Annotated in this window: 52 protein-coding genes (2 of these 52 running past the window's edge); 36 read left to right on the plus strand and 16 right to left on the minus strand. The window is 68.1% G+C overall.

Going from position 1 to position 55984, the window contains the following annotated elements; all coding sequences use genetic code 11:
* Positions 1-363: the 3' end of an ABC transporter ATP-binding protein gene (locus AC1REK_RS02050; protein ID WP_316018233.1), read on the plus strand. The gene continues 630 nt to the left of window position 1, outside the view; only the last 363 of its 993 coding nucleotides appear in the window; the start codon falls outside the window, past its left edge; its stop codon occupies positions 361-363.
* 123 nt (positions 364-486) lie between these two features.
* Here the strand turns inward: AC1REK_RS02050 and AC1REK_RS02055 are convergent, their stop codons facing one another.
* Entirely contained in the window at positions 487-1761 is a 1275-nt protein-coding gene (locus AC1REK_RS02055; protein ID WP_316018234.1) for a peptide ABC transporter permease, read from the minus strand.
* Between the two features lie 175 nt (positions 1762-1936).
* Here AC1REK_RS02055 and AC1REK_RS02060 point away from each other — a divergent pair, with 175 nt between their 5' ends.
* From AC1REK_RS02060 to AC1REK_RS02075, 4 genes are all read left to right on the plus strand, one after another.
* The gene (locus AC1REK_RS02060; protein WP_492267357.1) at positions 1937-2455 is read left to right on the plus strand and encodes a DUF2478 domain-containing protein; all 519 of its coding nucleotides are present in this window, start codon (positions 1937-1939) and stop codon (positions 2453-2455) included.
* A 26-nt stretch (positions 2456-2481) separates the two neighbouring features.
* Positions 2482-3375 (plus strand): formate dehydrogenase accessory sulfurtransferase FdhD, encoded by an 894-nt coding sequence (locus AC1REK_RS02065; RefSeq protein ID WP_492267356.1) that lies wholly within the window; start codon positions 2482-2484, stop codon positions 3373-3375.
* Positions 3368-4012 (plus strand): molybdenum cofactor guanylyltransferase MobA, encoded by a 645-nt coding sequence (gene mobA / locus AC1REK_RS02070; protein WP_492267355.1) that lies wholly within the window; start codon positions 3368-3370, stop codon positions 4010-4012. The genes AC1REK_RS02065 and mobA overlap by 8 nt, the downstream gene beginning before the upstream one ends.
* A 72-nt stretch (positions 4013-4084) precedes the next feature.
* Positions 4085-4207, plus strand: a complete 123-nt coding sequence (locus AC1REK_RS02075) for a hypothetical protein (protein ID WP_316018238.1) — start codon at positions 4085-4087, stop codon at positions 4205-4207.
* Here the strand turns inward: AC1REK_RS02075 and AC1REK_RS02080 are convergent.
* Positions 4197-4616, minus strand: a complete 420-nt coding sequence (locus AC1REK_RS02080; RefSeq protein ID WP_327523334.1) for an SRPBCC family protein — start codon at positions 4614-4616, stop codon at positions 4197-4199. The two genes, AC1REK_RS02075 and AC1REK_RS02080, sit on opposite strands and share 11 nt — an antisense overlap.
* A gap of 200 nt (positions 4617-4816) precedes the next feature.
* Here AC1REK_RS02080 and AC1REK_RS02085 point away from each other — a divergent pair, with 200 nt between their 5' ends.
* The gene (locus tag AC1REK_RS02085) at positions 4817-5500 is read left to right on the plus strand and encodes an OmpA family protein (RefSeq protein WP_492267354.1); all 684 of its coding nucleotides are present in this window, start codon (positions 4817-4819) and stop codon (positions 5498-5500) included.
* A gap of 74 nt (positions 5501-5574) precedes the next feature.
* A complete protein-coding gene (locus tag AC1REK_RS02090) occupies positions 5575-6012 on the plus strand; it encodes a VOC family protein (protein WP_492267353.1) in 438 nt (145 codons plus the stop codon).
* 9 nt (positions 6013-6021) lie between these two features.
* Here the strand turns inward: AC1REK_RS02090 and AC1REK_RS02095 are convergent, their stop codons facing one another.
* Together AC1REK_RS02095 and AC1REK_RS02100 are read right to left on the minus strand one after the other, a co-directional pair.
* Entirely contained in the window at positions 6022-7146 is a 1125-nt protein-coding gene (locus AC1REK_RS02095; protein WP_492267352.1) for an Mrp/NBP35 family ATP-binding protein, read from the minus strand.
* Positions 7147-7180: 34 nt separating this feature from the next.
* Positions 7181-7411 carry a sulfurtransferase TusA family protein gene (locus tag AC1REK_RS02100; RefSeq protein WP_066467968.1) on the minus strand — a complete coding sequence of 77 codons (231 nt, stop codon included), beginning with the start codon at positions 7409-7411 and terminating at the stop codon, positions 7181-7183.
* Between the two features lie 136 nt (positions 7412-7547).
* Between AC1REK_RS02100 and AC1REK_RS02105 the strand changes: the two genes are divergently transcribed.
* Positions 7548-8825: a c-type cytochrome gene (locus AC1REK_RS02105; RefSeq protein WP_492267351.1), complete on the plus strand. Its 1278-nt coding sequence runs from the start codon at positions 7548-7550 to the stop codon at positions 8823-8825.
* 160 nt (positions 8826-8985) lie between these two features.
* Here the strand turns inward: AC1REK_RS02105 and minE are convergent, their stop codons facing one another.
* The 3 genes from minE to minC are packed head-to-tail and all read right to left on the minus strand — an operon-like array spanning position 8986 to position 10848.
* Positions 8986-9249, minus strand: a complete 264-nt coding sequence (gene minE, locus AC1REK_RS02110) for a cell division topological specificity factor MinE (protein WP_066467971.1) — start codon at positions 9247-9249, stop codon at positions 8986-8988.
* A complete protein-coding gene (minD, locus tag AC1REK_RS02115; RefSeq protein WP_066467972.1) occupies positions 9246-10061 on the minus strand; it encodes a septum site-determining protein MinD in 816 nt (271 codons plus the stop codon). The genes minE and minD overlap by 4 nt, the downstream gene beginning before the upstream one ends.
* A 34-nt stretch (positions 10062-10095) precedes the next feature.
* Complete coding sequence (gene minC, locus AC1REK_RS02120) at positions 10096-10848, minus strand: septum site-determining protein MinC (protein WP_327523329.1); 753 nt, start codon at positions 10846-10848, stop codon at positions 10096-10098.
* Between the two features lie 480 nt (positions 10849-11328).
* On the opposite strand from minC, the gene AC1REK_RS02125 reads away from it, so the two are divergent.
* The gene (locus AC1REK_RS02125; protein WP_492273777.1) at positions 11329-12075 is read left to right on the plus strand and encodes a nucleotidyltransferase domain-containing protein; all 747 of its coding nucleotides are present in this window, start codon (positions 11329-11331) and stop codon (positions 12073-12075) included.
* A gap of 24 nt (positions 12076-12099) precedes the next feature.
* On the opposite strand, the gene AC1REK_RS02130 is transcribed toward AC1REK_RS02125, so the two are convergent.
* Positions 12100-14139 (minus strand): 4Fe-4S dicluster domain-containing protein, encoded by a 2040-nt coding sequence (locus tag AC1REK_RS02130; protein WP_492267349.1) that lies wholly within the window; start codon positions 14137-14139, stop codon positions 12100-12102.
* 130 nt (positions 14140-14269) lie between these two features.
* Between AC1REK_RS02130 and AC1REK_RS02135 the strand changes: the two genes are divergently transcribed.
* From AC1REK_RS02135 to AC1REK_RS02190, 12 genes are all read left to right on the plus strand, one after another.
* Positions 14270-15013 (plus strand): biotin/lipoate--protein ligase family protein, encoded by a 744-nt coding sequence (locus tag AC1REK_RS02135; RefSeq protein WP_492267348.1) that lies wholly within the window; start codon positions 14270-14272, stop codon positions 15011-15013.
* A gap of 115 nt (positions 15014-15128) precedes the next feature.
* The gene (locus AC1REK_RS02140) at positions 15129-15680 is read left to right on the plus strand and encodes a DUF6505 family protein (protein WP_492267347.1); all 552 of its coding nucleotides are present in this window, start codon (positions 15129-15131) and stop codon (positions 15678-15680) included.
* Positions 15677-16687 carry a DUF6352 family protein gene (locus AC1REK_RS02145; protein ID WP_492267346.1) on the plus strand — a complete coding sequence of 337 codons (1011 nt, stop codon included), beginning with the start codon at positions 15677-15679 and terminating at the stop codon, positions 16685-16687. The genes AC1REK_RS02140 and AC1REK_RS02145 overlap by 4 nt, the downstream gene beginning before the upstream one ends.
* 10 nt (positions 16688-16697) lie before the next feature.
* Positions 16698-17210, plus strand: a complete 513-nt coding sequence (locus AC1REK_RS02150; RefSeq protein WP_492267345.1) for a DUF3305 domain-containing protein — start codon at positions 16698-16700, stop codon at positions 17208-17210.
* Positions 17210-17941 (plus strand): DUF3306 domain-containing protein, encoded by a 732-nt coding sequence (locus AC1REK_RS02155; protein ID WP_492267344.1) that lies wholly within the window; start codon positions 17210-17212, stop codon positions 17939-17941. Before AC1REK_RS02150 ends, AC1REK_RS02155 begins: the two co-directional genes overlap by 1 nt.
* A 102-nt stretch (positions 17942-18043) precedes the next feature.
* The gene (locus AC1REK_RS02160) at positions 18044-18835 is read left to right on the plus strand and encodes a Cro/CI family transcriptional regulator (RefSeq protein WP_316019989.1); all 792 of its coding nucleotides are present in this window, start codon (positions 18044-18046) and stop codon (positions 18833-18835) included.
* Positions 18836-18861: 26 nt separating this feature from the next.
* Positions 18862-19056, plus strand: a complete 195-nt coding sequence (locus AC1REK_RS02165; protein ID WP_066468738.1) for a hypothetical protein — start codon at positions 18862-18864, stop codon at positions 19054-19056.
* Positions 19057-19069: 13 nt separating this feature from the next.
* Complete coding sequence (locus AC1REK_RS02170) at positions 19070-22048, plus strand: formate dehydrogenase subunit alpha (protein ID WP_492267343.1); 2979 nt, start codon at positions 19070-19072, stop codon at positions 22046-22048.
* 14 nt (positions 22049-22062) lie between these two features.
* Positions 22063-22659, plus strand: a complete 597-nt coding sequence (fdh3B, locus tag AC1REK_RS02175) for a formate dehydrogenase FDH3 subunit beta (RefSeq protein ID WP_066467986.1) — start codon at positions 22063-22065, stop codon at positions 22657-22659.
* 86 nt (positions 22660-22745) lie between these two features.
* The gene (locus AC1REK_RS02180; protein WP_327523319.1) at positions 22746-23753 is read left to right on the plus strand and encodes a formate dehydrogenase subunit gamma; all 1008 of its coding nucleotides are present in this window, start codon (positions 22746-22748) and stop codon (positions 23751-23753) included.
* Between the two features lie 90 nt (positions 23754-23843).
* Positions 23844-24374: a molybdopterin-guanine dinucleotide biosynthesis protein B gene (mobB, locus tag AC1REK_RS02185; RefSeq protein WP_492267671.1), complete on the plus strand. Its 531-nt coding sequence runs from the start codon at positions 23844-23846 to the stop codon at positions 24372-24374.
* 1 nt (position 24375) lies between these two features.
* On the plus strand, positions 24376-25629 hold the full coding sequence (locus AC1REK_RS02190) for a molybdopterin molybdotransferase MoeA (protein ID WP_492267342.1): 1254 nt from the start codon (positions 24376-24378) through the stop codon (positions 25627-25629).
* Between the two features lie 60 nt (positions 25630-25689).
* On the opposite strand, the gene AC1REK_RS02195 is transcribed toward AC1REK_RS02190, so the two are convergent.
* The 3 genes from AC1REK_RS02195 to AC1REK_RS02205 all read right to left on the minus strand — a co-directional run bounded on the left by AC1REK_RS02195 (position 25690) and on the right by AC1REK_RS02205 (position 31028).
* A complete protein-coding gene (locus AC1REK_RS02195; protein ID WP_316019984.1) occupies positions 25690-26460 on the minus strand; it encodes a TIGR02186 family protein in 771 nt (256 codons plus the stop codon).
* Complete coding sequence (locus AC1REK_RS02200) at positions 26457-27386, minus strand: sulfite exporter TauE/SafE family protein (RefSeq protein WP_327523316.1); 930 nt, start codon at positions 27384-27386, stop codon at positions 26457-26459. The genes AC1REK_RS02195 and AC1REK_RS02200 overlap by 4 nt, the downstream gene beginning before the upstream one ends.
* Positions 27387-27524: 138 nt before the next feature.
* Positions 27525-31028 carry a hypothetical protein gene (locus AC1REK_RS02205; RefSeq protein ID WP_492267341.1) on the minus strand — a complete coding sequence of 1168 codons (3504 nt, stop codon included), beginning with the start codon at positions 31026-31028 and terminating at the stop codon, positions 27525-27527.
* A 369-nt stretch (positions 31029-31397) separates the two neighbouring features.
* Here AC1REK_RS02205 and AC1REK_RS02210 point away from each other — a divergent pair, with 369 nt between their 5' ends.
* The 5 genes from AC1REK_RS02210 to AC1REK_RS02230 all read left to right on the plus strand — a co-directional run bounded on the left by AC1REK_RS02210 (position 31398) and on the right by AC1REK_RS02230 (position 38257).
* Positions 31398-31862, plus strand: a complete 465-nt coding sequence (locus tag AC1REK_RS02210) for a MerR family transcriptional regulator (protein WP_316019981.1) — start codon at positions 31398-31400, stop codon at positions 31860-31862.
* A 258-nt stretch (positions 31863-32120) separates the two neighbouring features.
* Entirely contained in the window at positions 32121-33917 is a 1797-nt protein-coding gene (locus tag AC1REK_RS02215) for an acyl-CoA dehydrogenase C-terminal domain-containing protein (protein ID WP_492267340.1), read from the plus strand.
* Positions 33918-34047: 130 nt separating this feature from the next.
* Positions 34048-35256: an acetyl-CoA C-acetyltransferase gene (locus AC1REK_RS02220; RefSeq protein WP_492267339.1), complete on the plus strand. Its 1209-nt coding sequence runs from the start codon at positions 34048-34050 to the stop codon at positions 35254-35256.
* Positions 35257-35267: 11 nt separating this feature from the next.
* Positions 35268-37472 (plus strand): 3-hydroxyacyl-CoA dehydrogenase NAD-binding domain-containing protein, encoded by a 2205-nt coding sequence (locus tag AC1REK_RS02225; protein ID WP_492267338.1) that lies wholly within the window; start codon positions 35268-35270, stop codon positions 37470-37472.
* A gap of 11 nt (positions 37473-37483) precedes the next feature.
* The gene (locus tag AC1REK_RS02230) at positions 37484-38257 is read left to right on the plus strand and encodes a class I SAM-dependent methyltransferase (protein ID WP_492267337.1); all 774 of its coding nucleotides are present in this window, start codon (positions 37484-37486) and stop codon (positions 38255-38257) included.
* 28 nt (positions 38258-38285) lie between these two features.
* Here the strand turns inward: AC1REK_RS02230 and AC1REK_RS02235 are convergent, their stop codons facing one another.
* A complete protein-coding gene (locus tag AC1REK_RS02235) occupies positions 38286-39188 on the minus strand; it encodes a LysR family transcriptional regulator (protein ID WP_492267670.1) in 903 nt (300 codons plus the stop codon).
* Positions 39189-39318: 130 nt separating this feature from the next.
* Between AC1REK_RS02235 and AC1REK_RS02240 the strand changes: the two genes are divergently transcribed.
* Both AC1REK_RS02240 and AC1REK_RS02245 read left to right on the plus strand, forming a co-directional pair.
* A complete protein-coding gene (locus AC1REK_RS02240; RefSeq protein WP_492267336.1) occupies positions 39319-40092 on the plus strand; it encodes an SDR family oxidoreductase in 774 nt (257 codons plus the stop codon).
* 154 nt (positions 40093-40246) lie between these two features.
* On the plus strand, positions 40247-40741 hold the full coding sequence (locus AC1REK_RS02245) for a peptide deformylase (protein WP_492267335.1): 495 nt from the start codon (positions 40247-40249) through the stop codon (positions 40739-40741).
* A gap of 12 nt (positions 40742-40753) precedes the next feature.
* On the opposite strand, the gene AC1REK_RS02250 is transcribed toward AC1REK_RS02245, so the two are convergent.
* From AC1REK_RS02250 to aptA, 3 genes are all read right to left on the minus strand, one after another.
* On the minus strand, positions 40754-41959 hold the full coding sequence (locus tag AC1REK_RS02250) for an ABC transporter substrate-binding protein (RefSeq protein WP_327523308.1): 1206 nt from the start codon (positions 41957-41959) through the stop codon (positions 40754-40756).
* 182 nt (positions 41960-42141) lie between these two features.
* Positions 42142-43245, minus strand: a complete 1104-nt coding sequence (locus tag AC1REK_RS02255) for a serine hydrolase domain-containing protein (RefSeq protein ID WP_492267334.1) — start codon at positions 43243-43245, stop codon at positions 42142-42144.
* Positions 43246-43258: 13 nt separating this feature from the next.
* Positions 43259-44599 (minus strand): omega-aminotransferase AptA, encoded by a 1341-nt coding sequence (aptA, locus tag AC1REK_RS02260; protein ID WP_492267333.1) that lies wholly within the window; start codon positions 44597-44599, stop codon positions 43259-43261.
* Positions 44600-44775: 176 nt separating this feature from the next.
* Here aptA and AC1REK_RS02265 point away from each other — a divergent pair, with 176 nt between their 5' ends.
* From AC1REK_RS02265 to AC1REK_RS02275, 3 genes are all read left to right on the plus strand, one after another.
* Entirely contained in the window at positions 44776-46599 is a 1824-nt protein-coding gene (locus AC1REK_RS02265; protein ID WP_492267332.1) for a hypothetical protein, read from the plus strand.
* 241 nt (positions 46600-46840) lie between these two features.
* Complete coding sequence (locus AC1REK_RS02270; RefSeq protein WP_492273778.1) at positions 46841-48208, plus strand: EAL domain-containing protein; 1368 nt, start codon at positions 46841-46843, stop codon at positions 48206-48208.
* A gap of 131 nt (positions 48209-48339) precedes the next feature.
* A complete protein-coding gene (locus AC1REK_RS02275; protein ID WP_492267330.1) occupies positions 48340-49197 on the plus strand; it encodes a TIGR01459 family HAD-type hydrolase in 858 nt (285 codons plus the stop codon).
* A gap of 198 nt (positions 49198-49395) precedes the next feature.
* Here the strand turns inward: AC1REK_RS02275 and AC1REK_RS02280 are convergent, their stop codons facing one another.
* Entirely contained in the window at positions 49396-49779 is a 384-nt protein-coding gene (locus AC1REK_RS02280; protein ID WP_066468028.1) for a response regulator, read from the minus strand.
* 270 nt (positions 49780-50049) lie between these two features.
* Between AC1REK_RS02280 and AC1REK_RS02285 the strand changes: the two genes are divergently transcribed.
* From AC1REK_RS02285 to AC1REK_RS02305, 5 genes are all read left to right on the plus strand, one after another.
* On the plus strand, positions 50050-50496 hold the full coding sequence (locus AC1REK_RS02285) for a MaoC family dehydratase (RefSeq protein WP_414644988.1): 447 nt from the start codon (positions 50050-50052) through the stop codon (positions 50494-50496).
* An 81-nt stretch (positions 50497-50577) separates the two neighbouring features.
* Positions 50578-51561 (plus strand): bifunctional riboflavin kinase/FAD synthetase, encoded by a 984-nt coding sequence (locus AC1REK_RS02290; RefSeq protein ID WP_492267329.1) that lies wholly within the window; start codon positions 50578-50580, stop codon positions 51559-51561.
* 206 nt (positions 51562-51767) lie between these two features.
* The gene (gene ileS, locus AC1REK_RS02295; protein WP_492267328.1) at positions 51768-54776 is read left to right on the plus strand and encodes an isoleucine--tRNA ligase; all 3009 of its coding nucleotides are present in this window, start codon (positions 51768-51770) and stop codon (positions 54774-54776) included.
* A gap of 38 nt (positions 54777-54814) precedes the next feature.
* Positions 54815-55303, plus strand: coding sequence for a signal peptidase II (lspA, locus tag AC1REK_RS02300; protein WP_316020001.1), 489 nt, complete (start codon positions 54815-54817; stop codon positions 55301-55303).
* 71 nt (positions 55304-55374) lie between these two features.
* On the plus strand, positions 55375-55984 hold the 5' portion of the coding sequence (locus AC1REK_RS02305; RefSeq protein WP_316019965.1) for a hypothetical protein. 47 nt of this gene lie beyond the right edge of the window; 610 of the gene's 657 nt are visible here — the first part of the coding sequence; the start codon lies at positions 55375-55377; the stop codon falls past the right edge of the window.

Consider the following 55984-nt stretch of genomic DNA (forward strand, 5'->3'; position numbering starts at 1 on the left):
CAGAAATTCGGCCTGACCTATCTCTTCATCTCGCACAACCTCGCGGTCGTCCGGCACATGGCGTCACGGATCGGCGTGATGTATCTCGGCCGCCTGGTCGAGGTCTCGGAAGGCAAGCAGCTCTTCTCGGCGCCGCGCCACCCCTACACCAAGATGCTGCTCGATGCGGTGCCCGACCTCGCCATGGTCGGCAAGGCCCGCGAGGGCGTGAAGGGCGAGATCCCGAACCCGATCAGCCCGCCTTCGGGCTGCACCTTCCACCCGCGATGCCCGCTGGTCTTCGATCGCTGCCGGGTCGAGAACCCGCCGGTGATCGACGGTGTCGCTTGCCATGCGGTGAACCAGGGCAGGGCGGCGGCCTGACCGCCGCTGTCATTCTCGGGCGGCGCGAAGCGCAGACCCGAGAATACCTCAATGAGAAAGCGCCGAGAGGAGTTCCTTCGGCCGGAGATGCTCGGGTCTCGCCCGAGCATGACGCTGCCGTGTCTACTGCCCTGCAGGCAGGCTCGGCGCCTTCGGCCGCCGGCTCAGCGGCGCGACGGGGCGTTCGGTGCGGTACTGGCCGCGCGCGATCGCGGTGAAGAGCAGGGCGACCGAAGTCAGCGTCATCAGCCACCAGGTCTGGAACGACGCGAAGCCGAGCGCCGCCAGCGAGAAGGCGGTGGCATAGGCGGCGACGCCGCCGGCCGCCAGCGCGCCCGGCATGCGCCCGGCGGCGCTGATCGCGAAGTACAAAGCGAGCGCCGCGGTCGTCGCTCCGACGAGGCCGAGTTCGTACCAGGTCTCGAACAGGATCGTCGTCGGGACTTCGATCGGCAGGGCGCCGGTGATGCGCCCGCGCAGCACGGTATCGAGGCCATGGCCGGTGATCAGCTGGATCGGCCGGCTCGAGATGATGTCGGCCCAGATGTCGAGCCCGACAGCGACCGTGCTGAAGGCGTTCGGCGAAAGGCGCAGCAGCGGCGCCAGCAGGAACGGCAGCAGCGGCGCCAGCAGCATCAGTCCGGCGCAGACGCCCCCCACCAGCCTTGCGCCGAAGCGCCGGTTAGCACTGACCACGCCGAAGGCGATGGCGCCGAACAGCATGGCGGCCGCCTCGCCATCCTCGAAGCGCGTCAGCGCCAGGAGGCCGACGACGAGCGCGAGGCCGAGCGCCGTCAGGCCGCGCTCGCGCGACAGGAGCCAGGCGAGCGCCGGCCAGGACATGATCAGGACGACGCTGACGCCGCGCTCGACGCTGCCGGCCTCGTTGGCGGCGCGCGAGCCGGCCGGGGTCAGCGCCTCGGTCAGCAACAGGCCGAGGGCCAAGAGGGCGGCGAGCCCGGTGCCCAGCGCCGCGAGGTTCAGGTTTGAGGCGCGCATTCGCTCGGGCAGGGCCGCGGCCCCGGCAAAGCCGAGCACCACGGCGAGGAAGAGATTGGCGGCCTTCTCGCTCGCCGAGCCGGTATAGGGGCTCCAGACCAGCGACAGCACCGCCCAGGCGACGAGCGCCAGCAGGGTCAACCCGGCGAAGCCGGAGAGCGAGCTCTTTAGATTGTCGCCGAACTCGGAAGGGTTCTCGATCAGCGCGGCGATCACCAGGAGCACGACGCCGATCGGCGCCAGCACCACGGCGGCGCGGCGCGAGACCAGCGAAGCCAGCGGCAGGGCGAGCGCCAGCGTCGCAAAGCCGATGCGACGCAGCAGCAGCGCCGAGGAGGCGGCGGGGTCGAGCGGAGTCGGGGCGTTCGGGCGGATCATCGGCGGTACGCGTTCAAGCACAAGGCCGCGTCTCCGGAGGAATCGCCGGCGCCAGCCCTCAGCACCCTAGCGCCTGCCGGGGCTGGCGGCTGTAGGTGCGGCGCAACACTGGCGCGGCATCTCGTTGCGGAAGCGTTGCCGGGTGCGGCGAAAGCCCACTGGCCGCGGCCCGGATTCCGTGAGATGAAGGGGTGATATGAGCGCTCAACTCGCCGCGATCGTCTATGTCTCAGGCTTCCCCATCGACGAGTTGATGGCGGAGGTCGCCGGCCGACTCCGGCAGGAGGCCGTGCGGCTTGGCGGCGTGGTCCAGCACAATCAGGATGATTGCCAGCGCGGCTGCGCCAGCATGGCGCTGGAAGACCTCGCTTCGGGCCGGATCTTCGCGATCAGCGAGGATCGCGGTGCGGGGGCGACCGGTTGCCGGCTCGATGCGGCCGGGCTCGCCGCCGCGGGCGGCGCCGTGGCGAGCGCCATCGACGGAACCGTCGATCTTCTGATCATCAACAAGTTCGGCAAGCAGGAAGCGCTCGGCCAGGGCCTGCGGGCCGAGATCGCGGCCGGTTTCCTCAGCGGGCTGCCGCTCCTGACAGCGGTTCGCGAGGATATGCTGGATGCCTGGGGCGAGTTCGTCGGCGAGGCCTGGGAGCGTCTGCCGCCGGAGCGCGCCGCCATCGAGGGCTGGGCGCTGTCCTGCCTGCGCCAGCCCGCCTGACCGCCTGCGCGGAGCTTGGAGCAACCTTGCCGACCGGTGGCGATTTTCTTGACGACTATCTCGTCCGCCCGGACCCTGCGGCGGCACGGCTCGGCGCCACCGTGCGCGGCATCGACCAGAGCGGGGCTGCGGTCGAGACACGGGTCGTCACCGAACGGGCACTGACCCTCTATCTCAACGCCCAGGAGATCGTCACGATGATGACGATCGGCGACCATCCCGACTATCTCGCGATCGGCTACCTGCTTAACCAGAACATGCTGAAGCGCGGCGATCTCGTCGAGGCCGTCGACTATGACGAGGAGCTCGAGGTCGTGGTGGTGCGCACGCCCGAGCGCACCGATTTCGAGCAGAAGCTGAAGAAGAAGACCCTGACCTCGGGCTGCGCCCAGGGCACCGCCTTCGGCGACCTGATGGAGGCGATCGACGAGATCGAGCTGCCGAAGGCCGAGCTGCGTACCAGCTGGCTCTACGCCCTGACCCGCAAGATCAACACCACGCCCTCGCTCTATCTGGAAGCCGGCGCGATCCATGGCTGCGTGCTTTGCGAGCAGGACAAGCCCTTGGTCTATATGGAGGATGTCGGCCGCCACAATGCCGTCGACAAGGTCGCGGGCTGGCTCTTCCGCCACGATGTCGATCCCGGGAAAATGATCTTCTACACCACCGGCCGCCTGACCTCGGAGATGGTGATCAAGACCGTGCGCATGGGCATCCCGATCCTGGTTTCGCGCTCGGGCTTCACCGAATGGGGGGTCGAGCTCGCGCGCAAGGCGGGGCTGACCTTGATCGGCCGCGCCCGCGGCAAGCGCTTCATCGCGCTCTCCGGCGAGGACCGCATCGTCTTCGATCAGGATCCCGACAGCGTCGAGGACGAGGGCGGCAAGCACCGTCGCAAGGGCGCGGGCGGCGATGACTGAGCCGGCTGAGAATACGCGCCCGGCGACGCTCGGCCTCCTGCTCGCCGGCGGGCTTGCCCGCCGCATGGGCGGCGGCGACAAGCCGCTGCGCACCATTGCCGGCCGCACCATCCTCGCCCATGTGATCGAACGCCTGGCGCCCCAATGCGACGGGCTCCTGATCAACGCCAATGGCGACCCGGCGCGTTTTGCCGATTACGGTCTGCCGGTGGCCGGCGACAGCGTGCCGGATTTCGCCGGGCCGCTCGCCGGCATCCTCGCAGGCCTCGACTGGCTGGCGCAGAATCGTCCGGGCGTCGACTGGATGGTCAGTGTCGCCGCCGACACGCCCTTCATCCCGCGCGATCTCGTCGCGCGCCTGCATGCGGCGCGCCTTGCTGCCGGGGTGCCGCTGGCCTGCGCCGCCTCGGGCGGCTGGACCCATCCGGTGATCGGGCTCTGGCCGGTGTCGCTGCGCGAGGCGCTCCGCCACGCGCTGACCGTCGAGGACGAGCGCAAGATCGACCGCTGGACCGCCCGCCACGGCGTCGCCAGCGCCGAATGGGCGACCGAGCCGGTCGACCCGTTCTTCAACGCCAACCGCCCGGAGGACCTCGCCGAGGCGGAGCGACTTCATGTCCTGCTGGGCACGGCTTGATCACCCCTGACGGAGTGACTAGCTTCCAGCGATAAGCTCTGCCTATCGGCATGCTATCTGGGGGGAAGCAGCATGAAGTCCTTCGTTTTCGCCGTCGTTTTCGCCGTTGCAGCCGCCTATGCGGCCAGCCTCGTGCTCGCCAATTTCCAGCGCCCTGTCGAGGTCGCCTTCGCGACCAGCGGCGTCAGGCTCTGAGACTACCGGCGCTCTCGAGCAGCGCCTTCAGCCCCGCGAGGTCATGCGCGACCCAGGCCGCGTCGCGCTCATACTCTGCCTCCGTCACGCCGCCACGGCGATAGAGCGTGAACACCAGCTCGCAGCCCTCGCCATTGGCGAGGAGCCGCATCGGGTTGTGCATCGGCGCGCCACCATCGGGGATGACGCTGTGATCGAGCACGCCATGCGCGTTGCGGGGGCTGAAGCGAAGCGTCATTGGGCCCATCGGCGTCTGCGCCCGCCAGTCGAGCCCGCCGGCGGGCTCGAAGGAATGGCCGAGGCCTGACGCCCATTTCGGAAAATTCTCCGGCTCCGCCAGGAATTCGTAGGTCTCCGCGAAAGGGCATTCGATGCCGATGCCGATATGGCGCGCCGGCTGGACGGTCATGGCTGCTTTCCTTGTTGCTCGGAACATAAAGTGAACATTAGCGGGTTTGACCTTCCGTTACCAGAGGCGTGCCGTCGGGAACTTGCATGCCGCGCGAGGGCATGGTCGGGTTCGCTCCGTCGGATTCGCCGCAGGCTCTGCTTGCGCAATGCGCATGGCCGTGGCCGCAAGCGGTGACAGGGAGAGCCAAGGCTGGGCCGATGAGCGAGACTGCCGACGCCCCCAGGAAGATCGTCCGGATCGCCGGCTATGGCGCGGCGCTGGCCGCCGGAGTGATGCTCGTGGCGGCGCTGACGCTGTGGCTGCTGGACCTGTTCTTCCCGGTGCCGGTGCCTCACCCGGTTCCGCCGCCTGCCGCGCTCCTGCACCCGGCCGAAGCGCCGGCGCTTGCCTCTCAATCTGCCCCTGTGCGTTCGCTCGCACCCGCCTCTGCGCCGAGGCCGGACCAGCTGCCGCGGATCCGGGCCGGGCTCGCTGCCGAGATCGCCAGCGGAATGGTCACCGTCGACCGGTTCGGAGGCTGGATCGCGATCCGCATCGCCAATGCCGGCAGCTTCGAGCCCGGCCGGGCCGAATTGCTGCCGGGCTTCATCGCGTCGGGGCGCCGTATCGCCGCGCTTGTCGAGCAGCAGCCGGGCGCGGTGCGGGTCGTCGGCCATACCGACGACCGGGCGCCGGCAAGGGGCGCAGCATACAAGGACAATCAGGCGCTCTCGGCCGCCCAGGCCGCCGCGGTCGCCGAACTGCTGCGGGCCGGCCTGAGCGACAAGACCCGCCTCGGCGCCGAAGGCCATGGAGGCAGCGAGCCGATCGCCGCCAATGCCACCGCCGATGGCCGCGCCCGCAACCAGCGCGTCGAAGTGCTGGTGCCGCGTGCGCCCTGAGGCAGGGCAGGCGTCAAGAAAGCGCCGGCTTTGTCGGCTCCCTCGTCAGCGCGACAGGATGAAGGGGATTCGCGATGGAGCAGGATGTCAGCCTCGGCTTGGCGATCTTCGTCGAGCACGGCCGGGAGCGGGAAGCGGCCGACTTCTACGGCAGCGCCTTTGGCGCGAGGCAGGTTCAAGCCCACCATATCGACGGGGCGCTGGCGGGCGTGGAAATGCGCCTTGGTGCGACCGTGATCGCCGTAGCCGGCGCCAATCCGCGGCGCGAGGCCGAGCCTTCCCGTGGCGGCCCCTTCTTTCCGAAGGTGGCAGGGGGCGTCAGCACGATCATCCAGCTGACCGTCCCGGACATTGAGGGCTGTTTCGCGCAGGCGATCGCGGCCGGGGCGACGCTGCGCGACGAGGTCCAGACCGATGTCGCGGGGCGGCGGGTCGCTTCGCTGTTCGACCCTTTCGGCCATATCTGGGTACTGATCGAGCGGGACGCGTCGGCCGGTCGCCGCGCGGCGTGACGACCCCGTCTATTCGATGACGATGCGCGGCGCCGCGCGCACCGGGCCGCTCAGCCCGTCCCGGACCTGTCGCGCGATTGCGAGATAGGCCTTGGCGTGGGCGCTGTCCGGGTCGCTCGCGACGATCGGGCGGCCGCCATCGGAGGTTTCGCGGATCGGCATGGCCAGCGGGATCTCGCCTAGGAAGGGCACGCCCTGGCGCTCAGCCTCGTGCCGCGCACCGCCATGGGCGAAGATGTCCGAGCGGTGGCCGCATTCCGGGCAGACGAAATAGCTCATGTTCTCGACGATGCCGAGGATCGGCACCTCGACCTTCCTGAACATGGCGACACCGCGGCGGGCATCGAGCAGAGCGAGGTCCTGCGGCGTCGAGACGATGACGGCGCCGGCGAGCGGGGTCTGCTGCGCCATGGTCAGCTGGGCGTCGCCGGTGCCCGGCGGCATGTCGACGACCAGCACGTCGAGCTCGCCCCAGGCGACCTCGCGCAGCATCTGGGTGATCGCCGAGATCACCATCGGCCCGCGCCAGATCATCGGGGTTTCCTCGTCGATCAGGAAGCCGATCGACATGATCTTCAGCCCATAGGCCTCCATAGGCGCGAGCGTCCGGCCCGAGACCAGCCGTGGCTTGCCGGAGATGCCGAAGATCTTCGGCACCGAGGGGCCGTAGATGTCGGCGTCGAGCACGCCGACCTTGAGGCCGAGCGTCGCCAGCGCCACCGCGAGATTGGCTGTGGTCGTCGACTTGCCGACGCCGCCCTTGCCGCTGGCGACGGCGATGATCTGCTTGACCCCGGGCACGCCGGCGGCCTTCGGCACGGCGCCGCCCGGCCCCGCCTGCGCCTGGCGGCGGGCCTGGGTCGCGGCCGATGCTCCGGCCGAGGGCGCCTTGTCGGCGGTCAGCCCGACCAGCACCTGCCGCACACCCGGCAAGCCGCTCACCGCGCTCTCGGCGGCCTTGCGCACCGGCTCCATGGCCGCCGCCTCGGTCGCGTCGATGCCGATGGCGAAGATTACCTTGCCGTCGTCGATCAGCACGTCGCCGATCCGGCCGGATGCGGCGAGCGATTGCCCGCTCGCCGGCAGCTTCACCAGTTCGAGCGCGCGCAGAATGTCGTTTCGGGAGAGGGCCACGGTTGCGGGCTCCGGTTGGTGCAGGCTGGCGGCGTCAGGCCGCGGCCTTGCGGATATGGAAGACGAGCAGGCCGTCCTCGGCGCTGCTTTGCTCGATGGTGTCGCCGGTCTCGCGCATCAGGTTCGGGATGTCGATCGCCGCCATCGGATCGGTGCATTCGACCAGGAAGAGCGCGCCGGGCTCGGCCCCTTTCAGCGCCTTGCGCACGCGCAAGGCGGGGAGGGGGCATTTGAGGCCCCGCAGGTTGAGCGGGATCGAGGTCATCGGCGCAGCCTGTCGAAAACGATGCATTTCATATGACGGCTTTTTGCGCGGGGGCAACTGCGGCGGTTTATCTCTGCGCTGTGGCTGCGTGCGAGCCATGCCTTGCCAAGGCCGCAAGCTGGGACATGATCGCGGCATGAGAACGCTCTTTGCCGCTCTTCTTGGACTGCTGGCTCTCGTGCCCGCCGGCGCCCCAGCGCAGGAACTGCGCGGCCATGGCGGCCCGGTGCGGGCAGTCGCCGTCTCGCCCGATGGCAGGCAGGCGCTTACCGGCTCATTCGACCAGTCGGCGATTCTCTGGAATCTCGCCAGCGGCAGCGCCGAAAAGGTGCTGCGTTTCCATCAAGGCGCGATCAATGCCGCGGTGGCTATCGCAGGGCTCGGTTTCGCGACCGGCGGCGAGGACGGCAAGGTCGCGCTCTGGCAGGGCGCCGCCGCCGATCCGGCGAAGGTCTTCGACGGACACAAGGGGCCGGTCGCGGCGCTGGCGCTTTCGCCCGACGCAGCACGGCTCGCCTCGGCCTCCTGGGACGAGACAGTGCGGATCACCTCGCTCGCCGACGGCGCTGCGCGGGTGCTCGAAGGCCACAAGGGCCCGGTCAACGGCGTCGCCTTCCTGCCGGGCGGCGGGCTCGTCTCCTCGGGCTATGACGCGACGCTGCGAATTTGGCCGGCCGATGGCGGCGTGCCTGTCGTCGTGACCGTGCCGGCACCGCTCAACGGCGTCGTCGTCGCGCCGGATGGCGAGATCGCCGTCGCAGCCGGCGATGGCCGCCTGCGCCTGTTCGGGGCGGACGGGACTGGGCGGGCCGAGATCGTCATCGGCGAGACGCCGCTGATCGCGCTCGCCATCTCGGCCGATGGCGCGACGATCGCGGTCGGAGGGCTGCGCGGCCAGGTCGCGCTGGTCGAGCGCCGGACGCGGACGATCCGCGCCACGTTGATCGGGCCCGGCCTGCCGGTCTGGTCGCTCGCTTTCCTGCCCGATGGCAGGGAGCTTCTCTCGGGAGGTGCCGACCGGCTGGTCAGGCGCTGGAACGCGGTGACCGGCGAGCATATCGGCACGGTCGTGCCGCGGGCCGGGGAGGACGCGCTCGCGGCCTTCAAGGGCGAGCGCGGAGCCGAGGTCTTCCGCGCCTGCGCCGCCTGCCACACGCTGACGCCTGCGGATGGCAACCGGGCGGGCCCGACCCTGCACGGCATCTTCGGCCGCCGCATCGCCACCGCCCCGGGCTACGCCTTCTCGGCTGCGCTGAAGGACATGGACATCGTCTGGACCAAGGAAACGGTGTCCAGGCTGTTCGAGGTCGGCCCCAATGCCTACACGCCGGGCACCAAGATGCCCGAGCAGACGATCGGCTCGGCCGCCGACCGGCAGGCGCTGGTCGACTGGCTGGAGAAGGTGACGCGCTAGCGCCTCTTCCGGTCGGACTTAGCCGTCATTGCGAGCGGCAGCGAAGCAATCCAGGGGCGGCAGGGTTCTACGCCTCCTGGATTGCTTCGTCGCTCCGCTCCTCGCAATGACGGTCGGGTTTCGATCGGTTCGAAATCCGCACCAAAAGAAAAGGCGGCCCTCAGGCCGCCTTCTTGCCCGCGTCGAACGGGATCTCGATGTCGACGGCGAGGGTCGAGACCTTGGCGCCGCGCTCCATCTTGACGGTGACCTTCTCGTCGTCGATCTGCACGTGCTTGGCGATGACCCGCAGGATCTCTTCGCGCAGCTTGGTGACGAGGTCCGAGCCACCGACCGTGGCGCGTTCATGGGCGAGCAGCACCTGCAGCCGATCGCGCGCGGCAGGGGCCGACTGGGAGCGGGAAAACAGGCGACGGAAGTTCATGCCGCTTTCCTTCCGAAGATCTTGCCGAAGAAGCTGCGCTTTTCGCCGGGGACGGCGATCGGCAGGGTCTCGCCCTTCAGGCGGCGGGCCGCCTCGAAATAGGCGATTGCCGGGGCGCTGCGGTTATCGGCCAGGGTGACGGGCGAGCCGACATTGGAGGCGCGCAGCACGTCCATGCTTTCCGGGATGATGCCGAGCAGCGGGATCGAGAGGATCTCGAGGACGTCGTCGACCTTCAGCATATCGCCGCGCTCGGCGCGGACCGGGTCGTAGCGGGTGAGCAGGAGATGCTTCTCCATGCGCTCGCCATTCTCGGCCTTGAGCGTCTTGGAATCGAGCAGGCCGATGATCCGGTCGGAATCGCGGACGGAGGAGACTTCCGGATTGGTCACGACGATGGCGACGTCGGCATGGCGCATGGCGAGTGTCGCGCCGCGCTCGATGCCGGCCGGGCTGTCGCAGATCACCCAGTCGAAGGCTGATTTCAGCGCGGCGATGACCTTCTCGACGCCTTCCTGCGTGAGATTGTCTTTGTCGCGCGTCTGCGAGGCGGCGAGCAGATAGAGCGTCTCGACCCGCTTGTCGCGGATCAGCGCCTGCGCCAGCTTGGCTTCGCCCTGGATCACGTTGACGAGGTCGTAGACCACCCGCCGCTCGGCACCCATGACGAGGTCGAGATTGCGCAGGCCGACGTCGAAGTCGACGACCACGACCTTGTCGCCGTTTTGCGCGAGGGCGGCGCCGAGTGCGGCCGAGGAGGTCGTCTTCCCGACGCCGCCTTTGCCCGATGTGACTACGATGACCTTGCCCATTGACCTCTCCCGTTGATGTGGACGCGCCGTCATTTCAGGCGAGTGATCCGACCTTGAATGTCTCGCCTTCCAGCCAGAACTGGACGGTCTTGCCATGGAGGTCGGCCTCCAGGTCCTCGGCCGTCTTGTAGTAGCCGTCGATCGCGACGAGTTCCGCCTCGAGCTTGCGGCAGAAGATGCGCGCCGAGGCGTTGCCCATCGTGCCGGCCATCGCCCGTCCGCGGAGCGTGCCGTAGATGTGGATCGAGCCGCCGGCGATGACCTCGGCGCCCGATGCGACCGAACCGACGATGGTCACGTCGCCTTCGGTGAAGATGATCGACTGCCCCGAGCGCACCGGCTGGGTGATGACGATCGAAGGCGTCGCCTTCACGGGCTGCGGCTCGGCGGGAACCGCGACCTCTGCGGGCTCCGCGCTTTCCGCGACCGCGGCTTCCTGGACCGGCTCGGCGGTCGGGGCCTCGAAATCCGAGGCCTCGCGCCCGCCGGACATCGCCGGCGGCAGGTCCGGGCTCAACCAGGACGGCCGCGCACCCTCGATGCCCATGATCCGCACCTTGCGGGTCGAGAGCTGGGCGACCAGATCGCGAAGCTGCTGGCGGTCGATCTCGAGCCCTTCGAGATCGAGAACCACTGGCCGCCGCAGGAAGAAACCGGCGGAGCGGCCGGCGAGATCGTCGAGCCGCGCCAGCCAATCCTCGAAGGGCAGCTCCGGGTTCAGCGTCAGCGCGAGATAGGACCGCCCCTTGAGGCGTATCGGCCGAGATTGGGTTAACACGTTGGTCATCTTGGTTAATTTTGCGTTTCCCGGATGTAGCCAGGGAATGGTTAACAAGCGGTAAAGCTTTTCGGGCTGACCTATCGGGAGGCGCTCGCTAAAGATCTCTTCTCAGAGAAGAAAATTATTTCTTTTCAGAATGATAGAAAGAATTCGCAGTCCTGTTGAAACGCTCCGGGGCGCGTCTCCTGTGGCTTCATTGGGCCGCTGCTCCGTGACCCTGCGATCGTGCCGCGCGGGGCAAGCATTTGCAGCGGCTTGCGCGGGCTTCCGCCGATCTCGGTCGAGCTTGCTCGGTCCGAGTCCGGCGTGAATCGGCGCAGCCAGGGCAGGCTGGAATCAGCAGCAGCCCCCTCGAATCGCCTCGGTCAGCTACGGCATCCGACATCGCCGCTACCGATCCCGACCGGGGGGGCGCCACTTGCCGTCCCCGGCCGCAGGCGGACATTCGCGCGAACAGCGGCTATCACCGGGGCTCGATCGGAGTGAATGATGGTTTCGACTCGCCCCACGCCGTCCGAGGCACTGGCTGTCGCGGAAGCCGTGCTCGCCTCGCGCTATGCCGATGCCGCCTTCGCCTTTGCGGCGGGGTCGATCATGCGTGGCCAGGGAACCTGGCTTTCCGACATCGATCTCGTGGTGGTCTACGACCATCTCGAAACCGCACGGCGCGAATCCTTCATCGCAGGCGGCGTGCCGATCGAGGCGTTCGTGCACGACCCCGAGACGCTTGCCTGGTTCGTCAATGCGGATGTCGCGCGCGGCTGCCCGAGCATTCTCAACATGGTCGCGGAGGGCGTGATCCTGGGGAGAGCGCATGATCGCGCCGCAGCCCTGCAACGGGATGTCGCGAGGCGGCTCGCGGAGGGGCCGCCGCCACTGGCCCAGGCACAGCTGAACGTGCTGCGCTACGAGATCACCGATGCGATCGACGATCTGCGCGGCGAACGCAGTCCCGGCGAGACCATGGCGATCGGCGCTGCGCTGCATCCCCGGCTGGCGGAACTCGCCCTGCGCGGGCGGGGGCGCTGGAACGGCACGGGAAAATGGGTGCCGCGACTGCTTCAGGCGGCCGATGCCGGCCTTGCCGACCGCTTCGAGGCGGCCTTTCGCGCCCTGTTCGCGGCGGGCGCCTCCGACCTCGTCATCGCGCTGGCCGAGCAGGAACTGGCGCCGCATGGCGGCCGGCTCTTCGACGGCGATTGCCGCGCCGCGTCCTCTGCCTGGCGCGCCTAGCGCGTCCCGGGCCGACCGATCCTGTTACTGCAGCGGGTCCTCGCCGCGTTCGGCGCGCTCGCGCAGATAGTCGTCTGTGGTCCGCACCGGCGGGCGCTGCGGCGCCAGATGCGGGTCGAAGCTCTCATTGACCACGACCTCGACCCGGCAATCCTCGCACATGCGCAGGATCGAGGCGCGCTTGGCGCCTTCGCCGGCGAACATCCAGTGCCGGTTTTCCAGCTTGGCGGCGATTTTCTCGATCGTGCTCTTGACGCCGAACGCCTTGCCGCAGGCGATGCAGTGGAACGGCTCTTCCTGCTTGAGCACCCGCCGGCCGGATTTCCAGGCATCGAAATCGATGCGCGGCTCGAGGGTGATCACCTTTTCCGGGCAGGTCGCGGCGCAGAGCCCGCATTGCACGCAGAGGTCCTCCTGGAAGCTCAGCGTCGGCCGCTCGGGATCGTCGCCGAGCGCGCCGACCGGGCAGGCGGAGACGCAGGCGAGACAGAGCGTGCAGCCATCGGCGTCGAGATTGACGGTGCCGAAGGGCGCGCGGGCCGGCATCGCCACGCTGCCGACCTGTTCCGGCGCTGCCGCATGAAGTTCGCCGACGACCTGGCGCAGCAGAGGGCGCCCGTCGCCCATCGGCCGGAACCGCCCCGGGGTCGGCGCAGTCCGGCCCGGCGCGACCCGCGCCAGCGCCGCGGCGAGCGCCTCGGGATCGTCCGTCTCGATCAGCGCCGCGCGCGCCTCGCCGAAACCGAGTGCGCCGGCGAGTGCGTTGGCATAGTCGAGATTGCGCGTGAGGCCGGAGAGGTCGTGCTTCGGCTTTGCCCGCCCGAGCACGCGAACCGCCGCGGCGCCGAAGGCGAGCGCGGCCGCGAACGTCTCCATGCCGAGCTGGGTGATCTCGTTGACGCGCAGCGGCAGGACGCGCGCCGGCAGGCCGTCGCCATGGCGGGCGAGGGCGTCGATCAGCGGCTCGCCGTGATCGGCGTCATGCAGCAGCACGACGGGCTCGTGCCCGCCCGCCTCGGCATAGGTGACGAGCAAAGTGCGCAGCTTGCGCAACAGCGCATCGGTCGGCGGCAAGGCGTAGGTCACCGCGCCCGTTGGGCAGACCGCGGCGCAGGCGCCGCAGCCGGCGCAGATCTCGGCGGAAATCGCGACATGGTCGCCGGCCGGAGTGATCGCGCCGGTCGGGCAGAGCTCGAGGCAGCGTGTGCAGCCCGTCCGGCTGGCGCGCGAATGGGCGCAGAGCCCCTCGTTCAGCGCGACATAGCGCGGCTTGTCGAATTCGCCGACGAGCTGGGTTGCCGCGAAGGCGAGGCGCTCGACCGCGGCGGGATCGCGCGGATCGGCGCGCAGATAGCCGGCGCGCAGGTCTCCGGCGGGGAAGAGCGGGGTGCCGCCGCTGATGTCGATGACGACGTCGCAATGCGAGACCGCGCCGTTGCGCGGGGCTTCGAAGACCAGCTTCGCCCGCGAGGAGGGGGAGGGCGCGGCATAGTCGTCGACGCTGAGCTCGAAGGCGCCGAGCCAGCCGGTCGCGCGTCCGATCGTGCCCTTGAGCACCGGGAAATTGTCGAGCCGCGGCGGTGCGATCTCGCCCGGCCGCGTCAGCAGCACGGTGACGTCGAGATGCTCGGCGAGGCGCTGCGCCAGCGCGATCGCGCCGTCGTCGCGGCCATAGACCAGCGCCACGCCCTTGCTAGCGAGGGTGGTGAACGTGGCAGGCAGCAGCGGCTCGCTCGCGGCGGCGAGCAGCGCCGCCATTTTCGGGCCGGCGGCTTTCGCCTCCCGCGACCAGCCCGCGGCCTCCCGGATATTGGCGAAGACGAGGTCGCCGGCGTAGTCGAGATCGGCCGCCACTTCCTCGAACAACGGCGCTTCCTGGGTACAGGCGACGGTGATCGCCTCGCTATTGGCGAGCATCTCCTGGAAGCGTTCGATCTGGCTGCGGCAAAGATGGCGGTGCTGGCTGATGCCGGCGCCCTTGCAGCCGCGCTGCAGGGCGGCACCGTCGAGCGGCATCGTGTCCTCGCACGAGCAGACCATCAGCGTGCGTGCGACTTCGGTCATCGGGGCCGTATTCCTCGAAAGCTGGCGAGCGCGTCTTTCGTCGCCCTTGCGATAATCCATGCTTATATGGAATTGGAACGACTCCAAAGAAGCAAGTCCGCTTCGCACGGGTCGCAGGGATGCGGGAGAGATGGCGGCAGGGGTGGCTAGGTCGGACGATCTCAGGCGCGAACCGGTGCTGCCGCCGGGGTTTTCGCTGGTAACCCTGCGCGAATCCGGCGACGCCTTCGAGCATGCAAGGACGATTGCCGCCGAGGCCGGCGCTGCGACCTTGGTCTGGGTGCGACGTTTCGACATCGTCGAATTCGCCGTGGTGCTGGAGCCGGACGCGATTCTCGCCGAGGCCCGGCTCGCCCATTATCTCGCGATGAATGCGCTTGCCGACGCGCTCGCGATCCATTCGCCGCCGGAACGCCCGCTGCTGTTCCGCTGGCCCGATGTCCTGACCTATGATCTCGGCCTGATCGGCGGCGGCCGCCTGGCCTGGCCGGCGGATTGCCCCGAGAACCAGGTGCCGGACTGGCTTGTCTTCGGCGCCATGGTCCGCGCCACCACCATGTCGCCCTTCCAGCCCGGCCAGACCGGCGTCGGCATGGCCGAGGAGGGCTTCGAGGAGGTCGATGCGGTCGACCTGATCGAGGCCTTCGCCCGCCATCTCATGCTCGGCGTCAGCCGCTGGCAGGAGGAGGGGGCCAAGCCGGCGGCGAGGCGCTGGCTCGACCGGCTGGAGAAGGTGACGGGCGTCCGCCATGGCATCGAGCCCAATGGCGATCTGGTCGCGACCTCGCAGCACGGCGTCGAGCGGAAGGGCCTCGTCGAGGCTCTGGCCAAGGTCGATTGGCTCGATCGCGAGAGTGGCGGGCCAAAGCTGTGAGCGCGATCGTCATTGCGAGGAGCGAAGCGACGAAGCAATCCAGTGGCCGTCGCGCGTCTCCTTCTGGATTGCTTCGCTTCGCTCGCAACGACGGCCATTGCCGAGGCGTCGCGCCATGACGTCCCTCAAGCTGCCACGCGCCATCCGGCTCGACCCGTCCGACGGCTTCGTCTTCCGCCACGCGGCCGAGCCCGGCGAATGGCTGGTCAGCGGTTCGTTCCTGTTCGATCCGCAGCGCGTCGCGGAGCTCGATGCCAAGGGACGGGCCGCCTTCCGTTCCGGCTTCCTCGGGATCGACAGCTTCGGCTGGAGCACGCTCGCGGTCGTGACGGAAGCGACGGCGGAGGAATATGAGCTGGCCCTGCTGCTGCTCGCCGGGCGCTTCGTCGAGAAGCTCGGCGCTCCCGATCTTCCTACTGCACGGGCTGCGGCCGGCGAGGAACTGGCTTTCGCCGCCTCGCTCTGCGACCATCCCGCCCAGACCCTGCTCGCCTTGCACCGGACCCTGGAGGATGGCGAGATCCGTGAGCGCTTCCGGGTCCTGCTGCCGCGCGACGACCGGCCGAAGGACGCTTTCCGTGCGTTCGAGTTCGTCGAGGTGGAAGGCGAGGACGAGGTCGTCGAGCATGTCGACCTGATGAAACTCGGCAAGGGGAACGCGCCGTGACGCATTTCTGGGCGAGCTCCGGCCATCTGCTGCTCGATCGTGAGCCGGGCGGCGGCCTCGTGGTCACCGATGATTTCCTGAAAGCCTATCTGGCGCGGCCGGAAGTGCTGCCGCCGGAAGAAGCCTGCGACGCCGAGCGGACGCTGCACACGAAATTGATGACTTCGCCACAGGCGGATGTCGGCGAGCGCGAGATTGCGGCGCTCGCCGATGCCGATGCGCGCGAGAACTGGCGCTTCCTGCTCGGCTGGCGCGACCGGCTGCTGGCGGCGCCGACGCTGGAAGCCGCCTATGCCGGCATCATCCGAAAGGGTGTCTCCGGCGTGCCGCCGCTGTTCCTCGACCAGCTCGTGCACGTCATCCTGCGCGCGGCGCTCGACGAAGAGGACGATCCTTTCGTTGTCCGCGCCGCCGAATGCCTGTTCCGGCCGCAGCGCGTCACCTTTCACGAGAACACCATCCTGCTGGCCGATGCCGAGATGATCGAGGGCCATGAGGCGGACCGACACGCTTCGCCGCTGCTGGCCATGCTGGGCGGGCCGGCTGCGACCGCGCTCGATCTCCTCAAGAGCGCCAATTCGGCGCAGTATTGGCAGCGCTCGGACGCCTTCGACATGGTGCTCGATCTCGGCGGCAAGCCTTCGGGACGTGCGGCGCTCGGCCAGGCATTGCGTCACTGGATTCGCCAGATTCACGGCTTCGATGTCGCGATCGAGGCGGTGGAGAGCGTCAAGGATGCCGATTGGCGCTGGTTCGTCGGGCTCGATGCGCAGGCGACCGCCGTCGGCAATGCACTCTGGCGCGGCGAGAGCCTGGAGCCGGAAGCGGCCTCGCGGCTGATCGCGCTCTACCGGCTCGACCTGCCGCCCGAGGTGCCGGTCGTGCCGGCGGCAAAGGGGCGGCCGGTCTATCTGCTGGCGGCGATGGGGCAGGACAAGGTCCTGCGCCTGAAGCCGCAGAACCTCGTCGTCGGCCTGCCCCTGGCCGAGCACGAGATGGCGAACTGAGGAGGCTGCGATGACCCAGCTCTATCATGAGGTCGGCATCGTGGTGGAACGCCGCACCATCGACTCGCCCTGGGCCGACCATGCCTGGGCGCCGATCGCGGTGCTGCCGGAGCCGCCCGATCTTGCGCCCTGGTCGAAGCTCACTGGCACGCCGGAGCGCCAGCAATTCTATCTCGGCCCGGCGACCTTGACGCTGCATTCGGTCGACACTGCGCATTTCCGCGAAAACTTCGAGAGCGGGCAAGCCAAGCTCTGGGTCGCGGTCCGGCCGACCGGGATCGAGCCCGCGCTCGAAATGGTCGGCGTCACCGCTGACCCGTTCGAAGGCGAGGTCTTCTGCGAGAATGTCGACGATGTCGTCGAGGCGGTGCCGATGCCGGCCGCGGTCGCGCGGCTGGTGCTGGCCTTCTTCGAGGAGCACCATGTCGAGCGCGAATTCGTCAAACGCAAGCGCTCCGAGCACGATCCGCGCAAGGGTGGCGCTCCCCGGCCGCGTCCCGGCCTCGAGCGCGGAGAGGGCTGATGGCCGCCCGCGGCGAGGGTGATGGGGACGACGGCTTCCTCGGCCGCTGGTCGCGCCGCAAGCGCGCAGCCGCCGCCGACCAGGCCCCGCCATTGGCTGCGCCGCTGCCGGTGCCGAGTTCCGTGCCGGAACCCGCCTTGCCGCCGGAGCCTGAGCCCGAAATGGTCGAGCCGCCCTCGCTCGATCTCGTCGACAAGGATTTCGACCTCGCGCACTGGCTGAAGCAGAACGTTCCCGAGAGCTGGAAGCGGGCCGCGCTGCGCCGGGCCTGGGAGAGCGATCCGGCGATTTCGGGCTATCTCGACCCGGCCCGCGACTATGCGCTCGACTGGAATACGCCGGGCGGCGCGCCGGGCTACGGACCTCTAAGCGCCTCGGACAATGTCGAGGAGATGATCGCCAGCATCTTCGGCAAGCAGCCCGAGCCGGCTGCCGAATCGACCGTCGTCGACCCCGCGGCGGTGCGTGATGATGCCGCAGATGATCGACTTTCGTCTAATGAGGACGTGGCCGATGCCGCAGGTGCACCGCAGCAGGAGGACGCCGAGCCGCCGCAGCAATTGCCGTCGGTTCGCCGCAGCGATGCGCCGGATGCAGCGAAAACTGTCGAAAATCCTTCTGAATTGCTCTCTCCGCCGGCTGCTGGTGCTGCTGCGGTGCGGGATGAGCCCTGGTCCCAGCCATCTATGGCCCGGCCGCGCCGGCGCGGCGGAGGGGCGACGCCGCTCTAAGTTTCAGTTGAGAACAATTGAAATCTGCGGTGATAAGGGAGCATTATCACCGGCGCTCGAACGCGCCTGAAGACGCGGCAGCAGGGGGAGGTGGCATCGTCTATGCGGGACCAGGCTCTTGAACGGGCAATCGGAGCGGCAGGCGGGGTGAGGGCCCTGGCGCGTGCGCTTGGAGTCTCGCAGCCGGCGATCTCGAGCTGGAAGCGCGTTCCGGCCGACCGGGTGCTATCGGTCGAAGCCAGCACAGGCGTCCCGCGCGGCGAGCTTCGGCCCGATCTTTACCCGCAGGAGCCGATCATCGTTTCCTCGACGACGCCGGAGCTCGACGAGATCGACGCGGCCCGGGCCGATGAATGCGAGCTGATCGGTGCCCTGCTCTGGCGTGCTCCGACGGCCGAGACACTGGCGGCGCTGCAGGGCCTGCGCGGCGACGCGTCGCCGCTGGGCATGGCCCATCTCGCTCTGGCCGAGGCTGCGGCCGAGACGACGCCGGAGGCGGTGCGCGACGAGTTTTTCGAACTCTTCATCGGCGTCGGTCGCGGCGAGCTCCTGCCCTATGCCTCCTATTACATGACCGGCTTCCTGCATGAGCGCCCGCTGGCGCTGGTGCGCGAGGATATGGGCAAGCTCGGCCTTGCCCGCGACGAGCGTGCCGGCGAGCCGGAAGACCACATCGCCGTGCTGATGGACATCCAGGCCCAGTTGATCCGCGGCGAGGCCGCCGGCGAGGGCGTCGATGAGCGCTCCTTCTTCGAGCGCCACATCCAGCCCTGGGGCGAGCGCTTTTTCGCCGATCTCGAGGTTGCCCGGACGGCGCGTTTCTACCGCGCCGTCGGCCGGGTCGGCAGCCTCTACCTTTCGATCGAGATGCAGGCCGCGAGCCTGCCCGCATGATGAAGCCCGGCGCGGAGGAGACGACGATGTCGCAGAAGAGCAAGGAAACGGGGCTCGACCGCCGCAACTTCTTCAAGGCGCTCGGTGCTGGCGCCACCGCGGCTGTCGCGCCCGTCGCCGTGACGCCGGCCGCTGCCGTCGACCCGGGCAAGGAAGAGACGAAGTCCCGCTATCGCGAGACCGACCACGTCAAGAACTACTACCGCACAAACCGCTACTGAGGAGGCTGGCGTCATGCTGATCAAGCGCAAATCCGCCGATGTCCAGCGCGGCCGTCTCCAGTCCGCTCTCGGTGGCCTCGCCGCCGGGGTGATGGACCGCCGCTCGTTCCTGCGTCGTTCAGGCCTCGTTGCGGGCGGCGTCGCGGCTGCCAGTGCCCTGCAGATCGGCGCGGTCCGCAAGGCCGAGGCGGCGAGCCCCGGGCCGGCGACCGGAACCAAGATCGTCAAGAACGTCTGCACCCATTGCTCGGTCGGCTGCACCGTCAAGGCCGAGGTCGCCAACGGCGTCTGGGTCGGCCAGGAGCCGGCCTGGGAAAGCCCGATCAACCGCGGCACGCACTGCGCCAAGGGCGCCTCCGTGCGCGAGCTCGTCCATGGCGACCGCCGCATCAAGTACCCGATGAAGCTGGTCGACGGGAAGTGGCAGCGCCTGTCCTGGGATCAGGCGGTCAGCGAGATCGGCGACAAGATGATGGAGATCCGCGCCAAGTCCGGCGCCGATTCCGTCTATCTGCTCGGCTCCGCCAAGTTCTCCAACGAAGGCTCCTACCTCTTCCGCAAGTTCGCGGCATTCTGGGGCACCAACAACGTCGATCACCAGGCGCGCATCTGCCACTCGACCACGGTCGCGGGCGTTGCGAACACCTGGGGCTACGGCGCCATGACCAACTCCTACAACGACATCCGCAACTCGAAGACCGTGCTCTTCATGGGCTCGAATGCCGCCGAGGCGCATCCGGTCTCGATGCAGCACATCCTGGCCGGCAAGGAAACGCAGCGCGCCAACGTCATCGTCTTCGACCCGCGCTTCACCCGCACGGCGGCGCATGCGACCGACTATGTCCGCTTCCGCTCCGGCACCGACATCGCGGTGATCTGGGGCCTGATGTGGCACATCTTTCAGAACGGCTGGGAGGACAAGGCCTTCATCGCCAGCCGCGTGCACGGCATGGACGACGTCCGCAAGGAGGTCGAGAAATACGATCCCAAGACCGTCGAGGACATCACCGGCGTTCCCGCCGAGCAGATGAAGCGCGCCGCGCAGACCTTCGCCACGGTCAAGCCCGCCACCTTCGTCTGGTGCATGGGCGTCACCCAGCATTCGGTCGGTACGGCGAACGTCCGCGCCATCTGCAACCTCCTGCTCGCGACCGGCAATGTCGGCGCCCGCGGCACCGGCGCCAACATCTTCCGCGGCCACTGCAACGTGCAGGGCGCGACCGATTTCGGCCTCGATGTCTCGAATCTGCCTTGCTATTACGGGCTGGTCGAGGGCGCCTGGCGCCATTGGGCCCGGGTCTGGAACGTCGATTACGACTATTTCGTCTCGCGCTTCGACGAGGTTCCGGCCAAGGGCGGCCGGCCGGCGCGCACGCGCAAGGCCAATATGGAGACCTCGGGCCACACCTCGACCCGCTGGTTCGATGCGGCCAATCTGCCGGCCGAGCAGGTCGACCAGATGGACAACCTCAAGGCCATGTTCGTCATGGGCCATGGCGGCAACACCATCCCGCGCATGCCCGATGCGGTGAAGGGGCTGGAGAAGCTCGATCTTCTCGTCGTCTGCGACCCGCACCCGACCAACTTCGTCTCGCTGGGCGGCCGCAAGAACGGCACCTATATCCTGCCGATCTGCACGCAGTTCGAGACCTCGGGCTCGCGCACCTGCTCGAACCGCTCGCTGCAATGGGGCGAGAAGGTCGTCGAGCCGATCTTCGAATCCGCCAGTGACTACGCGGTCATCTACAAGCTCTCGCAGAAGCTCGGCTTCGCCGAGGCGATGTTCAAGCCCTACGAGATGGTTCAGGGCAAGATCGGCCCCGAGCCGACCGCCGAGTCGATCCTCAAGGAGATCAACCGCGGTGGCTGGTCGACCGGCTATACCGGCCAGTCGCCGGAGCGGCTGAAGCTGCACATGGCCAACCAGGACAAGTTCGACCTGGTGACATTGCGCGGCGCCAAAGGCTCCCCGGTCGAGAATGACTTCTACGGCCTGCCGTGGCCGTGCTGGGGCACGCCGGAGTTCAAGCATCCCGGCACGCACATCCTCTACAACACCTCGCTCGAGGCCAGGGATGGCGGCGGCACCTTCCGCCCGCGCTTCGGCCTGACGCGCGAGCGCACCCTGCCCGATGGCAGCAAGGTCAATGACACCCTGCTGGCCGAGGGCGGCTCGTTCTCGCTCAACTCGGAGATCAAGGACGGCTATCCCGAGTTCACCATGGGCGTGCTCAAGAAGCTCGGCTGGGACAAGGATCTGACGCCGGCCGAGATGGAAGTCATCACCGGCATCGGCGGCAACAACATCGACGCGGTCTCCTGGTCGATCGACCTGTCCGGCGGCATCCAGCGCGTCGCGATGGAGCATGGCTGCGTGCCCTATGGCAACGGCAAGGCGAGAGCCAACGCCTGGAACCTGCCGGACCCGGTGCCGACCCATCGCGAGCCGATCTACTCGCCGCGCGTCGATCTGGTGGCGAAGTGGCCGGCCCGGCCCGACGAGCGCACCTTGCGCATTCCCAACCTGCACACCTCGATCCAGAAGGCGGCGGTCGAGAAGGGCATCGCCAAATCCTTCCCGATCGTCCTCACCTCGGGCCGCCTCGTCGAATACGAGGGTGGCGGCGAGGAGACGCGCTCGAACAAGTGGCTGGCCGAATTGCAGCAGGACATGTTCGTCGAGATCAATCCTGCCGATGCCAGCGAGCGCGGCATCCGCGACGGTGCCTTCGTCTGGGTCTCCGGTCCGGAGAATGGCTCGAAGGCGAGGGTCAAGGCCCTGGTGACCGACCGTGTCGGCAAGGGTGCGGCCTTCATGCCCTTCCATTTCGGCGGCGTCTTCCAGGGCGTCGACCAGCGCGGGAACTACCCCCCGGGGCTGGACCCGATCGTGCTCGGCGAGTCCGTCAACACGGTCACCACCTATGGCTACGACCCGGTGACGGGCATGCACGAAGGCAAGGTGACGCTTTGCCAGATCGCGGCGGCGTGAGGAGGCACTGAACCATGGCCCGGATGAAATTCCTCTGCGACGCCGACCGCTGCATCGAGTGCAACGCTTGCGTCACCGCCTGCAAGAACGAGAACGACGTGCCCTGGGGCATCAACCGCCGGCGCGTCGTCACCATCAATGACGGCAAGCCGGGCGAGCGATCGGTCTCGATGGCCTGCATGCATTGCACCGACGCACCTTGCGCCGCGGTCTGCCCCGTCGACTGCTTCTACACCACGGCGGATGCCGTGGTGCTGCACAACAAGGACCTTTGCATCGGCTGCGGCTACTGCTTCTACGCCTGCCCGTTCGGCGCGCCGCAATATCCGAAGCTCAGCAACTTCGGTTCGCGCGGCAAGATGGACAAGTGCACCTATTGCGCCGGCGGCCCGGAAGCCGATCTCTCGCCGGCCGAGTTCCAGAAATACGGCTCGAACCGTCTGGCCGAGGGCAAGCTGCCGCTCTGCGCCGAGATGTGCTCGACCAAGGCGCTGCTTGCCGGCGACGGCGAGATCATCGCGCAGATCTACAAGGAGCGCGTGGTCAAGCGCGGCTACGGTTCCGGCGCCTGGGGATGGCAGACCGCCTATCGGGAAACCATCGCCATCTGACTTCTGGGGGGAGGGGCGTGCCACGGCCGGAAAGGTCGGGTGCGTTCCCCCTCAGTTCTGCTCCGCCTTCGCGAAAGGACGCCGCAATGTCGTTCGGTGCTCATCTCCGCTTCCTGCTCAGCGGGCTTCTGCTCGCGTTGGCGCTCGCCGTCGCGGCTCCCGCCAGCGCCCAGCAGGTCAACCCGACCGCCAATTCTGTCCGGGAACAGCAGTTCCTCGACGCGCTGAAGCAGAATCCGTCCGCGGAGCTGCGCGGCCGGATCACCATCCCGGACACCAGGGCCGCCACGCTGGAGCGTCCGGCCGGGCGTGACTGGCGTGCCTTCCATCAGGGCACCATGACCCGCATCGGCGCCGTTGCAGTGCTCGGCATGCTGGTCGTGCTGACCGCGTTCTACCTGTTCCGCGGCCGGATCAGGATCGAGGCCGGCCCTTCCGGCCAGACGATCACGCGCTTCAACGGCTTCGAGCGCTTCATGCACTGGCTCACTGCGGGCTGCTTCATCATCCTGGCGCTGTCGGGGCTGAACGTGACCTTCGGCAAGGCGCTGCTGCTGCCGCTGATCGGGCCTCAGGCCTTCACCAATCTCTCGGTGGCGGCCAAATGGTCGCATAACTTCCTGGCTTGGCCGTTCATGCTCGGCGTCGCGCTGATGTTCCTGGTCTGGATCAAGGACAACATTCCGAACCTCGGCGATCTGCGCTGGTTCGCGGCGGGCGGCGGCCTGATCGGCAAGGGCCATGCGCCGCCGGCGCGGCGCTTCAACGGCGGCCAGAAGGTGATCTTCTGGGCGGTGGTGCTCGGCGGCGCGGCGCTCTCGGTCTCCGGCATCTACCTGCTGTATCCGAGCTTCTCGGGCGGCGTGCTCGACATGCAGTTCTGGAACGTCGTCCACGGCGTCGTCTCCGTGCTGATGATCGCGGTGATGCTGGCGCACATCTATATCGGCTCGATCGGCATGGAAGGCGCCTTCGACGCGATGGGCTCGGGCGAGGTCGATCTCAACTGGGCGAAGGAGCATCATGCGCTCTGGGTCGCCGAGGAAATCGAGAAGGGCCGGGCGCCCGGCGCCACCCTGCAGCCGGCGGAGTGACAATCGGCGCGCTTGACCCGCAAGGGTGATCCGCAGGATGACAGCCGGGCGCGTTTCGCGCCCGGTTCTGTTTTGGGGATGTCGTTGTCGATGCGCGTGATCGGGCTGGCGGGCTGGAGCGGAGCCGGCAAGACGACCCTTCTCACCCGGCTGATCCCGGAATTCGCCAATCGCGGCATCGTCGTATCGACGATCAAGCACGCCCACCACGCCTTCGACCTTGACACGCCGGGCAAGGATTCCTGGGCCCATCGCGAGGCCGGCGCCTCGGAGGTCTTGATCTCCTCGGCAAGGCGCTGGGCGCTGCTGCACGAATTGCGGGACGAGCCGGAGGCCAAGCTGCCCGAACTGCTCGCCCGTCTCTCGCCGGTCGACCTCGTCATCGTCGAGGGCTTCAAGCGCGATCCGCACGCCAAGCTCGAAGTCTATCGGGCCGCGAACGGCAAGCCGCCGCTGCATCCGCAGGACGACAGCATCGTCGCGGTGGCGAGCGACACGCCCTTTCCGCAGGCCGGCCGACCCGTGCTCGGGCTCGACGACATCCCGGCGATCGCCGATCTTCTGTTCGCCCGCGCCCAGCCATTGGCTGAGGTGCTGGAGCGGGCGCGCGAGGAGGCCTGAGATGGCGCAGCTCAGCGAGGATGCCAAGGTCTTCGGGCCGCTGATGACGATCGAGCAGGCGGCCGCGCTCGCTGCTGAACGCATCAGCCCCGTCTCTGGGATCGAGACCGTTCCGCTCGAGCGGGCAGACGGCCGCGTGCTCGCTGCCGATGTCGCGGCGCCCCGCGACCTGCCGCCCTTCGCCAACTCTGCGGTCGATGGCTATGCGGTGCGCTTCGCCGATCTCGCTCCGTCCGGCGAGACCCGGCTGCCGCTCTCGGGCCGGGTCGCGGCAGGGGCCGACGCTGCCGGTCTCGTCGTCGCCGGCTTCGCGGTTCGCGTCTTCACCGGCGCGCCTATGCCCGGTGGTGCCGACACCGTCTTCATGCAGGAGGACGTCGCGCTGGAGGAGGGCTTCGTGCGTCTCCCCGCTGGGCTGAAGCCGGGCGCCAATGCCAGGCCCGCCGGCGAGGACGTCGGCACAGGCGCACCGGTTCTGGCTGCCGGCCGCCGGCTGCGCCCGCAGGATCTCGGCCTGCTCGCCGCTCTCGGCCTCACCGAGGTGGCGGTACGCCGCCGTGTCCGGGTCGCTGTCTTTTCGACCGGCGACGAACTGAACGAGCCCGGCACCGCGCTACCGCCGGCCGGAATCTATGACGCCAATCGCAGCGTGCTGCGGGCGCTGGTGGCCCGAGCCGGGGCCGAGGTCGTCGATCTCGGCATCCTCAGGGACGAGCCTTCGAGCCTCGGCCAGCGCTTGCGCGCCGCGGCGCGCGATTGCGACTTGATCCTGACCTCGGGAGGCGTCTCGACCGGCGAGGAAGACCACGTCAAGACGGCGGTCTCCGAGGTCGGCGAGCTCGCCTTCTGGCGCATCGGCATCAAGCCGGGTCGCCCCGTCGCGATGGGGCTGATCGACGGAAAGCCCTTCCTCGGCCTGCCCGGCAATCCTGTCGCGGTTTTCGTCACCTTCGCCTTTGTGGCGCGCGCGGTGATCGCGCTGCTCGCCGGCACGACGCCGGCGCGCCCGCAGGCACTGCCAGTCAGGCTGGACTTTCCCTATCGCAAGAAGGCCGGCCGGCGCGAATATGTCCGCGTCTCGCTGGCGCCGGGCGCCGACGGCATTGCGGTCGCCAGCAAGCACCCACGCGATGGCGCCGGCATCCTGACCTCGCTGACCGAGACCGACGGGTTGGTGGAGTTGGCCGAGGAATTGACCTCGTTGGCGCCGGGAGCGATAGCGCCCTTCTTCGCCTATGATCTCCTGACCGGTTGAGACTGGCCCGTCCTGCCGGCATGCCCGCGCCAGCTCTGCGGCACTGGCATGCGCACCGGCTCAGTCGCGGCGAAAGATCGTCGTCGCCAGCCAGCCGAAAAGCAAAGCGAGCGCAGCCGTAGCGAGACCGTAGAGCAGCGGCCGCTCATGCGCCGCCGAGGCCAGGCTCTGTTCCATCCCGGTCTTGACCACCTCGAAGTTGGTGGTCTGGCGCGCCAACGCCGCTCCGCCCGCATAGAGCACGATCTCGATCTCGTAGGAGCCGGTCGGCGCGGTGGCGGGCACGTTGATCGGGGCGCTGAACAGCGTCGGCGAGAGGAAGGTGACGCCGCGTTCGTTCTCGGCGTAGAGCCCCTTGTCCTCCATGATGCGGATCAGCGCATCGCGATACGGGCCGATCCCGAACTCGAACACGTTGGTGGCCGGCGTTCTCTGCGCGTTGGCAAGTCCGACACGCTCGCGCCGTGCGGCCTCCTCCGACAGGATTTCGGAGATCGGCCGGTTGGTCGAGACCGTCAGAAAGACCGGACGTTCGGGGAAACGGCGCTGCTGGCGGTTGACCCAGAGCGGACCGACCCTTTCCTTCTCGCGCACGATCAGCATTCGCGGCGGGCCGCGCACGGTGACGACGATGTCGTAGGGGTCGGCGCGGCCGGCGGTACGCCCCTCGCGCTCGACCAGGCCGAAGACCGTGAGCTGGTCGCCGGTATAGTTCGAGGTGATGGCGATCTGGTGTGTCGACAGCGCCGCGATCAGCGTCTCTGCCTTTGCCGGCTGACCGGCGGCGAGCGCGAGCCCCGCCGCGAGCAGCGCGTTGCGGAGCCAGCTCATCGCGCGCTCTCCGGTATGACCACCGAGAAGGGCTCGGTCGGCGGCAGGAAGAGCTCGATGGCGAAGCGCAGCCCGACCGAGAGGATCAGCAGGGCCAGCAGCAGCCGGAACGAACCGACATTGAGGTTGCGCGCTGCCCGTCCGCCGAATTGTGCGCCGATCACGCCGCCGATCAGCAGCAGGATCGCCAGCACGATGTCGACCGACTGGTTGGTGACGGCATGCAGCACCGTGGCGCCGGTCATTGTGATGAGGATCTGGAACAGCGAGGTGCCGACCACGACCGCCGGCGGTACCCGGAAGAAATAGAGCAGCGCCGGGACCAGGATGAAGCCGCCGCCGACGCCGAGCACGGCGCCGATGAAGCCGATCACGATCGCCAGCCCCGCGATCGGGATTACGCTGGCATAGAGCTGCGAGCGGTAGAAGCGCATGCGCCAGGGCAGGCCCATCCAGGCCGGGTGCATGCCGGCCCGCCTGCGCAGGCGGGCGGGTTTGCCCTGCCGGTCACGCAGTGCGGCACGCACCGCATCGAACAGCATCAGGCCGCCGATGCAGGTGAAGAGCGTGACATAGGCCAGGGTGATGACGAGCTCGAGCTGGCCGAGGCGGCGCATCGAGTTGAAGAACAGAACGCCGAGAACAGTGCCGACGATACCGCCGCCGACCAGCACGCTGCCTAGCTTCAGATCGAGCGCGTTTCGTCGCCAATAGGTCAGGACGCCTGTCATCGACGATCCCGCGACCTGGGCTGCCACGGTTGCGACGGCCACGGCCGGCGGGATGTCGAGAAAGATCAGCAGCGGTGTCAGCAGGAAGCCGCCGCCGACGCCGAACAAGCCGGAAATGAAGCCAACCGCGCCGCTCAGGCCCAGAACGAGCAGGATACTGATCGGCAACTCTGCGATCGGAAGATAAATCTGCACCCTTCTCAACCCTGTCAGCCGGCGCGACGCTTCCCATGCGAAGGCGTCGAAACGGTGACGCTAGAGCAAAATCCCTTTCAGATTGCTTTGCTCTGAGAAGATTTCGCGCGCCGAGCCGCGCTTCTTTTTGCGCGCGCCTCAGCCGCGTGTCGGCTTGGCCGGCTTCCTGGCTGCTGCTGCCGGGGTGTCTTCCCAGCCCTTGGCGGGGGCTGCGACCTCGTTGGCGAGCGCCTCCAGAGGCTTCGGCTTCCAGACCTCGACCGCTGCCTTGGCGGTGGCAAGGTCGGCTGCGGACAGGCGGCCGGCGACTTCGTCGCGCTTGCGGCCGGCATCCTCGTCGCCCTGCGCAGCCGCGATTGCGAACCAGCGATAGGACAGGCCGAGATCGGCCGGAGCGCCGAGCCCGCGCCCGAGCAGGACTGCGAGGTTGTACTGGCTGTCGCGGACCCCGAACTCGGCGGCACGGCGGAACCATTCCGTCGCGGTCGCATAATCGGGCTTGCCGTTGGCGCCCTCGGCATAGAGCACGGCGAGATTGTGCATCGCCTTGGCGTTGCCGCGCTCGGCGGCACGCGAATACCAGAGCCGGGCGAGGGAGGCGTCGCGGCTCGTGCCGATGCCCTTCTCGAACATGTTGCCGAGGCGGAACTGTGCCGGAGCCAGCCCCGCGACCGCGGCCCGCTCGAACAGGTGCAGCGCGAGCTTCGGGTCGCGGCCGGCGCCGGGCTTGTCGACCGCCAGGGCCGCGAGCTCGTAGACGGCCCGGGCATCGCCGGATTGCGCCGCCTTGCGCATGCCGCTCGTTCCGAGCGTGGCCGGGATCTCGTTGAGGCCAGTCACGCTCTCGGGCGGCTCGGCGGCGGTGGCGGGCGGCAGTGCCGCGACCATCGGTGCGGGCGCGGCGCTGGCTTCCGCCTGCGGAGCCGGGCCCGTCTGCGGCGCGGCCAGAGCCTGGGTGGTGCCGAGCTGGATCGGCGCCAGGATGGCGTTCTGGTCCTTGCTCGGCGCCGCCGATGCGGTCGTCTCGACGCTGTCCTTTTCTGCGGCCGCGGGAGGCGGCGTGATCTGCGCAGAAGCGTTGGCGACCTGCTTCTTGGCATCGCTCGCCGGCGGGCCGGACAGGACATGGGCGGCGCCCATGGCGAGGATGACTGCGGCCAGGCCGAGCAGCAGAGGCCGGCGGCGCTTTTCCATGATCTCCTTGAGGCGCCCGCCCGTCGGGGCAGCCTTGCCGGGCTTGGCCGGCTCGGGTGTCACGACGGGGGCGGCGCTCGCCGCTTCCGAGGCAGCCTTGGCCGAGCGCCGCGCCGCCGCGATCAGGCTCTGGCGGACCGATTGCTGGTCGCTCGGAGCCGTGCTCGCCTCGACGCGCGGGCGGCCGGAGCCCGGCTCGAGCGGCACGTCGAAGGCGGCTGCAGGCCCGCGCGAGGCGACGAGCCGCTCTTCGGTCTTGGCGCCGAGCTGGGTGGCAGGCGGCATGGTCGCCGTGTCGATGGTCCGGGCGCGCGGCGGCAGCGGCGGCACGCTGCGCGCGCCCTGGCCACGTTCGCCGCCGAGCTCGGCTTCGAGGCTCGCCAGCCGGGCGATGACCGTCTCGAGGGTCTGATGGACGGCGCCGATCGCATCCTGGGTCTGGCGGCCCGAGGAAACATGCGTGTCGCGCAGGCCCGTGACCAGGTTGCTGAGCTCTGCGAAGCCAGCCCCGCGCGTCGGCGCGATGTCCGCCATCGCTGCACGGGCGGCGCGCTCCGCCGCGGCGGCAGTGTCCTCGCGCATCGACTGCAGATGGACCACGAGGTCCTGCAGGGTCCGCTCGATGCCGGTCTCGGCCGAGCGGGTCGCAGCCGCCTCGTCGAGCCGGTGGGCCAGACCCGCGATCTGCTGCTCGAGCGCATCGAAGGAGTCCGAGCCGGCGCCGGGGCGTCCGGCTTCGTCGATCTTGCCGGCGAGCTGACGCAGCATGTCCTCGACCGGCCGCATGTCGACCTGGGCAACCGGCACGCCGCCATCGTCGACGATGCGGGCGAGGCTGCTGGACGCCGCGAGCGCGTCGATCCGGCCGGCGAGGGCCTCGATCTGCTTCTCGACATTGGACGGGCCCTGGCGGGCGATGGTCTCGAGCTGGTGCTGAAGCGCGTCGATACGCTCGTCGAGCGGATTCGCGGAGCGATCCGCGAGGCTCTCCAGCCGGATCACCAGCGCTTCGATGCGGCCCGAGAGTTCATTCGAAGCCGGACGGCCCATGGCATCGAGCTCGTCGAGCCGGGCGATGAGCTGGTTGACCTGGCCGTCGATGACCGAGGCCTTCATCGAGGGCAGCGTCTCGATCTTCTGCGCCAGCGACTCGACCTGGCGCGAGAGCGCGAGCAGGGGCGCATTGTCGCCGGACCGCTCACGCGAGCGGTCGCTCAGCAGGGTGTCGCGCACATCCTCGATGGCGAGCGAGAGATTGCGGAGTTCGCGCCCGTCCGGCTGCGCGTCGCGCAGGCGGCCGATCTCGGAGGAGAGGGAGGAGAGCTGTTGCGAGAGGTCGTCGAGGCGCCGGCCGTCGGTACCGGCGGACATCAGGTCGCGCAGCTCAGCGATCTCACGCAGCACAGGCGCGATCGCGGCGCGATCGCCGCCGCGGGCGACGAGGGCGTCGACCTTCGCGGCGAGATGCGCGATCTCCAGCTCGAAGCGGCTGAGGCCGTCCTGCGAGCGGTTGTCGGACAGACGCGCGATTTCCGCCTCGATCCGCGCCAGCGGCTTCAGGACGGGGTCGAGCCGGTCGCGGCCGTCGAGCCGCTCGAGGCGCGAGCCGAGATCGCCGATCGCACGTTCGAGCGGCTGGAAGGCGGCGCGCTGCTCCTCGATTCGGGCGGCAGGCGAGACGACGGGCTGGGCCGGCGCGATGCGGGCGCTGAGATGGCGCAGATCCTCGCGCAGGCCGGCGAGCGTCTGCGCCGCATTGCCGCGGTCATGATTGCTGCGCTCATGGGTCGCAGGCGCGTCCGGTTCGCCGTCGAGCGTGCGCTGGCGAGAGCGGATGTCGGAAACAGCCGCTGCCAGTCCGTCGCGGCTGAGGAACGGGCGCGCCTGGGCAGCCGGCGGCGGCGTCGGAGCGGCGGCCTTGCGGCTGGCTTCCGCCGTCTTGCGTTCGATCTCCGCGATACGCTCGCCCATCGTCTTGATCGCGTCGGCGATGACGTTGGTGGCGCGCTCCTGTCGTTCGGCCGTGGCGCGCTCGCCCATCGACAGCCGGTTTTCGGTCTTCTCGATCCATTTGGCGATCGAATCGAGGGCGCCGGCGGTCTTGGTGCCGGTGTCGCGCGTCAGGCGCTCGGCCATCGCGGCCTGGGTGATGAAGGCGTCGATCCGCTCGCGCGACAGCTCGGGTGCTGCTTTCGGCGCGGGAGCGGGCGCGGGCGTGCTGGCGGTCTGCATCTCGCCCTGGGAGAGCCTGGCGAGGCGCTCCGAGAGCGCGGCGATGTCGAGCTGTTCGGTCTGGGGCGGCGGGGCTGCGTCGCTCTCGGCCTCGTCCCGGATCTTGTTGTCGAGCCATTCGCCGAGCGTCATGCCCGCGCGGCGCGCAGCGGCCTTTGCCGCGTCGCGGGTACGCGGGTCAACGCCCTTCACGCTCCAGGGCAGGCTAGTCGCCATTGTCACGCTCGCCTACGGGGCCGGTCCTCACTCCGGGATGCGCAGCCCCCTGCGCCGCAGCTTCCCTTCGCGACACCATGAAACGTGAATGTCCGGTTGCCGCGGGCATTCGTCATGGTCGCGCTACCGACTTTTCGCAGTCACGGTAAACGGACGGTTAAGAAACCGGCCATGGAGGTTAATTTTCTGGAAACAGCCCCCGAAAAAGGCCGCCTGGGCGGTCTACGTAACGGTAACTTACCTACGGAGAGGGGGAAATTACCTGACGTAAGGGAGTGTTGCGCCTTATGTCCCGCCGCAATACGGATCGCTGCAGCCATCGCAGCCGCCTCAGCGCCGTTGCCCCAAAACGTCCTTCGAGGATCACATATGTCGCGCCAAAGCTCCGCTCTGGCGGCCGCTTCAGTTCATGACGGCCGTAACCCGATTCCCGCCAACGAGGCGTCCAACGACGCTGCCGGCGGCTTCACCATCAGCGACCTCGCCCGCGATTTCGGCGTAACCCTGCGCACGCTGCGCTTCTATGAATCGCGTGGCCTGCTCTCGCCGGCCCGCTCCGGGATGACCCGCATCTATTCCGGTCGCGATCGCGCCCGCCTCGCTTTGATTCTCAAGGGCAAGCAGCTCGGCTTCACCCTCGTCGAGATTCGCGCCATGCTCGCCAATGAGGAGAGCAAGGGCAGCGAGGGCGAGGAGAAGTCGGCCTCCGTCGGCGGCCTGCAGCTCACCCGCACCCAGATCGCCGAGCAGCTCGAGCTGCTGCGCACCCAGCGCACCGAGATCGAGGCTGCGATCGCCGAGCTCGAAGGCACGCTCGCCCGCCTCGGCGCCTGATCTGCCGCGCTGCGGCCTTTGGCCGCCAGCCATCGTTGCGACGCCTCGGACCCCAGGGTCCGGGGCGTTTTTCGTTTGCCGGTCGTGTGAAGCTGGATAGCCTGCGCCGGCGAGCGAGCCTTCGGCCTAAAAATCCCGGGCTCCCCCTTGGCAAGGGACGGCATAATAGTTTATATATGAACTATCTCGGGGCGCCGCCGCCATCTTGAGCCGGCAGGCCGCCTCGCCAGAATGCGACCATCTTGCAGGGAGGATGCGATGCCGGTCTACAAGGCCCCCGTTGAGGACACGCTGTTCCTCCTGAACGACGTCTTCCAGTTCGAGCGCTACAACAACCTGCCGGGCTTCGCCGATGCGACGCCGGACCTGGTCGAGGCCGTGCTCGGCGAGGGTGCCAAGCTCTGCGAGGAGGTGCTCCAGCCGCTGAACCATTCCGGCGACCAGGAAGGCTGCAAGCGCAGCGCCGATGGTTCGGTGACGACGCCGAAGGGCTTCAAGGAGGCCTACCGCGCCTATTCCGAGGGTGGCTGGATCGGTCTCGCCATGGACCCGGAATATGGCGGGCAGGGCCTGCCCTATACGCTCGGCGCGGTGATGAACGAGTACGCCTCGGCCGCGAACATGGCCTTCGCCATGTATCCCGGCCTGACCATGGGCGCGATCGCGGCGCTCTATGTCCATGGCTCCGACGAGCAGAAGCGCACCTATCTGCCGAAGATGATCGAGGGCGCCTGGTCGGGCACGATGAACCTGACCGAGCCGCATTGCGGCACCGATCTCGGCCTGATCAAGACCAAGGCCGTGCCGAATGACGACGGTTCCTACGCGATCACCGGCACCAAGATTTTCATCTCGGCCGGCGAGCAGGACATCACCGAGAACATCATCCACCTCGTGCTCGCCCGGATCGAGGGCGCACCGGCCGGCGTCAAGGGCATCTCGCTCTTCGTCGTGCCGCGCAATGCGATCGGCCCGGACGGCAAGCTCGGGGAGAACAACAAGGTCTCCTGCGGCTCGATCGAGCACAAGATGGGCATCCACGCCAATTCGACCTGCGTGATGAACTATGACGGCGCGCAGGGCTGGCTGATCGGCACCGAGAACAAGGGCCTCAACGCCATGTTCGTGATGATGAACGAGGCCCGCCTCGGCGTCGCGATCCAGGGCCTGGCCCAGTCCGAGGTCGCCTACCAGAACGCCGTCGCCTACGCCAAGGATCGCCTGCAGGGCCGGGCTCTGACCGGCGCCAAGAATCCCGACAAGGCCGCGGATCCGATCATCGTCCATCCGGACGTCCGCCGCACGCTGATGTCGATCAAGGCCTTCAACGAGGCCGCTCGCGCCTTCATGCTCTGGAACGCGATCAAGTCGGACGTCGCCCACCGCTCGACCGATGCCGCCGAGCGCCAGGCGGCCGACGACCAGCTCGGCCTGATGACCCCGGTGCTGAAGGGCGTGCTCACCGATATCGGCTTCGACAACGCCGTGAAGGCCCAGCAGATGTATGGCGGCCATGGCTACATCGCCGAGCACGGCATGGAGCAGTTCGTGCGCGATGCCCGCATCGCCATGATCTATGAAGGCGCCAACGGCGTTCAGGCCATGGACCTGGTCGGCCGCAAGCTCGGCCGTGACGGCGGACGCGCCATCATGGCCTTCTTCAACGAGGTCGGCGCCTTCGTGAAGGAGAACGAGGGCGACGAGGCGCTGAAGCCCTTGCTGGCCCCGCTTGCCGCCTCGCTCGGCCATCTCCAGCAGGCGACGATGTGGTTCATGAACAACGCGCTCGCCAAGCCGGACAATGCCGGCGCCGGCGCGCATGACTACATGCACCTGCTCGGCCTGGTCTGCCTCGGCTATATGTGGGCGAAGATGGCCAAGGTCGCGCAGGACAAGCTCAAGGCCGGCGCCAATGGCCAGGCCGAGCGCATGAACGCCAAGCTCGTCACCGCCCGCTTCTTCATGGAGCGTTCGCTGCCCGAGACCGCGGCGCACCTCGCCCGCATCACCTCCGGCTCCGACGCCACAATGGCGCTGAGCGCCGAGCAGTTCTGAACATCGTCATTGCGAGGAGGCAAAGCCGACGAAGCAATCCAGGAGCGGCGGAGCTCCACGATCTGGATTGCTTCGCTTCGCTCGCAATGACGGCTAGGTTGCCCGCAAAACTTCCGATGGGAGGCCCTTGATGGCTGATGCTTTCATCTACGACCACGTCCGGACGCCGCGCGGCAAGGGCAAGGCCGACGGTTCGCTCCATGAAGTCACCGCGATCGAGCTGGGCACGCAGACCCTGCGCGCCATCAAGGAGCGCAACAAGCTCGATCCGAAGCTGGTCGAGGACGTCGTCTTCGGCTGCGTCGACCCGGTCGGCGAGGCCGGCGCCGACATCGCCCGCACGGTTGCGCTGAAGGCCGGCTACGGCAAGGAAGTGCCGGGCGTGCAGATCAACCGCTTCTGCGCCTCGGGCCTCGACGCGGTAAACCTCGCCGCTGCGCAGGTCATGTCCGGCCAGAAGGAGATGGCGATCGGCGGCGGCGTCGAGAGCATGTCCCGCATCGGCATGGGCGCCTCGGGCTTCGGCATCGCGGTCGACCCCTCCGTCGCCATCGACACCTATTTCATGCCGCAGGGCGTCTCGGCCGACCTGATCGCGACGAAGTACGGCTTCTCGCGCGACGATGTCGACGCCTATGCCGTGCGCTCGCACAAGCGCGCCGCCCAGGCCTGGGAGGAGGGCCGCTTCAAGAACTCGGTGATCCCGGTCACCGACGTCAACGGCCTCGTCATCCTCGACCGCGACGAGACCATCCGCCCGAACACCGACATGCAGGCGCTCGCCGCGCTGAAAGCCTCCTTCGTCCAGATGGGCGAGATGGGCGGCTTCGACGCGGTTGCGACTGCAGCGCATCCGGATGTCGAGTTCGTCAACCACGTCCACCATGCCGGCAATTCCTCCGGCATCGTCGACGGCGCCGCTGCGGTCCTGGTCGGCTCGAAGCGGGCCGGTAAGGCCGCCGGCCTGAAGCCCCGCGCCCGCATCAAGGCTTTCGCCACCACCGGCTCCGACCTCGCGCTGATGCTGACCGGTCCGGTCGACGTCACCGAGCTCGTCCTGAAGAAGGCCGGCATGACGCCGAAGGACATCGATCTGTTCGAGCTGAACGAGGCCTTCTCCTCGGTCGTGCTGCGCTATCAGCAGGCCTTCGACATCGACGACGCCGTGCTCAACGTCAATGGCGGCGCCATCGCCATGGGTCATCCGCTCGGCGCCACCGGCGCGATGATCCTCGGAACCGTGCTCGACGAGCTCGAGCGCACCGACAAGCAGACCGCCCTGGTCACGCTCTGCGTCGCCGTCGGCATGGGCGTCGCCACCATCATCGAGCGCGTTTGAGGAGAGAAGCGATGAACCTCACCAATTTCCGCTTCGAGACCGACGCCGATGGCATCGCCACCCTGACCTGGGACATGCCCGAGCGCTCGATGAACGTCATCACGCCCCAGGTGATGGAAGAACTGAACCAGGTCGTCGACAAGGTCGCTTCCGACGAGGCGATCAAGGCCTGCGTCATCGTCTCCGGCAAGGAGAGCTTCTCCGGCGGCGCCGACCTCACCATGCTGCAGGGCCTGCGCGACCTCTATGTCGGTCTGGCGAAGGAGCAGGGCGAGCAGATCGCGATGCAGCGCTTCTTCGACGAGAGCCGCAAGCTCAGCCAACTCTACCGCAAGCTCGAAACCTGCGGGAAGCCGTTCGCGGCGGCGGTCCATGGCGTCTGCCTCGGCGGCGCCTTCGAACTCGCGCTTTCCTGCCAGCTGCGCGTCGTCTCGGACGATGCCTCGACCCGCGTCGGCCTGCCCGAGATCAAGGTCGGCCTGTTCCCGGGCGCCGGCGGCACCCAGCGCGTCGCGCGCCTGATGCAGACCGGCGACGCGCTGCAGATGATGTTCAAGGGCGAGCAGATCAAGGCGCTCCCGGCCCGCAACATGGGCCTCGTCCATGCCGTGCTGCCGCGTGCTGAGATCGTAGCCGCCGCCAAGGAGTGGCTGAAGGCCAATCCGCAGGCCAAGCAGCCCTGGGAAGACCCCAAGTTCAAGCTGCCCTCGAACAAGGTCCACTCGCCGGCCGGCATGCAGATCTGGCCGCCGGCCAACGCGATCTATCGCCGCGAGACCAACGACAACTACCCGGCGGCCCGCGCCATCCTGAGCGCGGTGTATGAGGGGCTGCAGCTGCCGATGGATCTCGCCCTCAAGGTCGAGAGCCGCTACTTCGCGAAAATCCTGCGGACGAAGGAGGCGGCCTCGATGATCCGCTCGCTCTTCGTCTCGATGCAGGAGCTGAACAAGGGCGCCCGTCGCCCGGCCGAGGTCCCGCCGAGCAAGCTGAAAAAGGTCGGCATCGTCGGCGCCGGCTTCATGGGCGCGGGCGTCGCCTATGTCACCGCGCTCGCCGGCCTCGATGTCGTGCTCGTCGACCGCGACATGGAAGCGGCCGAGAAGGGCAAGGCCTATTCGCATAAGCTGGTCTCCGACCAGATCATGAAGGGCCGCGCCAAGACGGCCGACCGCGACGCGCTGCTCGGGCGCATCAAGCCCTCGGCCGACTATGCCGACCTCAAGGGGTGCGACCTCGTCATCGAGGCGGTGTTCGAGGACCCGAGGGTCAAGGCCGAGGTGATCGCCAAGGTCGAGGCCGTGGTCGGTCCGAAGACGATCTTCGGCTCCAACACCTCGACCTTGCCCATTACGGGCCTCGCCTCCCATTCCCAGCGCCCGAAGAATTTCGTCGGCATCCACTTCTTCTCGCCGGTCGAGAAGATGCTGCTGGTCGAGATCATCAAGGCCAAGAAGACCGGCGACAAGGCGCTCGCCATGGCGCTCGACTATGTCCGGGCGATCAAGAAGACGCCGATCGTCGTCAACGACACCCGCGGCTTCTACGCCAATCGCTGCGTCGGCAACTACATCCGCGAGGGCCACCTCATGCTGATGGAAGGCGTGCCGCCGGCGATGATCGAGGCGGCCGGTAAGCAGGCCGGTATGCCGGTCGGCCCGCTCTCACTGAATGACGAGGTCGCGGTCGATCTCGCCTGGAAGGTGCTGAAGGCGACGAAGGCACAGCTCGGCGACGCCTCCGTCGATTCGGCGCAGGAGAAGCTGCTTTCCGACATGGTCGAGAAGCATGGCCGCCTCGGCCGCAAGAACAAGAAGGGCTTCTACGACTATCCGGAAGCCGGCCCGAAGCGGCTCTGGCCCGGCCTCGCCGAGTTGACCGCGAACCGGCTCGAGCCCGAGCTGATCGATATGGAGGAGCTGAAGCATCGCCTCCTGGTCACGCAGGCGCTCGAAGCGGCCAAGACCTATGAGGAAGGCGTCGTCACCGATCCGCGCGAGGCCGATGTCGGCTCGATCATCGGCTTCGGGTTCGCTCCTTACAGCGGTGGCACGCTGAGCTATATCGACAATATGGGCGCGGCCGCCTTCGTGAAGCTCTGCGAGAGCCTCGCCAAGAAGCATGGCGAGCGCTTCAAGCCGAACCGGCTCCTGAAGCGCATGGCCAAGACCGGCGAGAGCTTCTACGGCTCGGCGGAGAAGAAGGCCGCCGCCTGATCGGAGAAACCGTGGTCGCCGACAGCAGGACCCGCTTCAACGCCATCGCGGACGATTACGCGGCGGCGCGCCCCGATTACCCGCCGGCGCTGCTGCGCTGGTTCTGCAGCGCGTTGCGTCCTGGCGAGGGGGAGATCGTGGTCGATGTCGGCAGCGGCACCGGCATCTTCAGCCGCCAGCTCAGGCAGGCGCTGCCGGCCGCGACGGAACTGATCGGCGTCGAGCCCGCCGCGGAGATGCGCGCGCAGGCGAAGCAGGCCATCCTTGCCGGCGAGAAGCTGGATTATCGCGAGGGTACGGCCGAGAGGCTGCCTCTGCCGGATGGCGTTGCCTGCGCCGTCTTCGCCGCGACCGCCGCGCACTGGTTCGACCGTCCGGCCTTCTTCGCCGAGGCCGCACGCGTGCTCGTTCCCGGTGGGCTGATCGGCATCGCCGACTATGTCCGTGACGAGACGAACCCGGCGGTTACCGCCGCGACCGCCTTCCTGCGCCATCATGGCGGGCCGCGCGTTTATGAGCGCCCCGACTACGCCGCCGAACTGGCGCAGGCGCCCGGCTTCGAGGGTGCGGAGGCCTGCCGCGAGCATGCGGTCTTCCTGCTCGATCCCGAGCGCTATGTCCGGCTCGTCCTTTCCTCCTCGCATGCGGTGCCGGCGCTCGCCGCGCTCGGGGCGGACAGGGCGCGCGAAATCCTGCTCGGGACGGCGACCGAACTGGCGCAGGCCGACGGCCTGATACCCTATGCCTACGCGTTTCGCGGCTTTCGCGCCCGGCGAGCCGCTTAGGGCAGATGGCTCTGCGCTGGGCGGTGCCTCAAAGCAGCAGCCGCTCCCTCAGCAGCGGTTCCAGCCAGTCGATGAAGACCCGCAGCCGGCGCGAGAGGTGCTGCCTGTGCGGGTAGAGCAGCGCGACCGGCATCGGCTCGGCCCGATGCTCGGGCATGACTTCGACCAGTGTACCGCCCGCAATCTCGGCGGCGACGTCATAGGCCGGGATCTGGATCAGGCCGAGCCCGGCAAGGCAGCAGGCGATATAGGCTTCGGCGCTGTTGACGGTGACGCGCCCGGGCATGGCGAGACCGTGCAGGCGTTCCCCTTCCAGCCATTGCCAGTCCTCGACCGCGCCGGTCGACGGCGAGGCATAGTGAACCGCCTCGTGCCGTGAGAGGTCTTCGGGGCGCTCGGGCACGCCGCGCCTGTCGAGATAGGCCGGGCTCGCGACGTTGATCAGCCGGAGCTCGCCGAGATTGCGGGCGATCAGGCTGGAATCGCTGAGCGGCCCGACGCGGAGCACGCAGTCGACGCTGTCCTCGACGAGATTGACCGCCCGGTCGGTGACACCGAGCTCGATCGCGATGTCCGGATAGCGGGCGAGGAAGTCGGGCAGGGCAGGGGCGATGATCAGCCGGCCGATGCGGCCGGGCACGTCGACCCGGAGCTTGCCGGCCGGCCCGTCGACGGCGTTGCGGAACAGCGCCTCGGCCTCCTCGACCTCGGCGATCAGTCGCAGGCAGCGCTCATAGAAGGCGAGCCCGTCCTGCGTCGGTGCGACATGGCGGGTCGTGCGGTGGAGCAGGCGCGTGCCCAGCCTGTCCTCCAGCAGGCGGATCGCCGCCGAGACCGAGGATCGCGGCTGGCCGAGCGTCGCAGCGGCCCGTGTGAAGCTGGCGCATTCGACGACGCGGGCGAAGGTGGCGAAGAGATCGATCCGGTCCATCGCCGGGACGATGCGATTGTTCGCCGGGTCTGACAAGTGATGTCAGCTTATCCCGCTTTATCGAAACAATCGGCCGCGTACCTTGCTGAGAGGGGCGAGCAAGCTCGCAATGACGGCAGGAGACGAGGCCATGGCCGACCACAGCATCAAGGGCAAGACAGTCATCATCGCCGGTGGCGCCAAGAACCTCGGCGGGCTCATCGCCCGCGATCTTGCCGCGCACGGCGCCGGGGCGGTGGCGATCCACTACAACAGCGCCGCGACCAAGGCCGATGCCGACGCGACCGTCGCCGCGGTGAAGGCGGCGGGGGCCGAGGCTGTTGCCTTCCAGGCCGATCTGACCAGCGCCGGCGCGGTCGAGAAACTGTTCGCCGACGCGAGCGGGGCGCTTGGCAAGCCGGACATCGCGATCAACACCGTCGGCAAGGTGCTGAAGAAGCCAATGGCCGAGATCAGCGAGGCGGAATACGACGAGATGGCCGCGGTGAATTCCAAGTCCGCCTTCTTCTTCCTGAAGGAGGCCGGCAAGGCGCTGAACGACAACGGCAAGGTCACCACGGTCGTGACCTCGTTGCTCGGCGCCTTCACCCCGTTCTATGCGGCCTATGCCGGCATGAAGGCGCCGGTCGAACACTTCACCCGCGCTGCCTCCAAGGAGTTCGGCGAGCGTGGCATCTCGGTTACCGCGATCGGCCCGGGCCCGATGGACACGCCGTTCTTCTACCCGGCCGAGGGAGCGGACGCGGTCGCCTATCACAAGACCGCCGCAGCCCTGTCGAAGTTCTCGCCGACGGGCCTGACCCATATCGAGGACATCGTCCCCTTCATCCGCTTCCTCGTCTCCGAGGGGTGGTGGATGACCGGCCAGACCATCCTCGTGAACGGCGGCTACACCACCAAGTGAGCGCCTCGCGCGGCGCGGCTTCTGGCCAGATCGCGATATCGTCATTGTGCAGAGCGGGGCGTAGCGGCCCGGGGCGCGTAGAGCAGCGCGGCCCGGCTTGCTACCGTACGTCCCCCCAAAGGCGTCTCATCCAGGGAAAGCACCAAAGTACGGCATGCCTATCCGACCGATCCTGAGCTTTCCCGATCCGCGTCTGCGGCTGACCGCGGCCCCCGTCCTGCGTTTCGACGCAGATCTGCGCGCGCTCGCCGACGATCTGCTCGAGACGATGCGGGCAGCGCCCGGCATCGGCATCACCGCGCCGCATATCGGCGTGCTCTCCAGGCTCGTCGTGCTCGAGCTCGCGCCCGGCGAGGTCCGCACCTATGTCAATCCGGAGCTGGACCAGGTCTCGCGCGAGACCATCCGCCACACCGAAGGCAGCGTCTCGATGCCCGGGGTGACTGACGAGCTCGAACGCCATGCCCGAATCCGCGTGCGCTATCAGGACCTCGACGGGAAGGAGCGGAACGAGGAGGCCGACGGCCTGCTCTCGGTCTGCCATCAGCACGAGATCGATCAGCTCGACGGCATCTTCTGGATCGACCGCCTGTCCCGTCTCAAGCGCGACAGGCTGATCGCCCGCTACAACAAGCTGCGGCGGGCTTAGGATCCGGCAGCTTTACTTCTTGACGAGCGGGCACTCGCCCTCGGCCAGCGGGCGGAAGGCCTGGTCGCCCGGAATGGTGCGGATCAGCTTGAGATAATCCCAGGGGTACTTGGATTCCTCGGGCTTCTTGACCTCGAGCACATAGAGGTCGTGCACCATGCGGCCGTCCTCGCGGATCACGCCGTTCCTGGCGAAGAAGTCGTTGACCGGCGTCGCCTTCATCTGTGCAGCGACCTTCTCGGTCTCCGCCGTGCCGGCGGCCTTCACCGCCTTGAGATAGTGCAGGATCGAGGAATAGGTGCCGGCCTGGCCCATGGTCGGCATCGCCTTGTGGCGCTCGAAGAAGCGCTTCGACCAGGCGCGGGTTTCCTCATTCAGGTCCCAGTAGAAGGCCTGGGTCAGGATCAGCCCCTGCGCGTCCTGCAGGCCGATCGCATGGATGTCGGTGATGTGCAGATAGAGGCCTGCGAGCTTGACGCCGCTTTGCGGCAGGCCGAACTCGGTCGCCTGCTTGATGGTGGCGATCTGGTCGGAACCGGAACTGGCGATGCCGACCATCTTGGCGCCGGAACTCTGGGCCTGCAGCAGATAGGAAGAGAAGTCGGTCGTCCCCTGCGGATGCTTGACGCCCCCGATGATCTTGCCGCCGGCCTTCTTCACCGCGTCCGAGGTATCGCGCTCGAGCGCATGGCCGAAGGCGTAGTCGGCGGTGATGAAATACCAGGGCCCGTCCTTGGCCAGCGGCAGGCCGGTGCCGACCGCCAGCGCGTAGGTGTCGTAGGTCCAGTGGATGCCTGTAGGCGCGCAGAATTTTCCGGTGAAGTCGGAGGAGCCGCCGGTCGAGGCGAGCACGAGCTTGTTCTTGCGCCGGCCGATCTCCTGGATGCCGAGCAGCACCGAGGAGGTCGGGATGTCAGCGATCACGTCCACGCCGTCTTCGTCGATCCAGCGATTGACCAGGGCCGAGCCGATATCGGGCTTGTTCTGGTGGTCGCCGGCGAGGATCTCGATCGGCCGGCCGAGAACCGTGCCGCCAAAATCCTCGACCGCCATCTGGGCGGCGATCACCGAGCCGGGCCCGGCCATGTCGGCATAGATGCCGGCCATGTCGTTGAGCACGCCGATCCGCAGCGGCTTCGGTGTCTGGGCTAGCGCGGGAACGAGCAGGAGATGTGTGAGAAGGGCGGCCAATCCGGCCGAAATGCTGCGAAGCGACATCGTCGATCCCAAGAGAAACTGCGAGGATTTGCAGAGCCTTAGGTGTCGCTCGGTTAGACGGTCAATACCGCGGTGCACAAATAAGAACGAGCCGCTGAACAACCGGTTTCAAAGAGATGGCGCTGGTCGTCAGGGCAACAGGAAGGGAAAATTCCTTCTCCCCGACTAGCCGCAGGCGGTGGTCACTGCGCCAGGGCGCCGAAGACGAACTCGTTCGCGAGCTTGGCTGACATCCGCTCGCCGCCCGGCTTGTTGTAGTTCCCCGCGGTGATGGCGATGACGAGCTGCTGCCTGGGCGCGACGACAAGGCGCTGGCCGCCATTGCCGAAGGCGCCGAACCAGGGCTCGCCGGCGCGGTCGCGGCCGAGATACCATTGATAGCCGTAGCCGAGCCCGTCCTTGGTCTGCGTCTGCGCCGTCAGGCACTGCTCCAGCCAGCCGGCGGGCACGATCTGCCGGCCGGCATGGCTGCCCTTGTCGAGCAGCAATTGCCCGATTGCCGCGAGATCGCGCGGACGCAGGCGCAGGCCCGATGCGGCGGCCTCCCGGCCGTCGAGGCCGTTCGTCCAGGCAAAGCGATCGATGCCGAGCGGTGCGAACAGGCGCTCGTGCGCGAACTCGCCGAGCCGCTTGCCGCTGCCCTTCGCGATGAGGTGCCCGAGCAATGCCGTCGCGCCGCCGCTATAGGTCCAGGCCTCGCCCGGCGGGTGCGCGACAGGCCGATCGAGCACGAAGCGATAGCGATCCGGGGCGTACTCCATCGCGATCTCGCTGTTGCGTGGATCGCTGTAAGGCAGCGACTCGTCCCAGACGAGGCCCATGGTCATGGTCAGGACATGCGCGACCTTGAGCCGCTGCCGTTCCGGATCGGCGGCGAGGTCGGGATAGTCGGGAAAGCTCGCCAGGAGCGGCGCTTCGGGTTTCGGAACCAGCCCGTCGGCGAGGGCGATGCCATAGACGAGGCCGACGATGCTCTTCGACACCGAGCGCAGATCGTGAAGCTCGTCGGCGTTGAAGGCGATGACGCCCCGGCTATCGCCCCAGATCTCGTCCGCTCCGGCAAAATAGCGTTCCAGGGCGATCTTGCCGTGCCGGAGCACGACAAGCCCGTGCAGGCCGTTCAACTCGCCATTGGCGAAGGCCCTGTCGATGCGCTCGCCCGCATCAGGCCGGAAGCCGGCTTCGGCGAGCGAGACCTCCTGCCACTGGCGCGCCTGGGCCTGCGCCACAGCAGGGCGCGCCAGCAGCGCGGCTCCTGTCGCAGCGAGGAAGGCGCGCCGGTCCACGGTTTCGAGCCGCTCAGTTCGCCACGGCCCGGATCGCCCGGCGCAGCTTGCCGATCAGGTCCTCGACCTGGCTTTCGGTGATGATCAGCGGCGGCGAGAAGGCGATCGTGTCGGCGGCGGTGCGGACCATCAGCCCTTCCTCGCGGAACAGGCGGTCCATCGCCTCGAAGGCGCGCTTGCCGACGCCATCGGCGCGCGGTGCGAGATCGACGGCTCCGACCAGGCCGACCGTGCGGATGTCGACGACGTTGGGCTCGCCCTTCAGGCTCATCACCGCATCCGCCCACATCGGCTCCATGGCGCGGGCGCGCTCGAACAGGCCCTCCTCGCGATAGATGTCGAGCGTGGCGAGGCAGGCAGCCGCTGCCAGCGGGTGGCCGGAATAGGTGTAGCCGTGGAACAGCTCGATGACGTTGTCCGGCCCGTTCATGAAAGCGTCGTAGATATGCTTGCGCACGATCACGCCGCCCATCGGCACCGTGCCCGAGGTCACGCCCTTGGCGAAGGTGATCATGTCGGGGACGACGCCGTAGCGTTCGGCGGCGAAGGCGAAGCCGAGACGGCCGAAGCCGGTGATGACCTCGTCGAAGATCAGGAGGATGCCGTGCTTGTCGCAGAGCTCGCGCAGGCGCTTGAGATAGCCCTTCGGCGCCGGCAGCCCGCCGGTCGAGCCGGCCATCGGCTCGACGATCACCGCCGCGATGGTCGAGGCGTCGTGCAGCGCGACGACGCGCTCGAGATCATCGGCGAAATGCGCGCCGTATTCCGGCTCGCCCTTGCTGAAGGCCTGCTTCTCGCGGTCATAGGTGTGCGAGATGTGGTCGGTGCCGGTGAGCAGCCCGCCGAAGAACTTGCGGTTGTTGACCATGCCGCCGACCGAGATGCCGCCGAAGCCGACGCCGTGATAGCCGCGCTCGCGGCCGATCAGCCGGGTCTTCGAGCCCTTGCCCGAGACGTTCCAATAGGCGAGGGCGATCTTCAGGGCCGAGTCCGCCGCTTCCGAGCCGGAGCCGGCGAAGAAGACATGGTCGAGATCGCCGGGCGCCAGTGCCGCGATGCGGGCGGCCGCGGCGAAGACCTTGGGGTGGCCGTACTGGAAGGAGGGGGCGTAATCGAGCTCGCGCGCCTGCGCCTGGATCGCCTGGATGATCGGCTCGCGGGCGTGGCCGGCATTGCAGCACCAGAGCCCGGCGGTGCCGTCCATCACCGGCTTGCCCTCGGGGGTGTAGTAGAACATGCCCTCGGCCCGGGCGACCATGCGCGGGTTCTGCTTGAACGACCGGTTCGCCGTGAACGGCATCCAGTAGGCTTCAAGGTCGTTCGGCGTGGCGATGGCGCCGGTCGCAGAAGTCATGATCCGATCCCTTTAGTTTTTTAAAACGTCCTCAGCCTAGCAGCGTGCTACGGGCTGTAAATCCGCGGTCGGGCGGGGCATCCCTGCGTTGCGCGAGCGACAGGCGGCACCTGCGCGGATGACGTAACGTCGTTTCCGGCGTAGTTTGAAGGAGGGGAACACTGGACCACGCCCCAATGGTCGTTCGCGCCTCAGCTCTGGACAGAGACGATGGGCTCTCGCCGGATGAGATCCGCGCGCAGCTCGAGCGCGTGCTCGCCTCCGATATCTTCCGGGCCGCCCCGCAGCTGACAGCGTTCCTGGGCTATATCGTCGAGCAGACGCTGGCGGGGCGTGCTGCAGAGCTGAAGGGCTACACGATTGCGGTCGAGGCCTTCGGCCGCTCGCCCGATTTCGATCCGCAGACGGATCCTATCGTCCGCGTCGAGGCCGGGCGCCTGCGCAAGGCGTTGAATCTCTATTTCGCCGCTGATGGCGTCGCCGATCCCGTGCGCATCACCGTTCCCGTTGGGGCCTATGTCCCGGCCTTCGAGCGCGTCGCGCCGCTGGTGCTTCCGGCGGAGGAGGAGGTTCCCGCTCAGGACGGGGTTGAGGCGCAAGAAGCACAAGGGGAGAGGGCGGCGCCGGTCGAGAACGGCGCGGCTGCTGCGCGGCCTTCGCGCTACTGGCTCTATGTCGCGGGCCTTGGGCTGTTGCTAGCCTTTGCCGCGATCGCGTTCTGGTATTGGCGCGCGCAGGGGCCAGGAAAGACGGCGGCGCAGTTGCCGGACCTCGCCTCGCAATTGCCGCCGCCACCCGCCGCGCCGCGCTCGGCTCCGCTGCCGACGGTCCAGGCGGTGGTACCGGTCAAGGCGCGCCTCCCGGTCGTCTCGGTCGAGGTTGCGGAAACGGTGACCGACCCTTCACTTGACGACATCACCCGCAATTTCGTTCGCCAGGTCGCGGACACGATGGCGCGCTTCGACGATCTGCTGGTCGTCAAGCTGCCGGAGCCGATGACACGCTCGGGAGACGGCGCAGACTACGTCCTGACGGTCAGCTTCTCGCGGGTCGGCGACGCGATCGAGGGCCATGCGCGGCTCAGCACCGCCAAGGGCGGCCGCGTCGTCTGGACCACCTCGCGCGAGCGTAGCATTGGCGACTTCAGCGACGCAGCCAGGCTGCGCGACACGGCCCAGCAGCTGGCGATCCGGCTGGCCCAGCCCTTCGGCGTGCTGCATGCCGATGCCCGTCTGGCGCCGCCGACGCCGGAGGCCGGCTGTCTCTTCCTTGCGGTGAACCTCCGTCGCACGATGAGGGCGGAGGATCATCTGGCGGCTCGCACCTGCCTGGAGGGTATCGTTGCCCGCGATCCGGAATTCCACCCGGCCTGGTCGCAGCTCGCGCTGCTGACTCTTGACGAGTACTTCTCGGACTTCAACGCCCGGCCCGGTTCCGCGCTCGACCGGGCGCTCGCCGCCGCGGTCACCGCGGTCAGGCTTGCCCCCGCTAGCGCCCGGGCGCATCAGGTGATGATGGATGCCCTGTTCCTGCGCGGCGCGATCGAGGATGCGCTGAAATCCGGGCAGGAGGCCCTGGCCCGCAATCCCTACGATCCCGACGTGCTTGCTTCCGTCGGCGCACGCTATGTCCAGCTCAATCGACCGGCGGAGGGGCTGCCTCTGCTCGAGCGGGCTGTCGCGCTCTCCAATGGCCGGCCGCCTTGGTACGATTTCTACCTGTATCTCGCCGCCTATCTCACCGGAGCGACCAAGCTGGCGGACGCGCATGCGGCCCTGATCAACGCCGAGGAGACGCCTCTCGGCCTCATCGGCCGCGCCATGGCAGCTGCGGCGAGCGGTGACAGCTTCGCGCTGGACCATGCGCTTCAAACCTTGCGGCAGAAGGTGCCGCTCTTCGATCTCGATGCGCGGCTCTATCTCGCCCGGCGGGGCTTCTCCACGGAGGTCGCGGAGCGGATCCTGGCGGTGATCAACTCCGGAGGGCTGCGACCGCGCTAGCGAGGCGCAAGTCGTTGGCCGCCGGCGCTCGATTTTTGCGCTTCGCATGCGGCCCGCGACGTGCCGGCCCTCGCAGCAGCGGCCGCCGGCGGCTATCCTGCGGGTGCGGCAGGGTGATTCGCCGCTTTCGCGTTCCCCTCAACCTTCTTTTTGCGTGATCCTGCCCTTGGCTCGCATCCGCCTCAGCGCACTCCCGCCGGCCGCCAGCGGTGTTGCCGGTTTTTCGCTGGGCGCCACCGCCATGCTCCTGTTGCCGGGCGGGCTCGCCAATGCGGTCGGCCTGCTTTCTGCCGGGCTCGGCCTTGCCGGTTCGGCGGCGCTGGTTCGCCGCAACTGGGCGGCCGAGCGCGAGCAACTCCTGGCTGGGCTCGGCGAGGTCAAGGTCCGGCTGGCGACCAATGCAATCCGCCTCGACGCGATGGGCAAGCGCATCGACCAACTGCCGATGAGCGAGGTCGATGCTGCCCCGGCCCGCGCGATGCTGAACGAGCTCACCGCCGAGGTCGGGCTGCTCGGCGATCTCCTGCAGCAGGTCGCAACGACGCTCGGCGACCATGACGATCAATTGCGGTTGGTGCAGGACAAGCTCGCCGCGCCGCCGCAAGCGCCGGTACGGGCTGTGGTGGCGGAGCGCGCGCCCTTGCGCGCACCCGAGCCGCTGGTCGCTGTACGGCAGTCGCCGGCGGAGATGGCCCAGGCGCGGGCGCTGGAGGAGCGTGTCGCTCTGATCAGCGAGGCCCTTGCCAACGGCCAGGTCGAGGTTCATCTCCAGCCGATCGTCCAGCTGCCGCAACGCCGGACCCGGGGCTATGAGGCGCTGGTGCGCCTGCGTCTCGACGAGAAGACCCTGCTGCTTCCGGAAGAATTCATGGAGACGATCGAGCAGCGCGGTTTCGGGCCCACGCTGGATGCGCTCGTCCTGACCCGTGCACTGGCGATCGCCCGCCATCTCGGGACCAAGGAGGGCGGGCTCTTCGTCTCCTGCAATTTCAGCGGCGCGACCTGGGGTTCTTCGCGCGCTCTGGCGGCGCTCGCCCGCATCCTCGAAAAGTACCACGCCCATATCGGCAATCTCGTCATCGAGATGCCGCAGCGGGTCTTCCGCACGCTCGAGCCGGCGAGCCTCGGGCTGCTCGGGGCGATGTCGGCCAATGGGGTGCGCTTCGCGCTCGACCATGTCGCCGATCTCAGGCTCGACCCCGCATCGCTGCACGATCGCGGCGTCCGCTTCGTCAAGGTCCCGGCCTCGTTGCTGCTGGCCGAGGCGAGGGGGGCTGCGGTCGCCGACATCGCCGCGGGCGACCTTGCCGCGCACCTCGCCCGCGGCGCGATCCAGCTCGTCGCCGAAGAGGTCGAGGACGATCCGATGGTCGCCGACATGCTCGATCTCGGCGTCGGCTACGGCCAGGGCGATGTCTTCTCGCCGCCGCGCCCGGTGCGTCCGGAGGTCTTCGCGGAGCCCGAGGCGGCGGCGCCCGTGTCGGCTCCCGCGCCTGCGCCGCTCCCGCCGGCCGCAGAGATCGTCAACTACCCGCCTCCGGCCCCAGCCGCACCGCCGGCGCCGACGCGCGTACCCTTCCGCGACGTCCTGCGACGCGCGACCGCCTGAACAAGCCTGCAAGCCGGCGCGTTATGCCGTGACCGGGCTGGCCGGCCGGCTATTGGCGGCGTATTGAGCCCGCATGCTGAGCCGCTGGATCGTGGCGTCAGCCGCCGCTCACTTCAAGCCGGAGCCCGCCCGTGCCGACTTCAACCCGCCTGCTTTCCGGTGTTGCGCCGATCATTGGCCAGTACGAGCTCTGCCTCTGCGACATCTGGGGCGTCGTCCATAACGGCGTCGCACCCTATGCCGAAGCCTGCGCCGCCTTGGCCAAGATGCGCGCCGGCGGCGTCACCGTCGTTCTGGTCTCGAATGCGCCGCGCCCGCGCTCGGAGATCGCGATCCAGCTCGGACGCCTCGGCGTGCCGGGCGACGCCTTCGACGCGATCGTCACGTCCGGCGATGTCGCCCGCGACCTGATCGCCCATCGCGCCGGCGAGCCGCTCTATCATCTCGGCCCTGACCGCGACCTGCCGCTGCTCGCAGGGCTCGACGCGCCGCGCGTCCCGGCCGCCGAGGGCCGCTATGTTGTCTGCACCGGCCTGTTCGACGACGAGACCGAGACGGCGGAAACCTATGCCGAGCAGCTTGCCGATTTCGCCCGCCGCGACCTCACCCTGATCTGCGCCAATCCCGATCTCGTGGTCGACCGCGGCGGCCGCATGGTGCCCTGCGCCGGCTCGATCGCACTTGCCTATGAGCAACTCGGCGGCCGCGCGATCTATGCCGGCAAGCCGCATGCCCCGATCTACGAACTGGCGATCCGCCAAGGCCAGGAACTGCGCGGCGAGAATGTCGAGAGGTCGCGCATCCTCGCCATCGGCGACGCGATCCGCACCGATATCGCCGGCGCCGTGCACTACGGGCTGGGATCGTTGATGTGCTTGGGCGGCATCCATGCCGAGGAGACCGGCGAACTCTCGCCGGCGGAATTGCAGGACTGGTTCGCCCGTCAGAGCCACCGCCCCGACTACGCGATGCCGCAGCTCGCCTGGTGAGCGGCCTATTCCGGGGGCAGACAGCGTCCGGCGTTTTGAGCTTCGTTGAGAGCTGCCGGCCTCATCCTGAGGAGCGCCGCAGGCGCGTCTCGAAGGATGGTCCAGATATCCCGGAAGCCTGCTGAAGCATCCTTCGAGAGGCCGTTCCCGACGGAGCGGCTCCTCAGGATGAGGGCTCAGGTCGGCTCGTGGCCGGCCTCAGGCGGCGCAGACCGATTCGATCTTGGATTTCAGCGTCTGCGCATTGAACGGCTTGACGATGTAGTTGTTCACGCCGGCCTTCTTGGCCGCGATGACGTTCTCGGTCTTCGACTCCGCTGTCACCATGATGAACGGGGTCGCGGCGATCTCTTCCTCGTTGCGGACCTGGCGCAGCAGCTCGAAGCCGGTCATCGGCTCCATGTTCCAGTCCGAGATCACCAGCCCGTATTTCTTGTCGCGCATCTTGGCGATGGCGCTGCTGCCGTCCGAGGCATCGTCGACATTCTCGAAGCCGAGCTGCTTCAGGAGGTTGCGGATGATCCGCACCATGGTCTGGTAATCGTCCACCACCAGGATCGGCATCGACGGGTCAAGGGCCATGGTGGAACTCCGAGCATGCGAGCGCGCACCGGGCAATACCGATGCGCTGGCCGCTCTCTCAGAGCGGCAATCATGGGGCAATCCTGATAGCCGAGCGGTGTTTCAAAGCGGTTAATTCGATCGAAAACTGACGCAGCGTCATCATCCGAAAGGCGACCTCGCCCAGGCACGAAAGTTCTATGGTGCAATGCAGCGAATTGTGAAACGCTGACATCCCCTGTCTCATGTGGCAGCGGCTTTTCCACCGTTGCTGCGCATGCGAAACGACCGATGATGACCAGCACGCTCTATCAGGTTCATGCCTTCGAGGATCTGGCGATCGGCCAGCGCGAAAGCCTGATGCGCACCGTGATGGAGCGCGACATCTCGCTCTTCGCCGACCTTTCCGGCGACGCCAATCCGATCCATCTCTGCGACCGATATGCCGCCGGCACCAAGTTCGGCCAGCGCATCGCCCATGGCATGCTGACGGCCAGCCTCGTTTCGGCCCTGCTCGGCACCCGTCTGCCGGGCCCGGGCGCGGTCTATCTCTCGCAGACCCTGAACTTCCTCGCCCCGGTCAAGATCGGCGACGTCGTCACCGCCAGGGTCGAGGTGGTCGAGCTCGTCGCCGAGCGCCGCCGCGCCCGGCTGTTCTGCGAATGCTTGGTCGACGGCAAGGCCGTTCTCGAAGGCGAGGCCTGGGTGGCGCTGCCGCGCGCCGTGGCGAAAGCCTGAAGCCGAAGCCTTGACGCTTCCGCCGGCTTGAGGCCAAACACGGCCCGCCGGAGCTTCCCGGCGCTCGGACGCTTGCGCTCCATGACCTCATCAGCCGAAGCGCCGCGATCCGATTTTCCGGCGGCCTTCATCCTCGAACCGGGAAAGCCCGTGCCGGACGCCCTGCGCGGGCGGGTGCTGGCGCTCGGCAATTTCGACGGCGTCCATCGTGGTCATGCCGAGCTGGCGCGGGTCGCGAACGAGATGGCGGCAGGGCAGGGCGGTGAGGCCGCGGCGCTGACCTTCGAGCCGCATCCGCGCTCGGTTTTTCGCCCGGACCAGCCGGTGTTCCGGCTCACCCCGGCGGCGCTCAAGGTCGAGTTGCTCGCCGGCGAGGGGCTCGCGCCGAGCTTCGTCCTGCCCTTCGACCGCGAGATCGCCGCGGTCGCCGCCGAGGCCTTCATCGACGAATTGCTGCTCGGCCGGCTCGGCACCGCCGGTCTGGTCTGCGGCTATGATTTCCATTTCGGCGCAGGCCGCACCGGCTCTCCGGAGATGCTGCAGGCGCGGGCGGGAGCCGCCGGCGTGCCGGTCGCGGTGGTCGCGCCCTATTCCTGGCAGGGCGAGGCGGTCTCCTCGACCTTGATCCGCACGGCGCTGGAGCAGGGCGATGTCGCCCGCGCCGCCGAGTTCCTCGGCCGGCCCTGGTTCGTGCGCGGCGTGGTCGCTCATGGTGATAAGCGCGGGCGCGAACTCGGCTACCCCACCGCCAACATGCATCTGCCCCGCGACTGCCGGCTGCGTTATGGCGTCTATGCCGTCCGCATGCGCGTCGACGGCATCTGGCGCGACGGCGTCGCCAGCTTCGGCAGCCGCCCGACCTTCGACGATGGCGCGCCGCGGCTCGAGACCTTCCTGTTCGATTTCTCGGGCGATCTCTACGGCAAGACCGTCGATGTCGCGCTCGTCGCCTGGCTGCGCGGCGAGGAGAAGTTCGAGGCGCTGCCGCCGCTGATCGCGCAGATAGACGCCGATAGCCGGCAGGCGCGCGACATTCTTCGCCGGACGCCGCCCTTCCTTCCCTAGGCAACGCCTGCTAGAAGCCGCTCATGCCCGCTTTCCGCGCCACGATCATCGCACTGTCCCGGCGAATTACGAGCCCGGCTGCCGCCCTGCGCTGACGCGCGGGCGCCTGCGCAGTCCGGGATTTCGACCGCTTTCCGAGTTTTCGCGGACAAGAGCGCAGCGCCAGACCGATCTGGCCCGCCTGTCCGAACCGCCAGAGCCGGATCATGAACGACAAGACCGCCGAGAAGCCCGCCGCCCAGGACGCCAAGGGCCAGGATTATTCGCAGACCCTGTTCCTGCCGCAGACCGAGTTCCCGATGCGGGCCGGCCTGCCGCAGCGCGAGCCGGAGCTGCTCGCCCGCTGGGCCAAGATGGACCTCTACCGCAAGCTGCGCGAGACCGCGAAGGGCCGCGACCGCTTCGTCCTGCACGATGGCCCTCCCTATGCCAACGGCAACATCCATATCGGCCATGCGCTCAACAAGGTGCTGAAGGACCTCGTCACGCGTTCGCAGCAGATGCTCGGCCACGACTCCAACTACGTGCCGGGCTGGGACTGCCACGGCCTGCCGATCGAGTGGAAGATCGAGGAGCAGTACCGCGCCAAGGGGCTGAACAAGGACGATGTTCCGGTCGTCGAGTTCCGCAAGGAATGCCGCGCCTTCGCCGAGCACTGGGTCGATGTCCAGCGCACCGAGTTCAAGCGCCTCGGCGTCGAGGGCGACTGGGCCGATCCCTATCTCACCATGGCCTATCCGGCTGAGGCGCAGATCGCCCGCGAGATCATGAAGTTCGCCGAGAACGGCATGCTCTATCGCGGATCCAAGCCGGTGATGTGGTCGGTGGTCGAAAAGACCGCGCTCGCCGAAGCCGAGGTCGAGTACGAGGAGCATACCAGCGACACGATCCATGTCGCGTTCCCGGTTCTCGGTTCGGGTCCGCTGGCAGGGGCCTCGGTGGTGATCTGGACCACGACTCCCTGGACGATCCCCGGCAACCGGGCGATCTCGTTCCACCACAAGGTCGCCTACGGGCTCTACCGCGTCACCGCGGCGCCGGAGAACAACTGGGCCAAGGTCGGCGCCTCCTACATCCTGGCGAAGAACCTGGCCGAATCCGTCTTCAAGGCGGCGAAGGTCGAGGCTTACGAGCTGGTGGCCGATGTGTCTGCCGAGCAACTCGCGGGTCTGAGCTGCGCCCACCCGCTGCGCGGCCAGGGCTACGATTTCGACGTGCCGCTGCTCGATGGCGACCATGTCACCGACGATGCGGGCACCGGCTTCGTCCACACCGCGCCGAGCCATGGCCGCGAGGACTTCGACGTCTGGATGGCCAATGGCCGGATGCTGGCCGAGCGCGGCATCGAAACCCGTATCCCCTACACCGTCGATGCCGACGGCCGCTTCACCAAGGAGGCGCCGGGCTTCGAAGGGGCGCAGGTCATCACCGACAAGGGCGAGAAGGGCAACGCCAACGACGTCGTCATCAAGGCCCTGGCGGCGACCGGCCATCTCGTCGCGCGCGGCCGGCTGAAGCACCAGTACCCGCATTCATGGCGCTCGAAGAAGCCGGTGATCTTCCGCAACACGCCGCAATGGTTCATCGCCATGGACAAGCCCTATGGCGATGCCGGCGCGCCCGATCCGGCGGCTCCCGCGCCGACGGCGGGCGGCAATGCCGACACGCTGCGAAACCGGGCGCTCAAGGCGATCCGGGATACCGAATGGGTTCCTGCCGCCGGCGAGAACCGGATCAACGGCATGATCGCCAACCGGCCCGACTGGGTGGTCTCGCGCCAGCGCGCCTGGGGCGTGCCGATCACCGTCTTCGTCGAGAAGGAGACCAAGGAGGTCCTGGTCGACGCCAAGGTCAACGCCGCCATCGCCGAGGCCTTCGAGCAGGAAGGCGCAGATGCCTGGTTCACCGACACCGACGGCGCCCGCTTCCTGAAGCCCTTCGGCTACGACCCGGCCCTGTATGAGCGCGTCACCGACGTGCTCGACGTCTGGTTCGATTCCGGCTCGACCCACGCCTTCACCCTAGAGAAGCGCGCCGACCTCAAGACGCATCGCGTCGTCGATGGCGGCAAGGACAAGGTGATGTACCTCGAAGGCTCGGACCAGCATCGCGGCTGGTTCCATTCGAGCCTGCTCGAAAGCTGCGGCACGCGCGGCCGGGCGCCCTATGACGTCGTCCTGACCCACGGCTTCTGTCTCGACGAGAAGGGCGAGAAAATGTCGAAGTCGAAGGGTAACGTCACGGCCCCGCAGGACGTGATCAAGGATTCAGGCGCCGATATCCTGCGTCTCTGGGTCGCTGCGGCCGACTATTCCGACGATCTGCGCATCGGCAAGGAGATCCTCAAGACCTTCGTCGAGACCTATCGCAAGCTGCGCAACACCATGCGCTGGATGCTCGGCACGCTCGCCCATTTCAGCGAGGAAATCCGCGTCACCGAGCCGGCTTCGATGCCGGAGCTGGAGCGGCTGATGCTGCACCGTCTCGCCGAGCTCGGCCCGCAGGTCGAGGAAGCCTACCGGACCTATGACTACAAGAAGGTCGTGAACCTGCTCTCGCAGTTCATGAACACCGAGCTCTCGGCCTTCTATTTCGACGTCCGCAAGGACGCGCTCTATTGCGATCCGCGCTCCAGCCATGTCCGCAGGAGTGCGCTCACCGTCGTCGATCATCTCTTCCGCTGCCTGACGACCTGGCTGGCGCCGATCCTGGTCTTCACCGCCGAGGAGGCCTGGCTCGAGCGTTATCCGCAGGCGAAGGCCGGCGAGGGCTCGGTCCATCTCGAGCTCTTCGCCGCAGCGCAGGAGAGCTGGTTCGATCCCGAGCTCGCCGAGCGCTGGGCCAAGGTCCGCCGCGTTCGCCGCGTCGTCACCGGCGCGCTGGAGCTCGAGCGCGCTGCCAAGCGCATCGGCTCCTCGCTGGAAGCGGCGCCGATCGTCCATATCGCCGATCCCGACCTGCGCGCTGCCGTCAGCGGGCTCGATCTCGCCGAGATCTGCATCACCTCCGGCGCCAGGATCAGCGATGTGGAGGGGCCGGAAGGGGCCTTCCGCCTCGCCGACGTGCCCGGCGTGTCTGTCGTTCCGGTCCGGGCGTCCGGGGTGAAATGCGCCCGTTCCTGGAAGTATTTCGACCCGGCGACGGCCGAGGCCGACTATCCCGACGTCACCCCGCGTGACGCCAAGGCGCTGCGCGAGCTCAGCCGCGCGGCATGAGCCAGCCGGAGCCGAACCAGCCGCCGGCCGGCGCCGGCATGACGCCGCTGCGCCGTTTCGGCGTCGTCCTCGCCGTGGTCGTGCTGCTGCTCGACCAGGCGAGCAAGCTCTGGCTGCTCTTCGGCGCGCGCCTCGCCGAGGAAGGGCCGTTCCAGATCACCTCGTTCATGGAGTTCGTGCTCGCCTGGAACCGTGGCATTTCCTACGGCCTCTTCCAGCAGAGCACGGATATCGGTCGCTGGCTCCTGGTCGCGGTCTCCTTCCTGGCGCCGATCTGGCTCGGCCGCTGGATGTGGCGCTCGCAGGACAGGCTGACGGTCGCGAGCCTCGCTCTGATCATCGGCGGCGCGCTCGGCAATGGCATCGACCGGGCCGTCTTCGGCGCCGTGGTCGACTTCGTTCATCTCCATTTCGGGAGCTTCAGCTGGTACATCTTCAACGTTGCCGATGCGGCAATCGTTGTCGGAGTGGCCGGGCTTCTGTATGAGTCCTTCCGGCCCGGCGCCGGCAAGGCGGTCTCACACTGAGATTGCTTGCCATGGTTTTGCCGCGGCGATCGATCATGACGGGGCATTCTGCCCCGGGACGGAGAATGGACATGGCTTATCGGATCCGCGCCTCGCGCATGCTGCTCGCCGGCGGCCTGCTGCTGGCTGCGACCCCTGCCTTTGCCCAGGAAGGCATGCTCTTCCAGAACCTGATGAAAGGCACGGGGCTTTTCGGCAGCGACAACAACGACATCGATTACAGGCAGCGTGCCCCGCTGGTCGTGCCGCCGTCCTCGACCCTGCCGAAGCCGCAGGAGCCGGGCGCGACGCGCACCGCCGCCTGGCCGGATGATCCGGACGTCGCCCGCCGCAAGGCCGATCGCGACGGCACCCGCGCACCCTTCGCCAGCACTGAGGCCTATCGCGCCAACAACCGGCCCGAGATGACCCAGGAGGAGCTGCGCCGTGGGCGCGTCGTCGGCCGCGCCAACGGCCCGGACGGGATCGTTCCCGACCATAACAACTACAACAACCAGATTGCGCCGATCCGGATCGGCCGCGAGATGGCGGCGCGTCAGGCCCAGACCGACACCAGCAACCTGACTTATGGCAGCGAGCCGGAGCGGAAATACCTCGTCGACCCGCCGGTCGGCTATCGCCGGCCTGCCGGGACGGCGCCGCTCGGCCCGGGCCTCGCCGGCCCGCAGGAAGACAAGCATG

The sequence above is a fragment of the Allobosea sp. GW823-FHT02B03 genome (assembly GCF_058797755.1).

Excerpts from the sequence above, each read along its gene's own strand:
- AC1REK_RS02060 (WP_492267357.1), top strand. The coding sequence starts at position 1,937 with ATGAGCGCTCAACTCGCCGCGATCGTCTATGTCTCAGGCTTCCCCATC.
- mobA (WP_492267355.1), top strand. The coding sequence starts at position 3,368 with ATGACTGAGCCGGCTGAGAATACGCGCCCGGCGACGCTCGGCCTCCTG.
- AC1REK_RS02075 (WP_316018238.1), top strand. The coding sequence starts at position 4,085 with ATGAAGTCCTTCGTTTTCGCCGTCGTTTTCGCCGTTGCAGCCGCCTAT.
- AC1REK_RS02080 (WP_327523334.1), bottom strand. The coding sequence starts at position 4,616 with ATGACCGTCCAGCCGGCGCGCCATATCGGCATCGGCATCGAATGCCCT.
- AC1REK_RS02085 (WP_492267354.1), top strand. The coding sequence starts at position 4,817 with ATGAGCGAGACTGCCGACGCCCCCAGGAAGATCGTCCGGATCGCCGGC.
- AC1REK_RS02090 (WP_492267353.1), top strand. The coding sequence starts at position 5,575 with ATGGAGCAGGATGTCAGCCTCGGCTTGGCGATCTTCGTCGAGCACGGC.
- AC1REK_RS02100 (WP_066467968.1), bottom strand. The coding sequence starts at position 7,411 with ATGACCTCGATCCCGCTCAACCTGCGGGGCCTCAAATGCCCCCTCCCC.
- AC1REK_RS02105 (WP_492267351.1), top strand. The coding sequence starts at position 7,548 with ATGAGAACGCTCTTTGCCGCTCTTCTTGGACTGCTGGCTCTCGTGCCC.
- minE (WP_066467971.1), bottom strand. The coding sequence starts at position 9,249 with ATGAACTTCCGTCGCCTGTTTTCCCGCTCCCAGTCGGCCCCTGCCGCG.
- minD (WP_066467972.1), bottom strand. The coding sequence starts at position 10,061 with ATGGGCAAGGTCATCGTAGTCACATCGGGCAAAGGCGGCGTCGGGAAG.
- minC (WP_327523329.1), bottom strand. The coding sequence starts at position 10,848 with ATGACCAACGTGTTAACCCAATCTCGGCCGATACGCCTCAAGGGGCGG.
- AC1REK_RS02125 (WP_492273777.1), top strand. The coding sequence starts at position 11,329 with ATGATGGTTTCGACTCGCCCCACGCCGTCCGAGGCACTGGCTGTCGCG.
- AC1REK_RS02130 (WP_492267349.1), bottom strand. The coding sequence starts at position 14,139 with ATGACCGAAGTCGCACGCACGCTGATGGTCTGCTCGTGCGAGGACACG.
- AC1REK_RS02135 (WP_492267348.1), top strand. The coding sequence starts at position 14,270 with ATGGCGGCAGGGGTGGCTAGGTCGGACGATCTCAGGCGCGAACCGGTG.
- AC1REK_RS02140 (WP_492267347.1), top strand. The coding sequence starts at position 15,129 with ATGACGTCCCTCAAGCTGCCACGCGCCATCCGGCTCGACCCGTCCGAC.
- AC1REK_RS02150 (WP_492267345.1), top strand. The coding sequence starts at position 16,698 with ATGACCCAGCTCTATCATGAGGTCGGCATCGTGGTGGAACGCCGCACC.
- AC1REK_RS02155 (WP_492267344.1), top strand. The coding sequence starts at position 17,210 with ATGGCCGCCCGCGGCGAGGGTGATGGGGACGACGGCTTCCTCGGCCGC.
- AC1REK_RS02160 (WP_316019989.1), top strand. The coding sequence starts at position 18,044 with ATGCGGGACCAGGCTCTTGAACGGGCAATCGGAGCGGCAGGCGGGGTG.
- AC1REK_RS02165 (WP_066468738.1), top strand. The coding sequence starts at position 18,862 with ATGTCGCAGAAGAGCAAGGAAACGGGGCTCGACCGCCGCAACTTCTTC.
- AC1REK_RS02170 (WP_492267343.1), top strand. The coding sequence starts at position 19,070 with ATGCTGATCAAGCGCAAATCCGCCGATGTCCAGCGCGGCCGTCTCCAG.
- fdh3B (WP_066467986.1), top strand. The coding sequence starts at position 22,063 with ATGGCCCGGATGAAATTCCTCTGCGACGCCGACCGCTGCATCGAGTGC.
- AC1REK_RS02180 (WP_327523319.1), top strand. The coding sequence starts at position 22,746 with ATGTCGTTCGGTGCTCATCTCCGCTTCCTGCTCAGCGGGCTTCTGCTC.
- mobB (WP_492267671.1), top strand. The coding sequence starts at position 23,844 with ATGCGCGTGATCGGGCTGGCGGGCTGGAGCGGAGCCGGCAAGACGACC.
- AC1REK_RS02190 (WP_492267342.1), top strand. The coding sequence starts at position 24,376 with ATGGCGCAGCTCAGCGAGGATGCCAAGGTCTTCGGGCCGCTGATGACG.
- AC1REK_RS02195 (WP_316019984.1), bottom strand. The coding sequence starts at position 26,460 with ATGAGCTGGCTCCGCAACGCGCTGCTCGCGGCGGGGCTCGCGCTCGCC.
- AC1REK_RS02205 (WP_492267341.1), bottom strand. The coding sequence starts at position 31,028 with ATGGCGACTAGCCTGCCCTGGAGCGTGAAGGGCGTTGACCCGCGTACC.
- AC1REK_RS02210 (WP_316019981.1), top strand. The coding sequence starts at position 31,398 with ATGTCGCGCCAAAGCTCCGCTCTGGCGGCCGCTTCAGTTCATGACGGC.
- AC1REK_RS02215 (WP_492267340.1), top strand. The coding sequence starts at position 32,121 with ATGCCGGTCTACAAGGCCCCCGTTGAGGACACGCTGTTCCTCCTGAAC.
- AC1REK_RS02220 (WP_492267339.1), top strand. The coding sequence starts at position 34,048 with ATGGCTGATGCTTTCATCTACGACCACGTCCGGACGCCGCGCGGCAAG.
- AC1REK_RS02225 (WP_492267338.1), top strand. The coding sequence starts at position 35,268 with ATGAACCTCACCAATTTCCGCTTCGAGACCGACGCCGATGGCATCGCC.
- AC1REK_RS02235 (WP_492267670.1), bottom strand. The coding sequence starts at position 39,188 with ATGGACCGGATCGATCTCTTCGCCACCTTCGCCCGCGTCGTCGAATGC.
- AC1REK_RS02240 (WP_492267336.1), top strand. The coding sequence starts at position 39,319 with ATGGCCGACCACAGCATCAAGGGCAAGACAGTCATCATCGCCGGTGGC.
- AC1REK_RS02245 (WP_492267335.1), top strand. The coding sequence starts at position 40,247 with ATGCCTATCCGACCGATCCTGAGCTTTCCCGATCCGCGTCTGCGGCTG.
- AC1REK_RS02250 (WP_327523308.1), bottom strand. The coding sequence starts at position 41,959 with ATGTCGCTTCGCAGCATTTCGGCCGGATTGGCCGCCCTTCTCACACAT.
- aptA (WP_492267333.1), bottom strand. The coding sequence starts at position 44,599 with ATGACTTCTGCGACCGGCGCCATCGCCACGCCGAACGACCTTGAAGCC.
- AC1REK_RS02265 (WP_492267332.1), top strand. The coding sequence starts at position 44,776 with ATGGTCGTTCGCGCCTCAGCTCTGGACAGAGACGATGGGCTCTCGCCG.
- AC1REK_RS02270 (WP_492273778.1), top strand. The coding sequence starts at position 46,841 with ATGCTCCTGTTGCCGGGCGGGCTCGCCAATGCGGTCGGCCTGCTTTCT.
- AC1REK_RS02280 (WP_066468028.1), bottom strand. The coding sequence starts at position 49,779 with ATGGCCCTTGACCCGTCGATGCCGATCCTGGTGGTGGACGATTACCAG.
- AC1REK_RS02285 (WP_414644988.1), top strand. The coding sequence starts at position 50,050 with ATGATGACCAGCACGCTCTATCAGGTTCATGCCTTCGAGGATCTGGCG.
- AC1REK_RS02290 (WP_492267329.1), top strand. The coding sequence starts at position 50,578 with ATGACCTCATCAGCCGAAGCGCCGCGATCCGATTTTCCGGCGGCCTTC.
- ileS (WP_492267328.1), top strand. The coding sequence starts at position 51,768 with ATGAACGACAAGACCGCCGAGAAGCCCGCCGCCCAGGACGCCAAGGGC.
- lspA (WP_316020001.1), top strand. The coding sequence starts at position 54,815 with ATGACGCCGCTGCGCCGTTTCGGCGTCGTCCTCGCCGTGGTCGTGCTG.